This is a genomic window from Pseudomonas oryziphila (assembly GCF_003940825.1).
Classification (GTDB): Bacteria; Pseudomonadota; Gammaproteobacteria; order Pseudomonadales; family Pseudomonadaceae; genus Aquipseudomonas; species Aquipseudomonas sichuanensis.
On record NZ_CP034338.1, the window covers coordinates 449,696 to 505,000 of the forward strand.

50 protein-coding genes and 1 rRNA gene (2 of these 51 only partly in view) are annotated in these 55,305 nt (G+C 63.4%); 24 read left to right on the top strand and 27 right to left on the bottom strand.

All coding sequences use genetic code 11. The features are described 5' to 3' along the window. From EJA05_RS02155 to rpsU, 4 genes are all read right to left on the bottom strand, one after another. Positions 1–2,577: the 5' portion of a bifunctional diguanylate cyclase/phosphodiesterase gene (locus EJA05_RS02155; RefSeq protein WP_125857208.1), read on the bottom strand. 1,167 nt of this gene lie to the left of the window's left edge; 2,577 of the gene's 3,744 nt are visible here — the first part of the coding sequence; it begins with the start codon at positions 2,575–2,577; its stop codon lies off the left edge, out of view. A gap of 119 nt (positions 2,578–2,696) precedes the next feature. Next, positions 2,697–4,547 carry an RNA polymerase sigma factor RpoD gene (gene rpoD / locus EJA05_RS02160; protein ID WP_125462338.1) on the bottom strand — a complete coding sequence of 617 codons (1,851 nt, stop codon included), beginning with the start codon at positions 4,545–4,547 and terminating at the stop codon, positions 2,697–2,699. Positions 4,548–4,614: 67 nt separating this feature from the next. Beyond that, entirely contained in the window at positions 4,615–6,603 is a 1,989-nt protein-coding gene (gene dnaG, locus EJA05_RS02165; protein WP_125857209.1) for a DNA primase, read from the bottom strand. A 275-nt stretch (positions 6,604–6,878) separates the two neighbouring features. Then, positions 6,879–7,094: a 30S ribosomal protein S21 gene (rpsU, locus tag EJA05_RS02170; protein ID WP_003255575.1), complete on the bottom strand. Its 216-nt coding sequence runs from the start codon at positions 7,092–7,094 to the stop codon at positions 6,879–6,881. 205 nt (positions 7,095–7,299) lie between these two features. Here rpsU and tsaD point away from each other — a divergent pair, with 205 nt between their 5' ends. Then, positions 7,300–8,325 (top strand): tRNA (adenosine(37)-N6)-threonylcarbamoyltransferase complex transferase subunit TsaD, encoded by a 1,026-nt coding sequence (tsaD, locus tag EJA05_RS02175; protein ID WP_125462339.1) that lies wholly within the window; start codon positions 7,300–7,302, stop codon positions 8,323–8,325. A gap of 33 nt (positions 8,326–8,358) precedes the next feature. Here the strand turns inward: tsaD and plsY are convergent, their stop codons facing one another. Continuing rightward, positions 8,359–8,928 (bottom strand): glycerol-3-phosphate 1-O-acyltransferase PlsY, encoded by a 570-nt coding sequence (gene plsY, locus EJA05_RS02180; protein ID WP_125462340.1) that lies wholly within the window; start codon positions 8,926–8,928, stop codon positions 8,359–8,361. 74 nt (positions 8,929–9,002) lie between these two features. On the opposite strand from plsY, the gene folB reads away from it, so the two are divergent. After that, complete coding sequence (gene folB, locus EJA05_RS02185) at positions 9,003–9,359, top strand: dihydroneopterin aldolase (protein WP_110994292.1); 357 nt, start codon at positions 9,003–9,005, stop codon at positions 9,357–9,359. Next, positions 9,350–9,859, top strand: coding sequence for a 2-amino-4-hydroxy-6-hydroxymethyldihydropteridine diphosphokinase (folK, locus tag EJA05_RS02190; protein WP_125462341.1), 510 nt, complete (start codon positions 9,350–9,352; stop codon positions 9,857–9,859). The genes folB and folK overlap by 10 nt, the downstream gene beginning before the upstream one ends. A 295-nt stretch (positions 9,860–10,154) precedes the next feature. Here folK and EJA05_RS02195 read toward each other — a convergent pair whose 3' ends face one another. The 11 genes from EJA05_RS02195 to EJA05_RS02245 form a co-directional block, all read right to left on the bottom strand. Then, on the bottom strand, positions 10,155–11,252 hold the full coding sequence (locus EJA05_RS02195; RefSeq protein ID WP_125857210.1) for a multifunctional CCA addition/repair protein: 1,098 nt from the start codon (positions 11,250–11,252) through the stop codon (positions 10,155–10,157). 60 nt (positions 11,253–11,312) lie between these two features. After that, positions 11,313–12,881: a SpoVR family protein gene (locus EJA05_RS02200; protein ID WP_110994289.1), complete on the bottom strand. Its 1,569-nt coding sequence runs from the start codon at positions 12,879–12,881 to the stop codon at positions 11,313–11,315. Continuing rightward, positions 12,878–14,149: a YeaH/YhbH family protein gene (locus EJA05_RS02205; protein ID WP_125462344.1), complete on the bottom strand. Its 1,272-nt coding sequence runs from the start codon at positions 14,147–14,149 to the stop codon at positions 12,878–12,880. The genes EJA05_RS02200 and EJA05_RS02205 overlap by 4 nt, the downstream gene beginning before the upstream one ends. A 134-nt stretch (positions 14,150–14,283) precedes the next feature. Then, the gene (locus tag EJA05_RS02210; RefSeq protein WP_125462345.1) at positions 14,284–16,206 is read right to left on the bottom strand and encodes a PrkA family serine protein kinase; all 1,923 of its coding nucleotides are present in this window, start codon (positions 16,204–16,206) and stop codon (positions 14,284–14,286) included. 284 nt (positions 16,207–16,490) lie between these two features. Then, positions 16,491–16,820 carry a thiosulfate sulfurtransferase GlpE gene (gene glpE / locus EJA05_RS02215; protein WP_125857211.1) on the bottom strand — a complete coding sequence of 110 codons (330 nt, stop codon included), beginning with the start codon at positions 16,818–16,820 and terminating at the stop codon, positions 16,491–16,493. A gap of 13 nt (positions 16,821–16,833) precedes the next feature. Next, positions 16,834–17,700, bottom strand: a complete 867-nt coding sequence (locus EJA05_RS02220; protein ID WP_125857212.1) for a symmetrical bis(5'-nucleosyl)-tetraphosphatase — start codon at positions 17,698–17,700, stop codon at positions 16,834–16,836. After that, the gene (gene apaG / locus EJA05_RS02225; RefSeq protein WP_125462348.1) at positions 17,700–18,080 is read right to left on the bottom strand and encodes a Co2+/Mg2+ efflux protein ApaG; all 381 of its coding nucleotides are present in this window, start codon (positions 18,078–18,080) and stop codon (positions 17,700–17,702) included. The genes EJA05_RS02220 and apaG overlap by 1 nt, the downstream gene beginning before the upstream one ends. Positions 18,081–18,205: 125 nt before the next feature. Next, entirely contained in the window at positions 18,206–19,006 is an 801-nt protein-coding gene (gene rsmA, locus EJA05_RS02230; protein ID WP_125462349.1) for a 16S rRNA (adenine(1518)-N(6)/adenine(1519)-N(6))-dimethyltransferase RsmA, read from the bottom strand. Then, on the bottom strand, positions 19,003–19,992 hold the full coding sequence (pdxA, locus tag EJA05_RS02235) for a 4-hydroxythreonine-4-phosphate dehydrogenase PdxA (protein ID WP_125857213.1): 990 nt from the start codon (positions 19,990–19,992) through the stop codon (positions 19,003–19,005). Before pdxA ends, rsmA begins: the two co-directional genes overlap by 4 nt. Continuing rightward, entirely contained in the window at positions 19,989–21,308 is a 1,320-nt protein-coding gene (surA, locus tag EJA05_RS02240) for a peptidylprolyl isomerase SurA (protein WP_125462351.1), read from the bottom strand. The genes pdxA and surA overlap by 4 nt, the downstream gene beginning before the upstream one ends. After that, complete coding sequence (locus EJA05_RS02245; protein WP_125857214.1) at positions 21,289–24,123, bottom strand: LPS-assembly protein LptD; 2,835 nt, start codon at positions 24,121–24,123, stop codon at positions 21,289–21,291. Before EJA05_RS02245 ends, surA begins: the two co-directional genes overlap by 20 nt. Before the next feature lie 131 nt (positions 24,124–24,254). Here EJA05_RS02245 and EJA05_RS02250 point away from each other — a divergent pair, with 131 nt between their 5' ends. From EJA05_RS02250 to EJA05_RS02260, 3 genes are read left to right on the top strand one after another with little or no spacing between them, the layout of a single operon-like run. After that, positions 24,255–25,274, top strand: a complete 1,020-nt coding sequence (locus tag EJA05_RS02250; protein WP_125857215.1) for an aminoglycoside phosphotransferase family protein — start codon at positions 24,255–24,257, stop codon at positions 25,272–25,274. Further along, complete coding sequence (murU, locus tag EJA05_RS02255; protein WP_125857216.1) at positions 25,271–25,942, top strand: N-acetylmuramate alpha-1-phosphate uridylyltransferase MurU; 672 nt, start codon at positions 25,271–25,273, stop codon at positions 25,940–25,942. Before EJA05_RS02250 ends, murU begins: the two co-directional genes overlap by 4 nt. Before the next feature lies 1 nt (position 25,943). Next, positions 25,944–26,708, top strand: coding sequence for a TerB family tellurite resistance protein (locus EJA05_RS02260; RefSeq protein ID WP_125462355.1), 765 nt, complete (start codon positions 25,944–25,946; stop codon positions 26,706–26,708). A 46-nt stretch (positions 26,709–26,754) separates the two neighbouring features. Here EJA05_RS02260 and EJA05_RS02265 read toward each other — a convergent pair whose 3' ends face one another. Next, positions 26,755–27,756, bottom strand: a complete 1,002-nt coding sequence (locus EJA05_RS02265) for an alpha/beta hydrolase family protein (protein WP_125857217.1) — start codon at positions 27,754–27,756, stop codon at positions 26,755–26,757. A 95-nt stretch (positions 27,757–27,851) separates the two neighbouring features. Here EJA05_RS02265 and EJA05_RS02270 point away from each other — a divergent pair, with 95 nt between their 5' ends. From EJA05_RS02270 to EJA05_RS02330, 13 genes are all read left to right on the top strand, one after another. Beyond that, the gene (locus tag EJA05_RS02270; protein ID WP_125857218.1) at positions 27,852–30,251 is read left to right on the top strand and encodes a PAS domain-containing sensor histidine kinase; all 2,400 of its coding nucleotides are present in this window, start codon (positions 27,852–27,854) and stop codon (positions 30,249–30,251) included. Further along, positions 30,245–30,877, top strand: a complete 633-nt coding sequence (locus EJA05_RS02275; RefSeq protein WP_190306071.1) for a response regulator — start codon at positions 30,245–30,247, stop codon at positions 30,875–30,877. Before EJA05_RS02270 ends, EJA05_RS02275 begins: the two co-directional genes overlap by 7 nt. Positions 30,878–31,181: 304 nt before the next feature. Then, complete coding sequence (locus EJA05_RS02280; RefSeq protein WP_110994274.1) at positions 31,182–32,294, top strand: ABC transporter ATP-binding protein; 1,113 nt, start codon at positions 31,182–31,184, stop codon at positions 32,292–32,294. Positions 32,295–32,342: 48 nt separating this feature from the next. Further along, the gene (locus EJA05_RS02285; RefSeq protein ID WP_125462359.1) at positions 32,343–33,377 is read left to right on the top strand and encodes an ABC transporter substrate-binding protein; all 1,035 of its coding nucleotides are present in this window, start codon (positions 32,343–32,345) and stop codon (positions 33,375–33,377) included. A 180-nt stretch (positions 33,378–33,557) separates the two neighbouring features. Then, positions 33,558–34,805 (top strand): ABC transporter permease, encoded by a 1,248-nt coding sequence (locus EJA05_RS02290; protein ID WP_110994272.1) that lies wholly within the window; start codon positions 33,558–33,560, stop codon positions 34,803–34,805. A gap of 11 nt (positions 34,806–34,816) precedes the next feature. Then, on the top strand, positions 34,817–35,644 hold the full coding sequence (locus tag EJA05_RS02295; RefSeq protein WP_125462360.1) for an ABC transporter permease: 828 nt from the start codon (positions 34,817–34,819) through the stop codon (positions 35,642–35,644). A 290-nt stretch (positions 35,645–35,934) separates the two neighbouring features. Continuing rightward, entirely contained in the window at positions 35,935–36,609 is a 675-nt protein-coding gene (gene rpe / locus EJA05_RS02300; RefSeq protein WP_125462361.1) for a ribulose-phosphate 3-epimerase, read from the top strand. Further along, positions 36,606–37,424, top strand: a complete 819-nt coding sequence (locus EJA05_RS02305; protein ID WP_125857220.1) for a phosphoglycolate phosphatase — start codon at positions 36,606–36,608, stop codon at positions 37,422–37,424. Before rpe ends, EJA05_RS02305 begins: the two co-directional genes overlap by 4 nt. Before the next feature lie 70 nt (positions 37,425–37,494). After that, positions 37,495–38,976 (top strand): anthranilate synthase component I, encoded by a 1,482-nt coding sequence (gene trpE / locus EJA05_RS02310; RefSeq protein WP_125857221.1) that lies wholly within the window; start codon positions 37,495–37,497, stop codon positions 38,974–38,976. A 75-nt stretch (positions 38,977–39,051) separates the two neighbouring features. Beyond that, positions 39,052–39,645 carry an aminodeoxychorismate/anthranilate synthase component II gene (locus tag EJA05_RS02315; RefSeq protein ID WP_125857222.1) on the top strand — a complete coding sequence of 198 codons (594 nt, stop codon included), beginning with the start codon at positions 39,052–39,054 and terminating at the stop codon, positions 39,643–39,645. Between the two features lie 9 nt (positions 39,646–39,654). Then, a complete protein-coding gene (trpD, locus tag EJA05_RS02320; protein ID WP_125857223.1) occupies positions 39,655–40,704 on the top strand; it encodes an anthranilate phosphoribosyltransferase in 1,050 nt (349 codons plus the stop codon). Further along, positions 40,701–41,534 carry an indole-3-glycerol phosphate synthase TrpC gene (gene trpC / locus EJA05_RS02325; RefSeq protein ID WP_125857224.1) on the top strand — a complete coding sequence of 278 codons (834 nt, stop codon included), beginning with the start codon at positions 40,701–40,703 and terminating at the stop codon, positions 41,532–41,534. Before trpD ends, trpC begins: the two co-directional genes overlap by 4 nt. 153 nt (positions 41,535–41,687) lie before the next feature. Continuing rightward, positions 41,688–42,392, top strand: coding sequence for a lipoate--protein ligase family protein (locus tag EJA05_RS02330; protein ID WP_110994265.1), 705 nt, complete (start codon positions 41,688–41,690; stop codon positions 42,390–42,392). Here the strand turns inward: EJA05_RS02330 and crp are convergent. After that, a complete protein-coding gene (gene crp, locus EJA05_RS02335) occupies positions 42,389–43,033 on the bottom strand; it encodes a cAMP-activated global transcriptional regulator CRP (protein WP_110994327.1) in 645 nt (214 codons plus the stop codon). The two genes, EJA05_RS02330 and crp, sit on opposite strands and share 4 nt — an antisense overlap. A 191-nt stretch (positions 43,034–43,224) precedes the next feature. On the opposite strand from crp, the gene EJA05_RS02340 reads away from it, so the two are divergent. Beyond that, a complete protein-coding gene (locus EJA05_RS02340; protein WP_004376171.1) occupies positions 43,225–43,647 on the top strand; it encodes an OsmC family protein in 423 nt (140 codons plus the stop codon). 20 nt (positions 43,648–43,667) lie between these two features. On the opposite strand, the gene EJA05_RS02345 is transcribed toward EJA05_RS02340, so the two are convergent. The 7 genes from EJA05_RS02345 to hemJ form a co-directional block, all read right to left on the bottom strand. Continuing rightward, on the bottom strand, positions 43,668–44,099 hold the full coding sequence (locus EJA05_RS02345) for a hypothetical protein (protein WP_223811879.1): 432 nt from the start codon (positions 44,097–44,099) through the stop codon (positions 43,668–43,670). After that, positions 44,096–45,133 carry a DUF2157 domain-containing protein gene (locus EJA05_RS02350; protein WP_125857225.1) on the bottom strand — a complete coding sequence of 346 codons (1,038 nt, stop codon included), beginning with the start codon at positions 45,131–45,133 and terminating at the stop codon, positions 44,096–44,098. The genes EJA05_RS02345 and EJA05_RS02350 overlap by 4 nt, the downstream gene beginning before the upstream one ends. 10 nt (positions 45,134–45,143) lie before the next feature. Beyond that, entirely contained in the window at positions 45,144–45,791 is a 648-nt protein-coding gene (gene coq7, locus EJA05_RS02355; RefSeq protein WP_110994262.1) for a 2-polyprenyl-3-methyl-6-methoxy-1,4-benzoquinone monooxygenase, read from the bottom strand. 65 nt (positions 45,792–45,856) lie between these two features. After that, positions 45,857–46,195, bottom strand: a complete 339-nt coding sequence (locus tag EJA05_RS02360; protein ID WP_125857226.1) for a histidine triad nucleotide-binding protein — start codon at positions 46,193–46,195, stop codon at positions 45,857–45,859. Between the two features lie 64 nt (positions 46,196–46,259). Beyond that, complete coding sequence (locus EJA05_RS02365) at positions 46,260–47,036, bottom strand: SDR family NAD(P)-dependent oxidoreductase (protein WP_125857227.1); 777 nt, start codon at positions 47,034–47,036, stop codon at positions 46,260–46,262. A 51-nt stretch (positions 47,037–47,087) separates the two neighbouring features. Next, the gene (locus tag EJA05_RS02370; RefSeq protein ID WP_125857228.1) at positions 47,088–48,044 is read right to left on the bottom strand and encodes an NAD(P)H-dependent flavin oxidoreductase; all 957 of its coding nucleotides are present in this window, start codon (positions 48,042–48,044) and stop codon (positions 47,088–47,090) included. A gap of 30 nt (positions 48,045–48,074) precedes the next feature. Continuing rightward, positions 48,075–48,500, bottom strand: coding sequence for a protoporphyrinogen oxidase HemJ (gene hemJ / locus EJA05_RS02375; protein ID WP_125462371.1), 426 nt, complete (start codon positions 48,498–48,500; stop codon positions 48,075–48,077). A gap of 140 nt (positions 48,501–48,640) precedes the next feature. Here hemJ and argC point away from each other — a divergent pair, with 140 nt between their 5' ends. Together argC and erpA are read left to right on the top strand one after the other, a co-directional pair. Further along, complete coding sequence (gene argC / locus EJA05_RS02380) at positions 48,641–49,675, top strand: N-acetyl-gamma-glutamyl-phosphate reductase (protein WP_110994258.1); 1,035 nt, start codon at positions 48,641–48,643, stop codon at positions 49,673–49,675. Positions 49,676–49,840: 165 nt separating this feature from the next. Then, positions 49,841–50,191, top strand: a complete 351-nt coding sequence (gene erpA, locus EJA05_RS02385; protein WP_125462372.1) for an iron-sulfur cluster insertion protein ErpA — start codon at positions 49,841–49,843, stop codon at positions 50,189–50,191. Positions 50,192–50,251: 60 nt separating this feature from the next. Here the strand turns inward: erpA and EJA05_RS02390 are convergent, their stop codons facing one another. Continuing rightward, positions 50,252–51,343 carry an anhydro-N-acetylmuramic acid kinase gene (locus EJA05_RS02390; protein ID WP_125857229.1) on the bottom strand — a complete coding sequence of 364 codons (1,092 nt, stop codon included), beginning with the start codon at positions 51,341–51,343 and terminating at the stop codon, positions 50,252–50,254. 4 nt (positions 51,344–51,347) lie between these two features. Then, on the bottom strand, positions 51,348–52,775 hold the full coding sequence (locus EJA05_RS02395; RefSeq protein WP_125857230.1) for a peptidoglycan DD-metalloendopeptidase family protein: 1,428 nt from the start codon (positions 52,773–52,775) through the stop codon (positions 51,348–51,350). 212 nt (positions 52,776–52,987) lie between these two features. Here EJA05_RS02395 and tyrS point away from each other — a divergent pair, with 212 nt between their 5' ends. Both tyrS and EJA05_RS02415 read left to right on the top strand, forming a co-directional pair. Further along, positions 52,988–54,187, top strand: a complete 1,200-nt coding sequence (tyrS, locus tag EJA05_RS02405; protein WP_125861227.1) for a tyrosine--tRNA ligase — start codon at positions 52,988–52,990, stop codon at positions 54,185–54,187. A gap of 572 nt (positions 54,188–54,759) precedes the next feature. Beyond that, positions 54,760–55,305: ribosomal RNA gene (locus EJA05_RS02415) — 16S ribosomal RNA — on the top strand (it continues 991 nt past the right edge of the window).

The following is a 55,305-nucleotide window of genomic DNA, read 5'->3' on the forward strand; positions in this document are numbered from 1 at the left end:
CGGGTGGCCGAGGCTGTCGTTGATGTGCTTGAAGCGGTCGAGGTCGAGGAACAGCACCGCACCCTGGCGGTTGGAGAGCTGGGCGCAAGCCAGCACGGCCTGCAGGCGGCTCTCGAACAGCGTGCGGTTGGGCAGGCCGGTCAGTGGGTCGTGATGAGCCTGGTAGTCGAGCTTGGCCTGGGCGTGCTTGAGGCTGGAGATGTCGGCGAATACGGCGACGAAGTGGGTGATCTCACGCTCGCTGTTGCGCACGGCGCTGATGGTCAGCCAGCTGGGGTAGAGCTCGCCGTTCTTGCGTTTGTTGTGGATCTCGCCCTGCCAGTGGCCTTCGGCGGTCAACTGGTGCCACATGGCGAGGTAGAAGGCGCTGTCGTGCTGGCCGGAGGCAAGCAGGCGAGGGGTCTGGCCGAGGGCTTCGATCTCGCTGTAGCCGGTGATTTCACTGAAGGCGCGGTTGACCGCGCTGATGCGCTGGTCGATGTCGGTGATCAGCACGCCTTCGGCGGTGTTCTCGAACACCGTGGCCGCCAGCTGCAGTTTTTCCTGCATCAGGTGGCGTTCGGTGATGTCGCGGGCGATGGTCAGCATGCAGTCGACGCCGCCGATCGGCAGTGGCCGGGCGGCCAGCTCGCACAGGCGGATCTGCCCGTCGCTGCGGCGGATATGGCAGCTGAAGTCGCGCACAGCGCCCTCGCGCTGGAGCCGTTCTATCAGGCGCTGGCGTTCGTTGAGGTCGACCCAGATGCCGAGGTCCAGGGAGGTCTGGTCGACGTTCGGGCTTATGTCGTAACCGGTCAGGCGGCAGAAGCCTTCATTGACCTCCAGCAGCAGGCCATCACTCTGGCGCGACAGCAGCAGTCCGTCTGGCGAGGCATGGAAGGCCTTGGCGAACTTTTCTTCCGAGGTTTGCAGTTGCTGCTGGGTCTCTTTCAGCTGGCTGATGTCGCGTACCGCCACCACCAAGGCCCGGGTGCCATCGAGGTCGAAGGCCTCGGCGGAGGTGAGGCCGGTGAACAGCTGGCCGTTGCTGCGGCGGAAGGTCATCTCGAGGTTGCGCACACCGCTGCGCTGCAGGCGTTCGAGCATGATCGGGCCAGTGCCGGCGACGCCCCACAGGTCGAGTTCGGTGGCGGTGCGGCCGAGTACCTGGTTCGGGCTCAAGCCGATCTGTTCTTCGAACGCTTCGTTGACCTCCAGCAGGCAGCCGTCGCTTTGCCGGGCGATGAGCAGGATGTCCGGGCACTGCTGGAATACCGAGGCGAACTTCTGCTCCGACAGGCGCAGGGCGTCCTCGGTGTGTTTGGTTTCGCTGATGTCGATCATCAGGCCGCGCATCAGCGGCTTGTGGCCGTGCTCGATCATGCTGACGATGTTGCGCACCCACAGGGCGTGACCGTCGGCGCGGATCACCCGATAGTCGAGGCTGTGATCACGCCCGGCGGCAGTCTCGCTGTCGCAATAGGCCTGAGCCCAGAGCGCGTCTTCCGGGTGCAGGATGCTGCGCCAGAAGCCGGGCTTGAGCCATTCGCTCAGCGGGTAGCCGAGCAGGTCTTCGGCATGGGGCGAAACATAGCTGTAGGTGAAATCGTTGGCGTCGGCCTCCCAGGCGATCGCCGACAGGCTCTCGACCAGGCCGCGATAGTGGTACTCGCTGCTGCGCAGCTCCTGCTCCAGGGCAATACGCCGGGAAATTTCCGAACTCAGTCGGCGGTTGATGCGAATCACCGCAGCGAGGATGGCTACCAGCAGCAGGACCGCAGGCAGGCCGTACAGCAGCATGTCATGCCAGAAGGTGCGTTGGTCGACGACATTGCCCACCCAGCGTTGCTGGATATGGCTGATTTCGCTGTTGCTCATGTCGGCCATGACCTTGTCGAGGATGGCCACGAGAATCTTCTGCTGCTGTGGCACGGCCATGGCCAGTTGGTAGCGGTAGGGCGTTTCGCCGCTGACGTAGAGGCCATCGAGCTTGAGCTGGCGAAGGCTCCAGATACTCGAGGCAAGGTCGCCGACCACGGCGTCCACGGCGTCGGTGGCCAGTGCCTGCAGCGTCGAGCTGACGTTGGGCATGGCTACCAGGTTGAGGTCCGGGTGGTGCGTGCGCAGCAGCTCGTGGGGGGCGTAGTTCTCTACCACGGCGATCTTCAGGCCGTAGAGGTCCTTGAGGCTGCGTGGTTGCGGGCCACCGGAGTGGGCCAGTATGACAATCGGGAAGTCCAGGTACGGGCGGGTGAAGGCCAGGTAGCTTTGGCGTTCCGGGGTGGACATGATGCCGGGCAGCAGGTCGATGCGGTTGCTGCGTGCCTGCTCGAGTACCTCGGTCCAACTGCTGGGCTCGACCGGTTTGAGCGTGACGCCCAGGCGCTCCTGGATAAGGGCGATGTAATCGGCGGCCAGTCCCTGGTAACGGCCTTCCTGGTCGCGAAATTCGAAGGGCGGCCATGAAGCGTCTATGCCCAGGCGCAGCTGCGGATGCGCGCTGAGCCAGGCTTGTTCCTCGTCAGTCAGGGTCAGGGCGCCGGCCGTTGTGTTCCAGACCATCAGGAGCAGCAACAGGAGGGCCGGCATCAAGGGCATAGCGGCCTCTCGATCAGGGGGTCTGAGTCGAGTGTAGACGGGCATCCTGCCAGCAGGGTGACGCCGGTCATGACCTTTTGTCACATAAGAAAAACCCCGGCCTGGGCCGGGGTTCGTCATCACTCGTCGAGGAAGGAGCGCAGATGCTCGCTTCGCGTCGGGTGGCGCAGCTTGCGCAGCGCCTTGGCTTCGATCTGACGGATCCGTTCACGGGTCACGTCGAACTGCTTGCCGACTTCTTCGAGGGTGTGGTCAGTGTTCATGTCGATGCCGAAACGCATGCGCAGCACTTTGGCTTCACGTGCGGTCAGGCCCGAGAGCACGTCACGGGTCGCTTCCTTGAGGCTTTCGACCGTGGCCACGTCGATCGGGGACTGCATGGTGGAGTCCTCGATGAAATCGCCCAGGTGCGAGTCTTCGTCGTCACCGATCGGCGTTTCCATGGAGATCGGCTCCTTGGCGATCTTCAATACCTTGCGGATCTTGTCCTCTGGCATCTCCATGCGTTCACCGAGCTCTTCCGGGGTCGGTTCACGACCCATTTCCTGCAGCATCTGCCGGGAAATGCGGTTGAGCTTGTTGATCGTCTCGATCATGTGCACCGGAATGCGGATGGTGCGTGCCTGGTCGGCGATCGAACGGGTGATCGCCTGGCGGATCCACCAGGTGGCATAGGTCGAGAACTTGTAGCCGCGACGGTATTCGAACTTGTCCACCGCCTTCATCAGGCCGATGTTGCCTTCCTGGATCAGGTCGAGGAACTGCAGGCCACGGTTGGTGTACTTCTTGGCGATGGAGATCACCAGACGCAGGTTCGCCTCGACCATTTCCTTCTTGGCGCGGCGGGCCTTGGCCTCACCGATGGACATGCGACGGTTGATTTCCTTGATTTCGGCAACGGTCAGGCCGGTCTCGGTCTCAAGGTCGATCAGTTTCTGCTGGCAGGCGACGATCGCGGCGTTTTTCTCACCCAGGGCAGCGGCCCATTTGGTGCTGCGCTTGGCGAGGTCACCGCTCCAGGTCTGGTCGGTCTCGTTGCTCGGGAACAGGCGCAGGAAGTCGGCACGTGGCATGCGCGCGTCACGCACGCACAGTTGCATGATGGCGCGTTCTTGCTGGCGCAGACGGTCCAGGGCGCTGCGAACGCGCTCTACCAGTGCTTCGAACTGCTTGGGCACCAGCTTGATCGGCATGAACAGATCAGCCAGGGCCTGCATGGCGCCAATGCTTTCGGCGTGGGTGCGGCCATGCTTCTTCAGCACCTTGAGGGTGATGACGAGCTGCTCGGAGACTGCACCGAATCGCTGGGCTGCAACGATAGGGTCCGGACCGCTTTCGGTCTCTTCCTCGTCGTCACTGCTCTCGGCGTTTTCTTCGTCTTCGTCTTCGTCTTCCTTCGCGGCAGCAGCCTTGGCACCTGGGATCGGTACTTCTTCGGTCGGCGCGGCGATGTTGTCATCAGGGTCGATATAACCGCTGAGGACGTCGGACAGACGGCCACCTTCGGAGGTGACGCGGTCGTATTCGCTGAGGATGTGGTCGACAGTGCCGGGGAAGTGAGCGATGGCGCCCATGACTTCACGGATGCCTTCCTCGATGCGCTTGGCGATTTCGATTTCGCCTTCGCGAGTCAGCAGCTCGACGGTACCCATTTCACGCATGTACATGCGCACCGGGTCGGTCGTGCGGCCGATATCGGTCTCAACTGCCGCCAACGCTGCGGCGGCCTCTTCGGCTGCGGCTTCGTCAGTGTCGGCTTCCGCCAACAACAGGGCATCCGCATCCGGAGCACTCTCGAATACGTTGATCCCCATGTCGTTGATCATGCGGATGATGTCTTCCACCTGCTCCGGATCTGAAATATCCTCGGGCAGGTGGTCGTTGACCTCCGCGTAAGTCAGGTAGCCCTGCTCACGACCGCGGGTGATCAACTCTTTGATGCGAGATTGCTGTTGCGCTTTTCCGGACATAACACCCTATCCACTGAAGGTCTTGGCGGGCAAAAAACAAGCCGAGGATTATACCCGAGCATGGACCTCACGCGCCAGATGAGGTCGGGTTTTGTGCGGGAACATTGCGGCGGAGCAAGTCACGAAGCTTGGCAGTTTCGTCCTCGTCCAAGCCAGTTAGACGAGATTTGCTGATCAAATGTTCCAAGCTGCGCTCGCGTTGGCGGGCGGACAAGCTAGTTATAGTGTCGAAAAACTGTTGTTCAAGGTTGTCGGCATCGATCAACCATTCCTTTTCCGCCAGGGCACGCAGCAAGCGGCCTTGTTCGGTGCCATGCCAGCGTGCAATCAACTGCATAGAGCTTAGCTTAGGATTCTTCTGCGCAGCCTCGATCAGGGCCACCAGCAGTTGGCTGTAGAGTTGCTGCTCGTCGGCGAAATGACCGGCATCTTCGACCTTGCCGGCCAGCAACGGGTGGTGCAACAGTGTGCGCAGCGCCGATAGCGACGGTGGTTCCACCGGCGCCGGCACCCGCGGTGGTGCGTCGCCACGTTGGCCATCGCGCTGCCAGGGCTTGCCGCCTTTCTTGTCCCAGGGCTTACCTTCCCATTGTTTCTTGCCGCCCTTGTTCGGTGTCCAGGGGCGTTGCTCCTGTTGCGCCGGGGCGTAGTCGGGCTGGTGCTGCAGGTCGCCATAGTCCGGGGTGTAGCTGGCCATGGCGTCGTAATCGAAGCCCGGGTCGTAATCCGGCACGCTGCTGGCGGCCGGCGCACTCTGCGCCAGTTGCTCCAGCTGCTGCGGGTCGAGGCCGGTGATCTCTTTCAGGCGGTTGCGCATCAGTTGGCGCAGGTTTGCCCCTGGAACCTTTTCGATCAGCGGGGCGGCCAGCGTGACCATGTGCGCCTTGCCTTCCAGCGAGCGCGGATCAGCCTCGTTGCTCAACTGCTCGAAGAAATAGTCGGCCAGCGGCTGGGCGTGCTGGTTGATGCGGGCATGGAAGGCGTCGGTGCCTTCGGCGCGGACCAGGCTGTCCGGGTCCTCGCCCTCGGGTAGGAACAGGAAGCGTGCGCGGCGGCCATCCTGCAGGCTCGGCAGGGTCGACTCCAGTGCGCGCCAGGCAGCCTTGCGCCCCGCCTGGTCGCCGTCGAAGCAGAACAGGACGCTGGGCACCACGCGGAACAGGCGCTTGAGATGTTCTTCGCTGGTGGCCGTGCCCAGTGTCGCCACGGCGTTGCGCAGCCCCTGCTGGGCCAGGGCGATGACGTCCATGTAGCCTTCGACGACGATGATTTCGTCGAGGTTGCGGTTGTTCTTGCGTGCCTCGTACAGGCCGTACAGCTCCTGGCCTTTATGGAATACCGGAGTTTCCGGGGAGTTCAGGTACTTGGGCTTGTCGTCGCCCAGTACCCGGCCGCCGAAGGCAATGACCCGGCCACGGCTATCGCGGATCGGGAACATCACGCGGTCGCGAAAACGGTCGTAACGCTTGCCGCTCTCGGCATTCTCGATCAGCAGGCCGGCATCGATCATGACCTTCTGCTGCAGCGCGTCGGCGCCCAGGTGCTTGAGCAGGTTGTCCCAGCCTGGCGGAGCGAAGCCCAGGCTGAAATCGCGGGCGATCTCGCCGGACAGGCCGCGCCCCTTGAGGTAGTCCACGGCCGCCTTGCGGGTCGGGTGGCTGCGCAGGGCCTGGCGATAGAATTCGCTGGCAGCTTCGAGCAGCGGGTACAGGGGGGAGTCGGTTGGTTGGCGCGGCTTCTGCCCCCGACGGCCCTCTTCGCGTGGCACTTCCATGCCGGCTGCACGGGCCAGCTCCTCGACCGCCTGGGGGAAGTCCAGGTTGTCGTGGTCCATGATGAAGCCCAGCGCGTTGCCGCCGGCGCCGCAGCCAAAGCAGTAGTAGAACTGCTTGTCGGGGCTGACGGTGAAGGAGGGCGACTTCTCCTTGTGGAACGGGCAGCAGGCGGAAAGATTCTTGCCGGTCTTCTTCAGTTGGACACGCGAACTCACCACGTCGACGATGTCGGTGCGGTTCAGGAGGTCATCGATGAAACTCTGGGGAATCAGCCCGGCCATGGCAGCCTCGTCATCTGGCAACTGGCAAGTCTAAACGCTTGTGCTCGGGTTTGGCGTGGGGTGTCGCGAAGGGGTATGTGCTCGTCACCAGCCTGTGAGGGCTCGTCAGAAAGGACGTGCACGTCTGGCCAATGGCCAGGTCTGACGTGTTGCTACAGGTTGCCCATGGCTTTTGCCGGGGCACCCCAGGCGCATGGCCAAGGGTTTGAAGCGACCGCTGCCATCTGCCCGGCACGAGGCCGGGCGGGGCAGAAGCTTTGCGTAGAACGGCTGTATTAGTACAGACGAACTGCGCGGCGCTGTTCGCGCTGAACTTTCTTCGCGTGACGCTTTACAGCGGCAGCGGCTTTGCGCTTACGCTCTGCGGTCGGCTTCTCATAAAACTCGCGGCTACGAACTTCAGCCAGTACACCGGCTTTTTCGCAGGAGCGCTTGAAACGACGCAGAGCTACGTCGAAGGGTTCGTTCTCTTTAACTTTGACGGCTGGCATCCAGGGCTACCTTAATTCATTACCGGGGTAGACGTGCTCCTGGCAAAACATAAGGTGTGCTGGAGTACGTCGGTTTTCAAGGGTTGCGGATGTTAACCCTTAGCTGGCAGGAATGCAAAGCCTCTGATCGAAAACCGCTGGTCGGCACAGGGTGCGGGGACTATCATGCGCGCCTTCGAATTCAGCCTCGACAGGGCACGAACCCATGCTAGTACTGGGATTGGAAACATCCTGCGACGAAACTGGCGTCGCATTATACGACAGCGAACGCGGCTTGTTGGCCGACGCGCTGTTCAGCCAGATCGACCTGCATCGCGCCTATGGTGGCGTGGTACCCGAGCTTGCCTCGCGCGACCACGTCAAGCGCATGCTGCCGCTGATCCGGCAGGTGCTGGAGGAGGCCGGCTGCGTCGCCACCGAGATCGACGCCATCGCCTACACCGCGGGTCCTGGCCTGGTCGGCGCGTTGCTGGTGGGTGCCTCCTGCGCCCAGGCCCTGGCGTTTGCCTGGGATATCCCGGCGATTGGTGTGCACCATATGGAAGGGCACTTGCTGGCGCCGATGCTCGAAGAGCAGCCGCCGGAGTTTCCGTTCGTCGCTTTGTTGGTGTCGGGCGGCCATACCCAGCTGGTACGGGTCGATGGCATTGGCCAATACGAACTGCTCGGCGAGAGCCTGGACGATGCGGCCGGCGAGGCGTTCGACAAGACCGCCAAGCTGATCGGCCTCAATTATCCAGGTGGGCCTGAAATCGCTCGCCTGGCCGAGCAAGGCACCCCAGGGCGCTTCGTGTTCCCGCGGCCGATGTGCGACCGTCCAGGCCTGCAGTTCAGCTTCAGCGGCCTCAAGACGTTCGCCCTGAACACCTGGCAAAAATGCCGTGAGGCCGGGGACGACAACGAGCAAACCCGTTGCGACGTGTCGCTGGCGTTCCAGCAAGCGGTGGTGGAGACTCTGACTTTCAAGTGCAAGCGGGCGCTCAAGCAGACCGGCCTCAAGCGCCTGGTGATCGCCGGCGGCGTGAGTGCCAACACCGCCCTGCGCACGTCACTGGAGACCATGCTGGCCGGCCTCAAGGGCAATGTCTATTACGCACGCCCGCGCTTCTGCACCGATAATGGCGCGATGATCGCCTATGCTGGCTGCCAGCGCCTGATGGCCGGGCAGCAGCAGGACCTGGCGATCAGCGTGCAGCCGCGCTGGCCGATGGAGCAACTGCCGGCACTGTAAGAATGTAAGAAAGGGCTGGGCTCGGGGAGCGTTTCAGAAATGCCGTTCGCGCCCGGCAAACAAGTCACGCAGATTGTTGCGATGGCGCCAGACGATCATCACCGTGAGCACAGTCATAGGCAGCAGGGCTGCTGGCTCGCGCCAGGCCAGCAGTGGCAGGGTGAGGGGCGTGGCGATCAGCGCGGCCAACGAGCTGGTGCGGGTGAGGTAGAAGGTCAGCAGCCAGGCGCCGATGGCAAGCAGGGCGGCCGGCAAGTACAGGGCCATGAGCATGCCAGCGGCAGTGGCCACACCCTTGCCGCCCTTGAAGCGGAAGTAGATCGGGAACAGATGGCCGACTACCGCGCAGATACCGACCCAGGCCTGCTCTTGCAGGTCCAGCCCGGCCAGGCGTGCCAGCAGCACCGGCAGCATGCCCTTGCACAGGTCGCCCAGCAGCGTCAGGATCGCCAGCTTGCGCCCGGCCAGGCGCAGCATGTTGGTGGCGCCGGCATTGCCCGAGCCGCTGGAGCGCGGGTCGGGGCTGCCGCTGAGGCGGCTCAGGACGATGGCAAAGGACAGAGAGCCGAGCAGGTAGGCAAGCAGCGCCAGTGACCAAAACATGCTAACTATTCCGGGCGAGGACGCCCTGATTCTAACGGCGCCCGTCGCCCTTGTCGTGCTGTGGAGAGAAGTGCTTGGACAGAGTGTTCATCGAAGGCCTGGAAGTCGATACCGTGATCGGCGCCTACGACTGGGAGCGGGATATTCGCCAGTGCCTGCGCCTGGACCTGAGTTTCGCTTGGGACAACCGCCCGGCCGCCGCCGGTGATGACCTGTCGTTGGCACTGGACTATGCCAGCGTTTCGGCGCGGGTCCAGGCGTTTGCCGAGCAGGCTCGCTTCGAGTTGGTCGAGACGTTCGCCGAGCGCCTGGTGGCGGTGCTGATGGCTGAGTTCAACATCCCCTGGGTGCGCCTCAAGCTCACCAAGCCGGGCGCAGTGCCGGCGGCTCGCGGCGGCGTTGGCGTGGAGATCGAGCGCGGATGTCTCTGAACACGGTTTACCTCGGCCTGGGCAGCAACATCGACCGCGAGCGGCACTTGTGTGCGGGGCTCGATGCATTGGCTGGCATGCTCAGCGGCATGCAGTGTTCGGCAGTGTTCGAGAGCCAGGCGGTGGGCATCAAGAGCGGCCCGTTCTACAACCTGGTGGTGCGCGGGCAAACCGAGTTGCCGCTGCTGGAGTTCGACCGTCGGCTCAAGTTCATCGAGGCGGAAAATGGCCGATATGCGCCGGACCGCAAGGGTTTGCCGCTGGATATCGATGTGCTGATGTACGGTGATCTGCACGGCACCTTCGATGGGTTGGTGCTGCCGCGGGCGGAAATCCTGAAGAATGCTTTCGTGCTGTGGCCGCTATCGCTGCTGGCGCCGACGCTGATGCATCCAGGCGCCGGGAAAAGCATGGCACAGCTGTGGCATGAGGCGAGCATCGAACAGGTGCTGGCGCCGGTGCCGTTCGAGTGGCGTGGGTTGCAGTTGACCCCAGCGTGAGCCTGCGCCGCCCCTTCGCGGGCATAGAGCAGGTCTTGAGTTCGGCGCGGTCAGGTGGGAGCGGCTTTAGCCGCGAAGCAAGCGACGCGGTGGATGGCACCGGCTCTGCCGGTGTTCGCGGCTAAAGCCGCTCCCACATGGATCGCGCTCACCTCGAGGTAAGCATCGTACCTGTGGGAGCTGGCTTGTCAGCGATGAGGCCAGTACTGACGACATAAGACAGTTGCTCCCACCTGACCGCGCCGAACTCAAGTCCTGCACTCTGCCTGTGGGAGCGGCGAAGAGGCCGGGCAGATTAAGCCGACTTGTAGGCTTCGAGTGACTTCAGGCGCTCGGCCTTGAGCGCTTCGCCCAGGCCCTGGCCGGTAAGCCCGGTTTCCAGCAATGGCTTCACATCCACGGCACGCGCCGCCTCTGCGGCCCCGCGCAAGTACTCGCCTTGTGGATAACCTGAGCCCAGCGTCGCCATCTCGCACGCGGCGATGAAGTCCTCGAAGCGCTGCGGCCGCCGGTACACGTCGAACTTCTGCAGCATTTCCAGGAGCCTTGCAGGCTCCAGCGCCAGGGCATGGTCCGCTCGCTCGGCAAACTCCCCCACCAGCGCCGCCAACTCCTGGCATTCGCGCGGGGCTTTGAGGCGCTGGTTGAGGGCCTTGATCGCGGCAGGCTGCAGCCCCCGCAGCAGGCACGCCCAGCGCACCGGCAGCGGCTGCTGAAGCTTGGCCGCCTGGTGCAGCGCCGGTAATGTATCAGCGCCGTGTGCAAGCTCGGGCAGCAGTTCCATCAGCCCGCCACAGCTGCGCAGCACTTCAATGAACACCTGCGGCTCGGGTTCCATCAGCGCACGCTCGATCTCTTTCCAGCTGCGCTCGGCGGTCAGCGCCTGTAGTTCGCCCGACTCGGCAATCTGGCGCATCAGCCCCAAGGTTTCTTCGGCGACCTTGAAACCCAAGGGCGCGTAGCGGGCAGCAAAACGCGCAACACGTAGTACCCGCAGGGGATCTTCGGCGAACGCCGGGGAAACGTGGCGAAGGACGCGTTCATCCAGGTCGCGTTTGCCGTGGTAGGGATCGTACAGCGTGCCCTGTTCGTCCTCGGCCATGGCATTGATGGTCAGGTCGCGACGAATCAGGTCTTCTTCGAGGGTGACATCCGGGCTGGCGTGAAAGGTGAAGCCGCCATAGCCACGGCCGCTTTTGCGCTCGGTGCGGGCCAAGGCATATTCCTCACCCGTCTTCGGGTGCAGGAATACTGGGAAATCGGCACCGACGGGGCGAAAGCCCTGGGCCTGCATCTGTTCGACCGTGGCGCCGACCACCAACCAGTCGATGTCACTGACCGGGCGGCCGAGCAAGCGGTCGCGCACGGCACCGCCAACCTTGTAGATCTGCATGTGGAACCTCCATTACTGGCGACAGGATACCTTGTCGACAGCAATGGAGGGGGTGCTGCGCTAGAGGTGGTGCACCACGGCCAGGTCCATGCGCCCGTAGTCGCCGGCCTCGCCGTGTTCGCTGCGGGGCGGCATGTGGTGGGTTTTCATCACCTGGTCGCCCTGGACGGTCTCGAGGTGGATGTCGAAGCCCCACAGGCGGTGCAGGTGCTTGAGCACTTCGTCGGTGGAGTCGCCCAGTGGTTTACGGTTGTGCTGCTGATGGCGCAGGGTCAGGGAGCGGTCGCCGCGGCGGTCGATGCTCCAGATCTGCACGTTGGGTTCACGGTTGCCCAGGTTGTACTGGGCGGCCAACTGTTCACGGATGGTGCGATAGCCATCCTCGTCATGGATCGCCGGCACCAGCAGATCGTCGCGCTGGTCGTCGTCGAGAATGCTGAACAGCTTGAGGTCGCGCATCACTTTCGGTGACAGGTACTGCAGGATGAAACTCTCGTCCTTGAAGCTGCTCATGGCGAATTTGAGGGTGGAAAGCCAGTCACTGCCGGCGATGTCCGGGAACCAACGGCGATCCTCTTCCGTCGGGTTTTCGCAGATGCGGCGGATGTCGGTGTACATGGCAAACCCCAGGGCGTAGGGGTTGATGCCGCTGTAATAGGGGCTGTCGAAGCCCGGCTGGAACACCACGCTGGTGTGCGACTGAAGGAACTCCATCATGAAGCCTTCGGTGATCAGCCCTTCGTCGTACAGGTCGTTCATCAGGGTGTAGTGCCAGAAGGTCGCCCAGCCCTCGTTCATCACCTGGGTTTGGCGCTGCGGGTAGAAATACTGCGCAATCTTGCGCACGATGCGCACCACTTCACGCTGCCAGGGTTCGAGCAGCGGCGCGTGTTTCTCGATGAAATACAGGATGTTTTCCTGAGGTTCGGCAGGGAAGCGCGCATCGTCGCGCTCGCCGCCCTTTTCGGTGCCTTTGGGGATGGTGCGCCACAGGTCGTTGATCTGCCGCTGCAGGTGTTCTTCGCGCTCCTTCTGCCGGCGGCGCTCCTCTTCGGCCGAGATCGGGTAGGGGCGTTTGTAGCGGTCGACGCCATAGTTCATCAGGGCGTGGCAGGAGTCGATCAGGTCCTCGACAGCGTCGATGCCGTGGCGCTCCTCGCACTGGGCGATGTACTGCTTGGCGAATACCAGGTAGTCGATGATGGAACTTGCGTCTGTCCAGGTACGGAACAGGTAGTTGCCCTTGAAGAAACTGTTGTGACCATAGCAGGCATGGGCGATCACCAGCGCCTGCATGCACATGGTGTTCTCTTCCATCAGGTAGGCGATGCACGGGTCGGAATTGATCACGATCTCGTAGGCCAGGCCCATCTGCCCACGGCTGTAGGATTTCTCGGTACTGAGAAATTGCTTGCCATAGGACCAGTGGTGATAACCCAACGGCATGCCCACGGACGCATAGGCGTCCATCATTTGCTCGGCGGTGATCACTTCGATCTGGTTTGGGTAGGTATCCAGCGCGTAACGCGCGGCCAGGCGACTGATCTCACGGTCGTAGGTCTGGATCAGCTCGAATGTCCATTCGGAGCCGGTGGAAATGGGTTGGCGTCTCTGCTCTCTGGCGGTCATGTGGCTAACCTGCGCTGGAAGAGTTCACGGAAGACCGGGTAGATGTCGCCGGCCGATACCAACTGTTGCTGGGCAAAGGTGTCGGGGAAACCCTCGCCGATGCGCTCGTATTCGTACCACAGCGCCTGATGCTCGCGCGGGGTGATTTCGACATAAGTGTAGTACTGCACGTGCGGCATGATCTGCTTGGACAGGATGTCGCGGCAGATCGGCGAGTCGTCGTTCCAGTTGTCACCGTCGGACGCCTGGGCGGCGTAGATGTTCCAGTCGCTGGCCGGGTAGCGCTCAGCCATGATTTCCTGCATCAGCTTGAGCGCACTGGAAACGATGGTGCCGCCGGTTTCGCGGGAGTAGAAGAATTCTTCCTCGTCGACTTCGCGGGCACTGGTGTGGTGCCGGATGAACACTACCTCGATGCGGTCATAGTTCCGCTTGAGGAACAGGTACAAGAGGATGAAAAAGCGTTTGGCGATGTCCTTGGTGGCCTGGGTCATGGAGCCGGAAACGTCCATCAGGCAGAACATCACCGCCTTGGAGCTGGGGTTGGGCTGCTTGACCAGCAGGTTGTACTTGAGGTCGAAGGTATCGAGGAACGGCAGGCGGTTGATACGTGCCTTGAGCCGCTCGATCTCGGCCTCGGTTTCCTGGATGTCGGTGAAATTGTCGGGCTCCTCGACTTTCAGCCGATCCAGCTCCTTTTGTGCTTCGCGCAACAGTGCGCGGCTGCTGCCCGTCAGGGCGATGCGCCGGGCATGGGCCGAACGCAGGGTGCGCACGATGTTGATGCGCGAGGGGTTGCCTTCGTTGGCGATCCCGGCGCGCACGGTCTTGAAGGTGTCGGCACCGGTCAGGTGGCGTTTGACCAGGTTGGGCAGCTCAAGGTCCTCGAACATGAATTCGAGAAACTCTTCCTGGGTGATCTGGAAGACGAAATCGTCCATGCCCTCGCCGGAGTTGCCGGCCTTGCCGCGCCCGCCACCCCCACCGCCGCCTTGTGGTCGAGCGATATGCTCACCTGCAGTGAACTCTTTGTTGCCGGGGTGGACGATGGTCTGCTTGCCGCCGCGACCGTGGTGCAGCACCGGTTCGTCGATGTCACGGCCCGGGATGCTGATCTGCTCGCCATGCTCCATGTCCATGATGGAGCGGCGGCTAACGGCCTCTTCGACGGCTTTCTTGATGTGCTCACGGTAGCGCCGCAAAAAACGCTGGCGGTTGACCGTGCTCTTGTTCTTGCCGTTTAGGCGTCGGTCGATTACGTAGCTCATGATCCCTCCGGTGACTGGATGCAGCTACCACTCTCAAGCTGCAAGTTGGAGCAGCCACCGCTGCTGAAAGCCGTAGCGCCAGAGCTCGCCCTGGCGCTGCGCGGCTTGCAGCTTGCGGCTTGTCGCTTGCCGCTTTATTGCGATTTGCGGACCCGCAGGTACCATTCCGACAGCAGGCGCACCTGTTTGTCGGTGTAGCCACGCTCGACCATCCGGGTGACGAAGTCGTTGTGCTTCTGTTGATCCTCCTTGCTGGCCTTGGCATTGAAGCTGATGACCGGCAGCAGGTCCTCGGTGTTGGAGAACATTTTCTTCTCGATGACCACCCGCAGCTTCTCGTAGCTGAGCCAGCTGGGGTTCTTGCCATTGTTGTTGGCCCGGGCGCGCAGCACGAAGTTGACGATTTCGTTGCGGAAGTCCTTCGGATTGCTGATGCCGGCCGGTTTCTCGATCTTCTCCAGCTCTTCGTTGAGGGCGATGCGGTTGAGGATCTCGCCGGTTTCCGGGTCGCGGTACTCCTGGTCCTGAATCCAGAAATCGGCATACAGCACGTAGCGGTCGAAGATGTTCTGGCCGTACTCGCTGTAGGACTCGAGGTAGGCGGTCTGGATTTCCTTGCCGATGAACTCGATGTAGCGCGGCGCCAGGTATTCCTTGAGGTAGCGCAGGTAGCGTTCGCGCACTTCGGCCGGGAATTGCTCCTGCTCGATCTGCTGCTCCAGCACATACAGCAGGTGCACCGGGTTGGCCGCGATTTCGTGCGGGTCGAAGTTGAACACCTTGGACAGGATCTTGAAGGCGAAGCGGGTCGACAGGCCGTTCATGCCCTCGTCGACGCCTGCCGAGTCGCGGTACTCCTGGATCGATTTGGCCTTGGGGTCGGTGTCCTTGAGATTCTCACCGTCATAGACCCGCATCTTCGAATAGATGTTGGAGTTTTCCGGCTCCTTGAGCCGCGAAAGTACGGTGAACTGGGCCAGCATCTTGAGGGTGTCGGGCGCGCAGTGAGCCTTGGCCAGCGAGCTGTTGACCAACAGCTTGTCGTAGATCTTGATCTCGTCGCTGACCCGCAGGCAGTAGGGCACCTTGACGATGTAGATACGGTCGATGAAGGCTTCGTTGTTCTTGTTGTTGCGGAAGGTGTGCCACTCCGATTCGTTGGAGTGGGCCAGCAGGATACCGGTATAGGGGATGGCCCCGAGGCCTTCGGTGCTGTTGTAGTTGCCTTCCTGGGTGGCGGTGAGCAAGGGGTGCAGGACCTTGATCGGCGCCTTGAACATCTCGACGAATTCCATCAGGCCCTGGTTGGCCCGGCACAGCGCGCCCGAATAGCTGTAGGCGTCGGCGTCGTTCTGCGGGAATTCTTCGAGCTTGCGGATATCCACCTTGCCGACCAGAGCAGAGATGTCCTGGTTGTTCTCGTCACCGGGTTCGGTCTTGGCGATGGCGATCTGGTTGAGGATCGAAGGATAGAGCTTGACCACCTTGAACTTGCTGATATCACCGCCGAACTCCTGCAGGCGTTTGGTGGCCCAGGGCGACATGATGGTGTTCAGGTAGCGGCGGTTGATGCCGTACTCTTCTTCGAGAATCGCGCCATCTTCGGTGGCGTTGAACAACCCCAGCGGTGACTCGAATACCGGCGAGCCCTTGATGGCATAGAAAGGTACTTTTTCCATCAGCTGCTTGAGTTTCTCGGCCAGCGACGATTTACCGCCGCCCACCGGGCCCAGCAGGTAGAGGATCTGCTTCTTCTCTTCCAGGCCTTGGGCGGCATGGCGGAAGTAGGAGACGATCTGGTCGATGCATTCTTCCATCCCGTGGAAGTCGGCAAAGGCCGGATAGCGGCGGATCACCTTGTTGGAGAAGATCCGCGACAGCCTGGAGTTGCTTGAGGTGTCGATCAGCTCTGGGTCGCCGATGGCCAGCAACAGCCGCTCGGCCGCCGAGGCATAGGCGCTGCGATCCTCTTTGCACAGCTCGAGGTACTCCTGCAGCGTGAGTTCTTCCTGGCGGGTGGACTCGAAACGTTGTTGGAAGTGGCTAAAAATGCTCATGACGTCACCTCGCTCGATACGTGGAGACGACGCCGGATCAGTCAGCCGATGCTGGCATGCAACCGGTTTTTGCCGGTTGCTGTATACCCCCCAGAACACCCTGAAACGCTACCGATGACCCGCACGCCGGTGTACCGGCTCTCCCCTTTTTTGGATGGCCTGGGCTTAAGGATAGTTGGTTATACGAGAGGTCAAGGGCGGGGGGCGAAGAAGACATCTGCGACCGTTCGTCAGGTCGGTCGCGAGCCCGCACGGAACGCGGGCTGCAGGAAAAATGAAAAAAATTATTCAGCGCTGCCCTGGGCGGTTTCGCCCGGGTAGGTGCTGCGCCACAGCTCGAAGCCTCCGTCGATGCTGTAGACGTTGGAGAAGCCCTGGCCGACGAGATAGGCGGCGGCGCTCTGGCTGGAGTTGCCGTGGTAGCAGACTACCAGTGTAGGCGCGTCGAGGTCGGCGTTGCGGATGAAGTCGGCAACCGAGTGGTTATCCAGATGAGTGGCGCCGCGGATGTGGCCGGCGGCATAGGCTTGCGGGTCGCGAATGTCGACCACGACCGCGCCTTGTTTACGCAGGGCGTGGGCCTGCTCGGGGGGGATGCGCTTGAATTCGCTCATGGGGGCGGTTCCTTCAGGGCTGATCGGTAGGGGCGGCCGGTGCTGCCGGCAGGCGAGGGGTGCCCTCGCGGGTGCAGTCGCAGCGGTGGTACTCGCCGCTGTCGACGTTGTACAGGGTCATGGCGCCACCCCAGACGCAGCCGGTGTCCAGGGCGATGACACCCCGCGCATCGACGCGGCCTTCAAGGGCGGCCCAGTGGCCGAAGATGATCTTCACATGGCGCGCACGACGGTCGGGGTGGTCGAACCATGGCTTGTAGCCTTTTGGCGCGCTGTCTGCGCCTTCCTTGGTCTTGAGGTCGAGCTTGCCGGCGGCGGTGCAGAAGCGCATGCGGGTGAAGTAGTTGGTGATCACCCGCAGGCGCTCGACGCCGGTGAGATCCTTGCTCCACTTGTTCGGCTCGTTGCCGTACATGCCGTCCAGGTAGAGCTTCAGGCGATTGTCGTCGCGCAGCACTTCCTCGACTTCGGCAGCCAGCTCCAGCGCTCTGCCCAGGGTCCATTGCGGCGGGATCCCGGCATGAACCATGGCGATGCCACGGGGCTCGTCGTAGTGCAGCAGCTTCTGCTGGCGCAGCCAGTCGAACAGCTGGTCGGCGTCCGGCGCTTCGATGATTTCGCGCAGGGTGTCGCTCTTCTTCAGGCGCTCGACGTTATGCCAGGCGGCCAGCAGGTGCAGGTCGTGGTTACCCAGCACACACACCAGGACGTGGCGGATGGAGTACAGGTAGCGCAGCGTTTCGAGCGACTCGGGGCCGCGGTTGACCAGGTCACCCACCAGCCACAGGCGATCGACGGCAGGGTCGAAGCGTACACGTTCGAGAAGGCACTTGAGCGGCTGCAGGCAGCCTTGCAGGTCACCGACCGCGTAAGTGGCCATCAGTGCAGGGCCCCGGGAACGGCTAGGCGGAAGGGTGCGATCTCGGCATCGAAGCGTTTACCGTCTTCGGCGAACATCTGATAGCTGCCCTGCATGGTGCCAACGCGGGTGGTGATGACCGCCCCGCTGCTGTAGGTGTGGCTCTGGCCTGGGTCGATCAGCGGTTGTTGGCCGATCACGCCGGCGCCGCGCACTTCCTCGACTTCGCCATCGCCATTGGTGATCAGCCAGTGACGTGACATCAGCTTGGCCTTGACCGTGCCGTTGTTCTGCACGGTGATGGTGTAGGCGAAAGCGAAGCGACTGTTTTCGGGGTCGGATTGTTCTTTGAGGTAGCGGGTCACGACGCTGACGTCGATCTGGTAGCGGGGGTCGGACATGCAAGGGCCTTGGGCGAACTGACGCAATAATGCAGTCTAGGCCATTGGCGGGGGGGAGGGCCAGTCATGGCTGATCGCGGGGCAGGCCCGCTCCCACGGGAGCGAGCCTGTGTTGCGACGTGGGGTCAGCCTTGCTGCTCGGCCAGCTTGTCGGCCAGGCGCACGAACGCTGCCAGGTCCAGTTGCTCGGGGCGCAGGCTGCCATCGACGCCTGCAGCCTCGATGGCCTGGCTGTCGAGCAGGCCCTTGAGAGTGTTGCGCAGGGTCTTGCGGCGCTGGTTGAACGCTTCGCGCACGACACGCTCCAGCAGCAGAGGGTCCTTGGCCGGGTAAGGCAGCACTTCATGGGGCACCAGGCGCACGATGGCCGAATCGACCTTCGGTGGTGGGTTGAAGGCGCCGGGGCCTACGTTGAACAGGTGTTCCACGCGGCAGTGGTACTGCACCATGATCGACAACCGCCCCCAGTCACCACCGCCAGGCCCTGCGGCCATGCGCTCGACCACTTCCTTCTGCAGCATGAAATGCATGTCGCGGATCAGGTTGGCGTGTGCCAGCAGGTGGAAGATCAGCGGCGTGGAGATGTTGTAGGGCAGGTTGCCCACGACCTTCAGGCTGCGTTGCGGTACGCCCAACTGATTGAAGTCGAACTTCAGGGCGTCGCCCTGGTGCAGGCGGAAATTGTCACGCCCGGCGAACTTGTGTTGCAGGATCGGCACCAGGTCCTTGTCCAGCTCCACCACGTCCAGTTGTGCGCCGCTGTTCAGCAGGCCCTCGGTGAGGGCGCCCTGGCCAGGGCCGATTTCCAGCAGGTTTTCGCCGGCCTTGGCGTGGATCGCCCGCAGGATGCGGTCGATGATTCCGGCGTCATGCAGGAAGTTCTGGCCGAAGCGCTTGCGCGCCCGGTGTTGGTAATGCTCGGTCATGGTCGGTTCTCGGCCATCTGGTAGGCGGTTTCCAGGGCGACGCGCAGGCTGCCGGTGTCGATCTTGCCTGTGCCGGCCAGGTCCAGGGCGGTGCCGTGGTCGACCGAAGTACGGATGATCGGCAGGCCCAGCGTCACGTTGACCGCGGCGCCGAAGCCCTTGTACTTGAGTACGGGCAGGCCTTGGTCGTGGTACATCGCCAGCACTGCGTCGCAGTGCTCCAGATATTTGGGGGTAAACAGGGTATCGGCCGGTAATGGTCCGCGCAGGTCCATGCCTTCGGTACGCAGGCGCTCCAGTACGGGCTCGATGATGTCGATTTCTTCGCGGCCAAGGTGGCCGCCTTCGCCGGCATGCGGGTTGAGCCCGCAGACCAGGATGCGTGGTTTGCCGATGCCGAACTTGTCACGCATGTCCGCATGCAGGATGCGGGTCACGCGCTCCAGGCGCTCGGCGGTGATGGCGTCGGCAATGTCGCGCAGCGGCAGGTGCGTGGTCACCAGGGCCACGCGCAGGCCATGGGTGGCCAGCATCATGACCACCTGTGCGGTGTGGGTGAGCTCGGCAAGGAACTCGGTATGCCCGGAGAAGGCGATACCGCTCTCGTTGATCACGCCTTTGTGCACCGGGGCGGTGATCATCCCGGCAAAGTGCCCGTCAAGGCAGCCTTGCCCGGCGCGTGTCAGCGTTTCCAGCACGAATGCGGCGTTGGCCTGGTTCAGTTGCCCGGCGGCCACGGGTGCGGCCAAGGGCGTATCCCAGACGTACAAGCTGCCGGCAGGGGCAGGGTGTTCGGGCAGGTTGTCTGGAGTGACGGCCAGCAGGCTGACGGCCAGGCCCAGCTGCGTGGCCCGCTCGGCGAGCAGGTCACGGCTGGTGATGGCGATCAGGGGATGGGGCTGGGCCTCGGCGGCGAGCAGCAGGCACAGGTCGGGGCCTATGCCGGCTGGTTCGCCGGGTGTAACGGCAAAGCGCAGGGGCTTCACTGGGTGGCCTGGTCAGCGCCAGGCAGCTTGACTTCAACGTAGGCCTCGTCGCGGATCTGGCGCAGCCAGGTCTGCAGCTCTTCGTCGTACTTGCGGTTGCGCAGGACGCTCATGGCCTGCTGCTCACGGGCTTTTTCAGTGCTGTCGGTGGCGCGGCGGCCCAGCACTTCAAGCACGTGCCAGCCGTACTGGGTGCGGAACGGCTTGGTCACCACGCCTTGTTTGGCGTCGGCCATCTGCTCGCGGAATTCCGGGACCAGGCTGTCCGGGTCGACCCAGTTCAGGTCGCCACCGTGGAGTGCAGAGCCTGGGTCTTCCGAGAAGCTCTTGGCCAGGGTGGCAAAGTCTTCGCCGCTGTTGATCCGGTCGTACAGTTTTTCAGCGAGCTCCTTGGTGGCGGCTTCGCTGCGGATCTCGCTTGGCTTGATCAGGATGTGGCGTACATGCACTTCGTCACGCAGCACGCTCTCGCTGCCACCACGTTTCTCCTCGAGCTTGAGGATGATGAAGCCGTTGGGGATGCGAATAGGCTGGGTGACGTCGCCGGCGCTCATGCTGCTGAGCATCTTGGCGAAGTCCGGTGGCAGTTGGCCGGCTTTACGCCAGCCCATCTCGCCGCCTTCCAGGGCGTTCTCGCTGGCCGAGCGTGCGATGGCCAGTTGGCCGAAGTCAGCGCCTTGCTTGAGCTGCTGGTAGACGCCGCCCGCTTGGCGAGCTGCCGCCTGGATGGCTTCCGAGTTGGCGCCTTCCGGGGTCGGGATGAGGATGTTGGCCAGGCGGTATTCTTCCGACATCTGCATCTTGCCGAGGTCGGAATTGAGGAAGTTCTTCACTTCCTGCTCGGACACCTGGATGCGTTCGGCGACACGACGCTGACGCACGCGGCTGATGATCATCTCGCGCTTGATCTGTTCGCGGGCGTCGTCGAACGACAGGCCATCATGGGCCAGGGCAGCACGGAACTGCTCCAGCGACATGCCATTGCGCTGGGCAATCGTGCCGACGGCCTGGTTCAGCTCTTCATCGGTGATGCGGATGCCCGAGCGCTCGCCGATCTGCAGTTGCAGGTTCTCGACGATCAGGCGCTCCAGCACCTGCTGCTCCAGCGCGCCGGCCGGCGGCACGCCGCCACCGCGCTTGGCGATGGTCTGCTGGACTTCACGCACGCGCTGGTCCAGTTGGCTCTGCATGACCACGTCGTTGTCGACGATGGCCACCACGCGGTCCAGGGACTGCGGGGCGGCATGCGCCGCGCCACTGAGTAAAACGGCGCCCAGCATCAGCGGGCGCAGACGATCAATAAGCTTGGTCTTCACGTTCACGATAACCTTGAATGCCTTTGTCCAGGAACGACTCAACCTTGTTGCCCACTACACCGCCGAGGCCCTTGAGCACGACTTGCAGGAAGATACCGTGGTCGCCCTTCTCGTTGTCCGGGACCGCCTGGCTGAAGTCGTCGTAGTCCATCCAGTAGCGGTTGATCAGGCGCAGCTTCCAGCAGCAGTTGTCGTACTCGAAACCACCCATGGCTTCCAGGGTGCGGTTGCGGTTGTAGTCGTGCTGCCAGCGCGCGATCACGCTCCACTGCGGAACGATCGGCCAGATGACCGAGAAGTCGTGCTGCTGGATCTTGTAGTAATCCTTGATGTAGCCCGGTTCGCCTGGAGTGCCGTAGTCACCGCCGCCAACTTTCCACAAGCCGGTCAGCGAGTCATAGGTGATCAGGTCGTTGCGGTAGCGGTAGCCGAGGTTGACGATCTTGTTCGGATTGTCTTCAGGCTGGTAGTGGAACATCGCGCTACCCGAGCGGGTGCTGCGGCTGTCCGGGTCCCAGTTGAAGTCCGAGTTGAAGCGCCAGTCGCGATTGAAGGCGTACTCGTATTCCAGAGCGTACGGTGACACGTCCGACAGGCTGTCCTTGCGGGTGCTGTAGTCGATGCCTGGCAACTGGACCTTGCGGTCCTTGAAGTAGAACGCCTGGCCGATGCTGAAGCGCTGACGCTGGAAGCCGTTGTCCTCGATCCAGCGGTTGGTCACACCCAGCGACAGCTTGTTTTCGTCGCCGATGCGATCGGTGCCGCTGAAGCGGTTGTCGCGGAACAGCGAAGCGTAGTCGAAAAGGCGCTCGCTCGTATCGAAGATCGGAATGTCCTTCTGGTCCTTGTACGGGACGTAGAGGTAGAACAGTCGCGGCTCGAGGGTCTGGCGGTAATTGGTGCCGAACATCTGGGTGTTGCGGTCGAAGTACAGGCCGCTGTCGACGCTGAAGATCGGGATATCACGGTTCAGCGTGCTGTTGTAGCTGCCATAGCCCGGAAGGCCCGACTGCGTGATCGCCTGGGCCTGGCCCTGGCTGTCCAGGTCGAGGTCATAGCGGGTGACGGCGTACTTGAGTTTCGGCTTGATGTAGCCGTAGCTCGCTTCCATCGGCAGGCTGATGGCCGGTGCCGCGTGCAGGCGGGTACCGTTGGCACGGGCGATGCCGGTGACGCTCTCGTCAAGGCGGCGGCCGCCGAGGACATTGCCGTCAGCATCGGTCACGAGGCCGAGCGACTTGTCAGGCAGGCCATCCTTGTCGAACACCAGATCGTTCTTCAGGTCACGTTCGAAGCGAACGGCCTCGGCTTCGTAGCTGAGATCGAGCCCTTCAGGGTGATACGGCAGCAAGCCGGTGATCGAGAGCTGTGGAAGCTTGTCGTAAGGGGTGATCTGCGAAATGGTCGCCATTTCGTAGGCATGCACATTCAACCGGGCGGTGTAGTCGTCGCCACGGTAGTTGAGCGTGCCGCGCTGGTTGACGTAGTCCCGGCTCTCGACACCGATCTGGTCCGATTCCAGGTCCTGGAAGTAGAACGGGTCGCTGATGTCGGTGTAGTCCACCTCGCCCATCAGGCGATCATCCAGGCCGCCCTTGTGCTGCCAGTTGATCATCCAGCGTTCTTTCTTGTAGTCCGTCTGCAGCTTGCGGTCGTCGTCCTGATCGCTCAGGTAGGCGCCACCGAACTGACCTTCGCTGGATTTGGTCAGGTAGCGGAACTCGCCTTCCATGAGCATGCCGCGCTTGGCCATGTAGCGCGGGTACAACGTGGCGTCGTAGTTCGGCGCCAGGTTGAAGTAGTACGGGGTGACCAGCATGAAGCCGGTATCGCTGCTGCTGCTGAACGATGGCGGCAGGAAGCCGGACTGCCGACGATCATCGATCGGGAAGTAGATGTACGGCGTATAGAAGACCGGGAAATCCTTGACCCGCAGCGTGACGTTGGTGGCAGTACCAAAGCCGGTGGCCGGGTTGAGGGTGATGTTGTTGCCCTTGAGCTGCCATGCGTTGCTGCCCGGCTCACAGGTGGTATAGGTACCGTCCTTGAGGCGGATGATCGCGTTTTCCGCGCGCTTGGCGTACAGCGCATTACCGCGGATGTGCGATTTGTGCATCACGTATTCGGCGTTGTCGACCCGGGCTTCGCCGGTGTCGAGCTGAATCTGTGCCTCATCGCCGACTACCAGCGAGCCGTTGTCACGGATCTTGACGTTGCCCTTGAGCTCGCCACGGTTCTCGGCCTGGTACAGGTTGGCTTCGTCCGCTTCGGCCTGCATGCTGCCCTGGCGCATGACCACGTCACCGGCGAGGGTGGCGATCTGCTGCTCCTGCTGGTACTTGGAAACCTTGGCGTTGATGTAGGTCGGGGCTTCGTCCTTGGGCGTGGTGTCATCCATGCCCGGACGGATTGGCTCGATATAGGCGCCACCGCAGTACGGGCCGGTCTCGGCCAGTTGCGCGGCAGTTAGCTTCTCGCGGGGTACCCAGTCGAGGTGGCTGTAGTCTTCGCTGCGCGATTTCAGGGCGCGGCCTTTGCTCTCGGTAACCAGTACCGGCTTGTCGGCCTGTTCCTGGGCTACTTGCTCCGGTGTTTCATCACCGGAACTGGCGGCAGCGGCACCCGGATGAACCGGGCGAGGCGGCAGGTTACTGGCAGCCTTGGGCTTGCAGTCCCAGCCGCCGGAAGCGGACACTTGGCAGTCGAACTGCTCGGCTGCTAACGCATGCGGCATGGCCATAGGTTGCAGGGCCAGCAGACCGCCAGTGACCAGCAATGGAAACTTTCTACGAAACGCGGGGGATTTCAATGCCATCTTATTAGTCCGGGCTTCCTGCGTGCCATCTGCCCGCGTGTGGGGGCCGCACGCCTCTCGATGGTCTGAAAAAGATGCTGGATAATAAAGCATGACCCGCTTGACGGCTAGCGCCGTCGGAGACCCTTGTAATGCCCGACCAAGATGTACGTCTGCAACAACTGACTGCCTGGCTCGCCGAGCAGCTCGAGATTCTATTTCGCACCAACGGCTGGGGTGACGTGCCCGCCGGCAGCCTGACCGCCGCCAGCAGCGATGCGAGTTTCCGCCGCTACTTCCGCTGGGAGGGCGCCGGCCACAGCTTCGTGGTCATGGATGCGCCACCACCCCAGGAAAACTGCCGCCCGTTCGTTGCCATCGACCACCTGCTGGCCAGTGCGGGCGTGCATGTGCCGCAGATCCATGCCCAGGACCTTGAGCGCGGCTTCCTGCTTTTGGGCGATATGGGGCGCCAGACTTACCTGGACGTCATCGATGCCGACAACGCCGATGCCTTGTTCAAGGACGCCATCGAAGCCTTGCTGGCGTTCCAGCGCCTGCCGATGGACGCCCCGTTGCCTAGCTACGACGATGCGCTGCTGCGCCGCGAAGTCGAGCTGTTCCCGGAGTGGTACGTTGGCCGCGAGCTGGGCGCGAAGCTGACCGAGGCCCAGCAGGCCAGCTGGCAGCGGGTCAGCCAGCTGTTGATCGACAGCGCCCTGGCGCAACCTAAAGTACTGGTGCACCGCGACTACATGCCGCGCAACCTGATGCAAAGCACGCCGAACCCCGGCGTGCTGGATTTCCAGGACGCGGTCTACGGCCCGGTCACCTACGACATCACCTGCCTGTTCAAGGACGCTTTCCTCAGTTGGCCCCAGGGCCGCGTCGAGGGGTGGCTCAGCGATTACTGGCAAAAGGCCCAGGCTGCCGGTATTCCAGTACAGCCGGCATTCGAGGACTTCCACCGCGCCAGCGACCTGATGGGGGTGCAGCGCCACCTCAAGGTGATCGGTATTTTCGCCCGCATCTGCCACCGTGACGGCAAACCGCGCTACCTCACTGACGTACCGCGTTTCTTCGCCTATATAGATGAAGTGATTGGTCGTCGTCCGGAGTTGGCCGAGCTGGGCGCGCTGATCAGCGAACTCAAGGCCGGGGCCCATTCATGAAGGCAATGATCCTCGCGGCGGGCAAGGGCGAGCGCATGCGCCCACTGACCCTGCACACCCCCAAGCCGCTGGTGCCGGCCGCCGGCAAGCCATTGATCGAATACCACCTGGAAGCGCTGGCCCGAGCCGGCTTCACCGAAGTGGTCATCAACCATGCCTGGCTCGGCCAGCAGATCGAGGATCACCTGGGCGATGGCAGCCGCTTCGGCCTGCGCCTGCGCTACTCGCCGGAAGGCGAACCGCTGGAGACCGGCGGCGGCATCTTCAAGGCGCTGCCGCTGCTGGGTGACGCGCCGTTCGTGCTGGTCAACGGCGATATCTGGACCGACTACGACTTCAGCGCGTTGCAGGCGCCGTTGCAGGGGCTCGCGCACCTGGTGCTGGTAGACAACCCCGGGCACCACGGGCGAGGCGACTTCCGTCTGCTGGGCGAGCTGGTAACTGATGGCGATGACGCGCCCGGGACCCTGACTTTCAGCGGTATCTCGGTGCTCGACCCGGCGCTGTTCGACGCTTGCCAACCCGGCGCCTTCAAGCTCGCACCGCTGTTGCGCAAGGCCATGGCTGCGGGCCAGGTGAGTGGCGAGCACTACCGGGGGCACTGGGTTGATGTCGGCACTGTCGAACGCCTGGCCGATGTCGAACGCCTGATTGGCGAGCGCGCCTGACATGTGGTGGCCAAGCACAGTGATTGGTGCCGGGGCCGGTTTCGCCATGGCCAGTATCCCCGGGGCTTTGCTCGGGGCGCTGCTGGGCCAGGCCATGGATCGGCGCCTGCGTCTGCAGGGATGGGAGGACATGCGCGAGCGCCTGGGCGGGCGCCCGGCGCTGCGCGACGAAGAGTTGCTGTTCGTGCTGCTTGGGCGTCTGGCCAAGAGCGATGGCCGGGTTGCCGAGGGGCATATCCAGCAGGCGCGTCAGGAAATGACCCGGCTGGACCTGGCTGAACCCGCGCGGCTGCGGGCGATTGCCGCGTTCAATCGGGGCAAGTCGGGCAAGGGCCGGTTGGGTCATTACCTGCGCCGGATCAAGTTGCAGCCGCATGCTGCCGAGGGCACCCTGCGCGCCTGCTGGCGAATGGTCTGGGCGGATGGCAAGGCCGGCCGGCATGAGCACGACCTGCTGCTGCGATGGGGCGAGCAGCTAGGGCTCAGCCGTCAGCAGGTGCAGGCTCTGGCCAAGGAGTACGAGCCACGGCGGTCGTCGGTCGAAGGCGGTGTGATGACCTATGCCGCTGCCCTGCGTCTTCTTGGGGTGGAGCCGGACACCGAGGCCGACAAGGTCAAGCAGGCCTATCGGCGACTGCTCAGCCGGCACCATCCCGACAAGCTGGTGGGCAGTGGTGCCAGTGAGGCCAAGGTGCGCGAGGCGACCGAGCACACGCGCGAGCTGCACCAGGCCTATGCCCTGATCCGCAAGCGGCGGGGCCTCTAACTAAGTTATCGCGGGGCAAGCTCGCATCGGCGCCCCGCGATGATCGTCACTGTTCCTGCGGTGTCAGCCAGCCGCGAACCCGACGTAGCAACTGCTCTTGCTCCGCTGCCTTGTTACCCGGCATGGCCATCAGCGAAATCTGCCGGTACGCGCTGTCCTTCTGCCGCTTGCTGGCCTGCAGGCGCTGCTCGGCGGCCAGGCGGTCCTGGGGGCGCGAGGTGTAGTAGAGGTCGGCGGTCGGCACTTTCAGGGTCGGGGTGAGGCTCAGCAGGTCGTGCTCGACCCGTGCGGGCGTTTGCGCCGCGACCATCACCAGTTTCTGTACCTCTGGCGGCTGTTTTTCGCTGAGGTAGCGCGCCGCCCAGTAGGCGCCGCTGCCGTTGCCCAGCAGCACGATGCTGCGTGCCTGTTGCTGTTGCGCATAGGCCACGGCGGCATCCAGGCGGGCGAAGATGCGCTCGGCGTCGTCCTGGTCGGTGTGTTCGTCGGCCTTGGCGGCGTCGGTGCTTTCGGTGGTGTCCGCCTCGGCGGCCGTGGCCTGGGCAACGTTGGCGTTGGCGTCTGCGGGGGTATCCTTGGTCGGCGCTGTTTCACCTGCGTCCTTGGCCGGTTCTGCGGCGGGCTTGGCCTCGGCGCGCGCCTGCGGGCGTTCGGCCAGCAGGTCTGGAAGGCTCACGCTCAAGGTGTGCCAGCCGACATCGGGGAAGCCACGGCGCAACGGCCCGACCGTGGTCGGCCAGTCGGCGCTTTCGCCGGCACCGGGGACGATGATCACCGCACCTTTCGGGTCGCTGTCGTTGGCCGGCTTCCACAGCGCCAGGAAGTGTTCGCCGTTGGCCTGCAGGGTCTGCTGCTCGGCCTTGGGCACCTGGCGCTCGAGGGCCAGGGCATCGTCCTGGCTGCGTTCGGCCAGCGCCGGGCGCACTACGGGGGCAGGGGCAGCCTCGGCGGCGGCATCGGTTTTTTCGGCATCGGCCGCTTGCGCGCCGAGGGGCAGGAGCGCGGCCAGGCAGAACATGGCCAGCGTCGTGCGATAGAGTGTGAGCATGGATCGGTCCAAGGCCATAAAGTTATCGGCAGCCTAATAGTATTTGTCCGCGACGGCCACGTCAGGTGGCCGTCCTTGCCAAGACGAGCGTAGAGATGAAGCGAGTGCGTTGCCTGTGGGTTATCGGCTGGTTGTGTCTACCCTTGATCGCTTTGGCGCGCCCGGAGGCGCCGCCTTCGGTAGTGCTGGAGCCTGCCCAGCAACAGTGGCTGGAGGCGCATCGCAGCCTGCGGGTCGGCCTGGTGCTGCAAGCGCCCTATGCCCAGTTCGACAGGCGTTTGCAGCAGTTCTACGGGGCCAACGTCGAGCTGGTCAGTGCGCTGGCCCAGGCGCTCAGGCTCGACCTGACCTGGCGCGGTTTCACCGATGAAGCGGCCCTGGAGCACGCGTTGCAAGCTGGCGAGATCGATTTCGCCCCAGGCCTGACCCAGACCCCCGCCAGCCTGCGCAACTGGTTGTTCAGCGACCCGTACATGCGCGTGCCGCAACTGGTGGTGGGCCTGCGCAGTGGTGCGGTGGCGGTGGACCTGGAGAAGCTCGGCGCCAACGACCGAGTGGCGGTGCGCATGCCATCCAGGCTCGCCGACTACCTGCGCGGCAACTACGGCAACCTCAACCTGCAGGGCGTGCCCAACGAGCGTGAGGCCCTGCAACTGGTGCTGGGCGGGCAGGCCGGTTTTGCCGTGCTGGACGAGGCGCAGCTCAGTCGCCTGTCCCGCGAGAGTGAGTTTGGCGAGCTGGCCGTGGTCGGTGACATCGGCCTGCCGCAATTGCTACGGGTGGGTTCGCGGCGCGACTGGCCGCTGTTGGCCGACGTCCTTGAGCGCGGGCTGCAGGCCATGCCGGCCAAGGACCTCGAGCAGATCCACCAACGCTGGCTGCAACCGAAATACCCGCGCTTCTCCGAATCGCCCGGTTTCTGGCAGAACCTCGCCTTGCTGTTCGGCCTGTTGCTGTTGTGCGCCCTGGCCACGCTGGTGTGGCAGCGTCGCCAACAGCGAGGGCTGGAGCGCGGATTGCTGGCGGCACGCGAGAGCCTGGCCGAGCGCCAGACCCGCGAGCAGGCGCTGCGCCTGAGCCAGTTCTCCATCGACCAGAGCACTGTTGGGATTCTGTGGGTCAACTGGGACAGCCACGTGCGCTACGCCAACCACGCCGCCGAACGCATGCTCGGTTTTGCCGAGAATGCCTTGCTTGAGCGCCCGCTGATCGACATCGAGCCCACCCTGGCCATGGACCGCTGGCTGGCGCTGTGGAAGCGCGCCCGTGGCGGCGAAGGCGAGTTGCAGTTCGAGAGCCAGTGCCGCTGCGCCGATGGCAGCTTGCTGCCGGTCGACCTGTCGCTGTCGTTCCTGCGTTTTCGCGATGCCGAATACCTGGTGGTGTTCCTCACCGATGTCACCGAGCGCCGCCGGGCGCTGGCCGCCCTGCGCGAAAGCGAAGCTCGGCTCAAGGGGATCGCCGGCAACGTGCCGGGGCTGGTGTTCCGCCTGGAGCGCGACGCCGCCGAAGGCGAGTTGGAGTTCCCCTATATCAGTGAAGGCAGCGAAGCGCTGGTCGGTTACACCCCGGCGGCGATCCAGCACCCTGACATGGGCCTGCGCAACCTGGTGCATCCGCAGGACCGCGCCGATTATCACCGGGTTCAGGACATGGCCCTGGCCACTGACCAGGACTGGTCGTGGCAGGGCCGCATCCTCACCCGTCAGGGCGAGCAGCGCTGGGCCGACATCAAGGCCACCACCCGGCGCCTGGCCGATGGCCGAGTGGTGTGGGACGGGGTGGTCTGGGACATCACCCAGGGCAAGCAGGCCGAGTTGGCGCTGGCCGCGTCCCAGGAGCAACTGCGCGAGTTGTCGGCGCACCTGGAGAGCGTGCGCGAAGAGGAGAAGGCGCGGATTGCCCGCGAGGTGCACGACGAACTGGGGCAGATGCTGACGGTGCTCAAGCTTGAAGTGTCGATGTGCGAGCTGGCGTTCGCCGAGCTGGACCCCGCCCTCAATGAGCGCCTGGCCAGCATGAAGCGCCTGATCACCCAGTTGTTCCAGCTGGTACGCGACGTGGCCACGGCCCTGCGCCCGCCGATCCTCGACGCCGGTATCGCCTCGGCCATCGAGTGGCAGGCGCGGCGCTTTGAAGCGCGCACGCAGATACCCTGTCTGGTGCAGGTGCCGGACAATCTGCCACCCTTGAGTGATGCCAAGGCCATCGGCCTGTTCCGTATCCTGCAGGAGGCGCTGACCAACGTGATGCGCCATGCCCAGGCGCACACGGTGCAGATCGATCTGGTGCACGAGGCAGGGCAGTTGCGCATGACCGTGATCGACGACGGCGTGGGGTTTGCCATGGAGGCGGCCCGGCCGACGTCGTTCGGCCTGGTGGGTGTGCGTGAGCGGGTGTTGATGCTCGGTGGCAGCATGAGCCTGGACAGCGAGCCGGGCGAGGGCACCAGCCTGAGCGTGGCGATTCCTTTGAAGCAGGAGAAACAATCGTGATTCGAGTGCTGGTGGCCGAAGACCACACCATCGTCCGGGAAGGCATCAAGCAATTGATCGGCCTGGCCAAGGACATGCAGGTGGCGGGCGAGGCGGGCAATGGCGAGCAGTTGCTCGAGACCCTGCGCCACACGCCCTGCGAGGTGGTGCTGCTGGATATCTCCATGCCTGGGGTGAGCGGCCTGGAGGCGATCCCGCGGATCCGCGCGCTGAACAACCCGCCGGCGATCCTGATGTTGTCCATGCATGACGAAGCGCAGATGGCAGCGCGGGCGCTCAAGGCCGGTGCGGCGGGCTATGCCACCAAGGACAGCGACCCGGCGCTGCTGCTCACGGCCATCCGCCGGGTGGCCGGGGGCGGGCGTTACATCGACCCGGCCCTGGCCGACCGCATGGTGTTCGAGGTGGGCCTGACCGAAACCCGGCCGCTGCACACGCTGCTGTCGGAGCGCGAGTTCTCGGTGTTCGAGCGCCTGGCCCAGGGTGCCAACGTCAACGACATTGCCCTGCAGCTGGCGCTGTCGAGCAAGACCATCAGCACCCACAAGGCGCGGCTGATGCAGAAGCTCAAGGTCAACTCGCTGGCGGAGCTGGTGAAGTACGCCATGGAGCACAAGCTGGTGTGAGTGTTCTGGTTGCGACAGCCAGTGCAGCGGCCTTGCCCATATCCCTGTGGGAGCGGGTTTACCCGCGAATGGGCCAGACCTGCTGATCTCGGTGGCTGCACCGGCCTCTTCGCGGGTTAACCCGCTCCCACAGGCTCGGCGTGAACCCTGATTGGCATTCCAAACGCGCCATCCTTGTAGGGCGATCCCTACAGCAAGTCTTCCATCCGGATGATGGCATTCTCTCAGTGCCCCCGATTTTCGGGCGTTTGCGCCTCTTCTACTCTTTTGCCTACGCAGTCATTCCAACAAGAAGGTGCAGGGCATGAGCGAGGCGAATTCGAACGAGACGCTGGTCAGCTTCCGTGGTGTACAGAAGAGCTACGACGGCGAATCGCTGATCGTCAAAGACCTCAACCTGGACATTCGCAAGGGTGAGTTCCTGACCCTGCTCGGCCCCTCCGGCTCGGGCAAGACCACCAGCCTGATGATGCTGGCCGGCTTCGAAACCCCTACCGCCGGCGAGATCCAGCTCGCAGGGCGCTCGATCAACAACGTGCCGCCGCACAAGCGCGACATTGGCATGGTGTTCCAGAATTACGCGCTGTTCCCGCACATGACCGTGGCCGAGAACCTGGCCTTCCCGCTGACCGTGCGCAACCTGAGCAAGACCGACGTCAGCGAGCGAGTCAAGCGTGTGCTCAACATGGTCCAACTCGATGCCTTCGCCAAGCGCTACCCGGGGCAGCTGTCCGGCGGCCAGCAGCAGCGCGTGGCGTTGGCCCGGGCCTTGGTGTTCGAACCCCAGCTGGTGTTGATGGACGAACCGCTCGGCGCCCTCGACAAGCAACTGCGCGAACACATGCAGATGGAAATCAAGCATATCCACCAGCGTCTGGGCGTGACCGTGGTGTACGTGACCCATGACCAGGGCGAGGCGCTGACCATGTCCGACCGGGTGGCGGTGTTCCACCAGGGCGAGATCCAGCAGATCGCCGACCCGCGCACCCTCTACGAAGAACCCTGCAACACCTTCGTCGCCAACTTCATCGGTGAGAACAACCGTATCAACGGCACCCTGCTGGCCAGCGATGGCAAGCGTTGCCAGGTGCAGCTGGGCCGCGGCGAGCGGGTCGAGGCGCTGGCGGTCAACGTCGGCCAGGCCGGCGAGCCGGTCACCCTGTCGATTCGCCCCGAGCGCGTGCGCCTCAACGGCCACAGCGAAAGCTGCGTCAACCGCTTCTCCGGCCGGGTGGCCGAGTTCATCTACCTGGGCGATCACGTGCGGGTGCGCCTGGAAGTCTGCGGCAAGGCCGACTTCTTCGTGAAGCAGCCGATTGCCGAACTCGACCCGGCCCTGGCCGTGGGCGATGTGGTACCGCTGGGCTGGGAGGTGGAGCACGCCCGCGCGCTCGATCCGATTGCACAAGCCCACTGATGGACTGATGGATTGCTTCACCAACCCTGTACTGTGGAGAGAATAATAATGCGCAAGCAGTTGAAACTGACCGCCCTGGCCCTGGGGCTGTTCGCCGCCGGCCAGGCCATGGCCGCGGACCTGACGGTGGTGTCGTTCGGTGGCGCCAACAAGGCGGCCCAGGTCAAGGCGTTCTACGAGCCATGGGAGAAGGCCGGCAAGGGCAAGATCGTCGCCGGTGAGTACAACGGGGAAATGGCCAAGATCAAGGCCATGGTCGACACCAACAGCGTTTCGTGGAACCTGGTCGAGGTCGAGTCGCCGGAGCTGGCGCGCGGCTGTGACGAGGGCATGTTCGAGGAACTCGACCCGGCCCTGTTCGGCAACGAAAGCGATTACGTCAAGGGTGCCATCCAGCCGTGCGGCGTTGGCTTCTTCGTCTGGTCCACGGTCATGGCCTATAACGCTGACAAGCTCAAGACCGCGCCCACCAGCTGGGCCGATTTCTGGGACACGAAAAAATTCCCGGGCAAGCGCGGCCTGCGCAAGGGCGCCAAGTACACCCTGGAGTTCGCCTTGATGGCCGACGGCGTGGCGCCGAAGGATGTCTATCAGGTGCTGGGCACCAAGGAGGGTGTGGACCGCGCCTTCAAGAAACTCGACGAGCTCAAGCCGAGCATCCAGTGGTGGGAAGCCGGTGCTCAGCCGCCGCAGTACCTGGCCTCGGGTGACGTGGTCATGAGCTCGGCCTACAACGGCCGCATCGCCGCTGTGCAGAAAGAGAGCAACCTCAAGGTGGTATGGAACGGTGGCATCTACGACTTCGACGCCTGGGCCATCCCGAAAGGTGCCAAGGATGCCGAAGAGGCGAAGAAATTCATCGCCTACAGCGTCCAGCCCGAGCAGCAGAAGATCTACTCCGAGAACATCGCCTACGGTCCGGCCAACAGCAAAGCCGTGAGCCTGCTGTCGGACGAGGTGAAGAAAGACATGCCGACCACGCCTGAGAACATTGCCAACCAGGTGCAGATCGACGTGGCCTTCTGGGCCGACAACAGCGAGCAGTTGGAGCAACGCTTCAACGCCTGGGCGGCGAAGAAGTAACGCCCGGGACATTGGGCCGCCACGCGGCCCATCGCCGGCAAGCCGGCTCCCACAGGTAAAGCGTCAAGCCTGAGGGTGTCGCACTACTTGTGGGAGCCGGCTTGCCGGCGATGGGGCGCGCAGCGGCCCCAATTGCAGCTTTACCAGGCTCCCTGTTTCCCTGTTTTCCCGGAGTTCGCCATGGCCATTGCAGTGCCCCTCAACGAAGGCGCAGGTAAAAGCCTCAAACAGCGCCTCAAGCATGCCGAGCGGGTCAACCGCTGGAAGGCCCAGGCGTTGATCGCGCCGCTGGCGCTGTTCCTCCTGCTGGTGTTCCTGGTGCCGATTGCGGCGCTGCTGTACAAGAGCGTCGGAAACCCCGAAGTGGTCGCCGGCCTGCCGCGCACCGTCGAGGCCGTGGCGCAGTGGGACGGCAAGAGCCTGCCCGGCGAGGAGGCCTACAAGGCCCTGAGCCAGGACCTGGCCGAATCACGCAAGAACCAGACGCTGGGCGATCTGTCCAAACGCCTGAACATGGAACTGGCCGGCTACCGCAGCCTGCTGGCCAAGACTGCGCGGGCCCTGCCGTTCAAGGCGGAGCCCGCTTCTTATAAAGATGCCTTGCAGACGCTGGACGAGCGCTGGGGTGACCCGGCCTACTGGCAGGCAATCCGCCGCAACACCAGCAGCGTCACGCCGTTCTACCTGCTGGCGGCGCTCGATCACCGTATCGACGACCTCGGTGAGCTGGCCAAGGCCACGCCGGACCAGGCCATCTACCTCGACATCTTTGCCCGCACCCTGTGGATGGGCGTGGTGATCACCGCCATCTGCCTGGTGCTGGCCTATCCGCTGGCCTACCTGCTGGCCAACCTGCCCACCCGGCAGAGCAACCTGCTGATGATCCTGGTGCTGCTGCCGTTCTGGACCTCGATCCTGGTGCGGGTGGCGGCGTGGATCGTGCTGCTGCAGTCGGGCGGGCTGATCAACAGCGCGCTGATGGCCATGGGCATCATCGACCAGCCGCTGGAACTGGTGTTCAACCGCACTGGCGTGTACATCTCGATGGTGCACATCCTGCTGCCGTTCATGATCCTGCCGCTGTACAGCGTGATGAAGGGTATCTCGCCCAGCTACATGCGTGCGGCGATCTCGCTGGGCTGCCACCCGTTCGCCAGCTTCTGGCGGGTGTACTTCCCGCAGACCTACGCCGGCGTCGGTGCCGGTTGCCTGTTGGTGTTCATCATCTCGATCGGCTACTACATCACCCCGGCACTGCTGGGCAGCCCGAACGACCAGATGGTCAGCTACTTCGTCGCCTTCTACACCAACACCAGCATCAACTGGGGCATGGCCACCGCGCTGGGCGGGTTGCTGCTGCTGGCCACCGTGGTGCTGTACCTGATCTATAGCTGGCTGGTCGGCGCCAGCCGCCTGCGCCTGAGCTGAGGAGCCTTGTCATGCTGAGCCCCTACATGTCGCCCGTGGAGCGGGTGTGGTTCTACACCTTGCGCATTCTCTGCGGGCTGGTGCTGCTGTTCCTGGTGCTGCCGGTGCTGGTGATCGTGCCGCTGTCGTTCAACAGCGGGAGTTTCCTGGTGTACCCGCTGCAGGGCTTCTCGCTGCACTGGTACCAGGACTTCTTCGCCTCGGCCGAGTGGATGCGTTCGCTGAAGAACAGCATCATCGTCGCCCCGGCGGCGACGGTGCTGGCCATGGTGTTCGGCACCCTGGCCTCGATCGGCCTGACTCGCGGCGACTTCCCCGGCAAGTCGCTGGTGATGGCGCTGGTAATCTCGCCGATGGTGGTGCCGGTGGTGATCATCGGTGTGGCGAGTTATCTGTTCTTTGCCCCCCTGGGCATGGGCAACAGCTTCATCTCGCTGATTCTGGTGCACGCGGTGCTGGGTGTGCCGTTCGTGATCATCACCGTGTCGGCCACGTTGCAGGGCTTCAACTACAACCTGGTGCGTGCGGCAGCCAGCCTTGGCGCTTCGCCGTTGCTGACCTTCCGTCGGGTGACCTTGCCGTTGATTGCCCCTGGGGTGATCTCGGGTGCGCTGTTCGCCTTTGCCACGTCGTTCGATGAAGTGGTGGTCACGTTGTTCCTTGCCGGGCCGGAGCAGGCGACCCTGCCACGGCAGATGTTCAGCGGCATTCGTGAGAACCTCAGCCCGACCATCGCGGCGGCGGCGACCTTGCTGATCGCGTTTTCGGTGGTGCTGCTGCTGACCCTGGAGTGGTTGCGCGGGCGCAGCGAGAAGTTGAGGACCCAGCAGCCGGGCTGATTTTCGGATGCCTGTACCGGCCTCTTCGCGGGTAAACCCGCTCTCACATGGACCGCGCTAACCTCGAGGCAAGCATCGTACCTGTGGGAGCTGGCTTGCAAGCGATGAGGCCAGCACTGACAACATAAGACAGTTGCTCCACAGGTTATGTGCAGCTCTCGAGATCTGCGCGATCCCTGTGGGAGCGGGTTTACCCGCGAAGGGCCGGCACAGGATTGACACCAATCAGCCCCGATCCGCTTCCCTGGGTTACAATGCGCGCCACCGTGATTCTGCCCAACAGGTGCGCCATGCAGCCCTACGCTATTGCCCCCTCCATTCTTTCCGCCGATTTCGCCCGCCTGGGCGAGGACGTCGACAAGGTTCTGGCCGCCGGGGCCGACATCGTCCACTTCGATGTCATGGACAACCACTACGTACCCAACCTGACCATCGGCCCGATGGTCTGCACCGCGCTGCGCAAGTACGGCGTGACCGCGCCGATCGACGTGCACCTGATGGTGAGCCCGGTCGATCGCATCATCGGCGACTTCATCGAAGCCGGCGCCACCTACATCACCTTCCACCCGGAAGCCACCCAGCACATCGACCGCTCGCTGCAGCTGATCCGCGACGGCGGCTGCAAGGCCGGCCTGGTGTTCAACCCGGCCACCGGCCTGGATGCGCTGAAGTACGTGATGGACAAGATCGACATGGTCCTGCTGATGAGCGTCAACCCAGGCTTCGGCGGGCAGAAGTTCATCCCCGGTACCCTCGACAAGCTGCGTGAGGCCCGTGCACTGATCGACGCCAGCGGCCGTGATATCCGCCTGGAGATCGACGGCGGCGTCAACGTCAACAACATCCGCGAAATCGCCGCAGCTGGCGCCGACACCTTCGTTGCCGGTTCGGCGATCTTCAACGCCCCGGACTATCAGGAAGTGATCGCCAAGATGCGTGCCGAAATGGCGCTGGCACGCGCATGAGCGGCTTCGAGCAGCTGTTCCCGGGGACGCTGCCCAGGCTGGTGATGTTCGATCTGGATGGCACCCTGATCGATTCGGTCCCCGACCTGGCCGCAGCCGTCGACCGCATGCTGCTCGAACTCGGGCGCGAGCCCGCCGGGCTCGACGCCGTGCGTCACTGGGTGGGCAACGGCGCCCAGGTGCTGGTGCGCCGGGCGCTGGCCGGTGGCCTGGACCACGACAGCGTGGACGATGCCCTGGCCGAGCGCGCGCTGGCGCTGTTCATGGAGGCCTACGCCGACAGCCATGAGTTGACCGTCGTCTACCCCGGTGTACGCGACACCCTGCGCTGGCTGAGCAAGCAGGGCGTGGAGATGGCGCTGATCACCAACAAGCCCGAGCGCTTCGTTGCCCCCTTGCTCGACCAGATGAAGATCGGGCGCTACTTCCGCTGGATCATCGGCGGCGACACCCTGCCACAGAAAAAACCCGACCCGGCGGCGCTGCTGTTCGTGATGCAGATGGCCGGTGTGGCGCCTGCACAGTCGTTGTTCATCGGCGATTCGCGCAGCGACGTGCTGGCGGCGAAAGCGGCCGGGGTGCAGTGCGTCGGCCTGAGCTATGGCTACAACCATGGCCGCCCCATCGACGAGGAATCTCCCAGCCTGGTGATCAGCGACCTGCGCCTGCTGCTGCCTGGTTGCTTAGTCACCGACACTGGGATAACGTTGGCGGACCTTCAAGCCCCGCACAGCAGAGACAACGACGTGGTGGTTACTGGCAAATTCTGGATGAAAGTCATCAAGGCCCTGGCCCGCTGGCGCTGGCGCGCCTGACTTATGCCCGCCGGCGCCTGCCGGCCCGTCCGCTTGCCTGACCCCATTGCTGCTTGCCACGAGGCTACACATGACCCGCGAAGAATTCCTGCGCCTGGCCGCTGCCGGCTATAACCGCATCCCCCTGGCCCGCGAAACCCTGGCCGACTTCGATACGCCCCTGTCGATCTACCTCAAACTGGCCGACCAAGCCAACTCGTACCTGCTCGAATCCGTGCAGGGCGGCGAGAAGTGGGGCCGTTATTCGATGATCGGCCTGCCGTCGCGCACCGTCATGCGTGTGCATGGCTACCACGTGAGTATCCTGCAGGATGGCGTGGAAGTGGAAAGCCATGACGTCGAAGACCCGCTGGCCTTCGTCGAGGCCTTCAAGGATCGCTACAAGGTCGCCGACATTCCGGGCCTGCCGCGTTTCAACGGCGGCCTGGTCGGCTACTTCGGCTACGACTGCGTGCGCTATGTCGAAAAACGCCTGGGTGCCTGCCCGAACCCGGACCCGCTGGGGGTGCCGGACATCCTGCTGATGGTCTCCGACGCCGTGGTGGTGTTCGACAACCTGGCGGGCAAGATGCACGCCATCGTGCTGGTCGACCCCAGCGACGAGCAGGCCTTCGAGCAAGGCCAGGCCCGTCTTGAAGGCCTGCTGGAGAAACTTCGCCAGCCGATCACCCCGCGCCGCGGCCTCGACCTGGATGGCCCGATGGCGGCCGAGCCGGCGTTCCGCTCCAGCTTCACCCAGGGTGACTACGAACGCGCGGTTGACACCGTCAAGGAGTACATCCTCGCTGGTGACTGCATGCAGGTGGTGCCGTCGCAGCGCATGTCCATCGATTTTGCGGCCGCGCCGATCGACCTCTACCGTGCCCTGCGCTGCTTCAACCCGACGCCCTACATGTACTTCTTCAACTTCGGCGACTTCCATGTAGTGGGCAGTTCGCCGGAAGTGCTGGTGCGGGTCGAGGACAACCTGGTCACGGTACGCCCGATCGCCGGTACCCGCCCGCGCGGCGCCACCGAAGAGGCCGACCGCGCCCTGGAAGACGACCTGCTGTCGGATGACAAGGAAATCGCCGAGCACCTGATGCTGATCGACCTGGGCCGCAACGACGTGGGGCGTGTGTCGTCCACCGGCAGCGTGCGCCTGACCGAGAAGATGGTGATCGAGCGCTATTCGAACGTGATGCACATCGTCTCCAATGTCACCGGCCAACTGGCCGAGGGGCTGACGGCAATGGATGCGCTGCGGGCGATCCTGCCGGCGGGCACCTTGTCGGGGGCGCCGAAGATCCGCGCCATGGAAATCATCGATGAGCTGGAACCGGTCAAGCGCGGTGTCTACGGCGGTGCCGTGGGCTACTTCGCCTGGAACGGCAACATGGATACCGCCATCGCCATCCGCACTGCGGTGATCAAGGACGGCGAGCTGCATGTGCAGGCCGGCGGCGGCATCGTCGCCGACTCGGTGCCGGCACTGGAGTGGGAAGAAACCATCAACAAGCGTCGGGCGATGTTCCGCGCGGTGGCCCTCGCCGAGCAGACCAGCAAACGCTGAGCAGGCCGTGGTCCATGAACCCGGCGGGCCGCCACGCGCCCCCGGAGTCCCCCGTATTCAAGAGGTTCGTTCCAGATGCTACTGATGATCGACAACTACGACTCCTTCACCTACAACGTCGTGCAGTACCTCGGCGAGCTGGGTGCCGAGGTCAAGGTCATCCGCAATGACGAGATGACCATCGCCCAGATCGAAGCCCTCAACCCCGAGCGCATCGTGGTTTCCCCCGGCCCCTGCACCCCGAGCGAAGCCGGTGTGTCCATCGAGGCGATCCTGCACTTCGCCGGCAAGTTGCCGATTCTGGGCGTCTGCCTTGGCCATCAGTCGATCGGCCAGGCCTTCGGCGGTGACGTGGTGCGTGCCCGCCAAGTGATGCATGGCAAGACCAGCCCGGTGGTGCACCGTGACCTGGGCGTATTCGCCAGCCTCAACAACCCGCTGACCGTTACCCGTTACCACTCGCTGGTGGTCAAGCGCGAGACGCTGCCGGACTGCCTGGAAGTGACCGCCTGGACCGCCCACGCCGATGGCTCGGTCGACGAGATCATGGGCCTGCGCCACAAGACACTGAATATCGAAGGGGTGCAGTTCCACCCCGAGTCCATCCTGACCGAGCAGGGCCACGAGCTGTTCGCCAATTTCCTCAAGCAGACCGGCGGCCGCCGCTAAGGATCGATCATGGATATCAAGACTGCGTTGAGCCGTATCGTCGGCCACCTGGACCTGAGCACCGATGAAATGCGCGAGGTCATGCGCCAGATCATGACCGGCCAGTGCAGCGAGGCGCAGATCGGCGCCTTCCTGATGGGCATGCGCATGAAGAGCGAAAGCATCGACGAGATCGTCGGCGCGGTGTCGGTGATGCGCGAGCTGGCCGACAAGGTCGAACTCAAGAGCCTCGACGGCGTGGTCGACATCGTCGGCACCGGCGGCGATGGCGCCAACATCTTCAACGTCTCCACCGCGTCGTCGTTCGTCCTCGCGGCCGCCGGCTGCCCGGTGGCCAAGCACGGCAACCGCGCGGTGTCCGGCAAGAGCGGCAGCGCCGACCTGCTGGAAGCCGCCGGTATCTACCTGAACCTCACCCCGGTGCAGGTCGCCCGCTGCATTGACAGCCTGGGGATCGGTTTCATGTTCGCCCAGAGCCACCACAAGGCCATGAAGTATGCCGCCGGCCCGCGTCGCGAGCTGGGGCTGCGCACCCTGTTCAACATGCTCGGCCCGCTTACGAATCCGGCCGGGGTGAAGCATCAGGTGGTCGGGGTGTTCAACCAGGCGCTGTGCCGCCCGCTGGCCGAAGTGCTGCAGCGCCTTGGCAGCAAGCATGTGCTGGTGGTGCATTCCAAGGACGGTCTGGACGAGTTCAGCCTGGCCGCGCCCACCTTCGTTGCCGAACTGAAGAATGACCAGATCACCGAGTATTGGGTCGAGCCCGAAGACCTCGGCATGAAGAGCCAGAGCCTGCACGGCCTGGCGGTCGATGGCCCGCAGGCGTCGCTGGACTTGATCCGTGACGCATTGGGCCGGCGCAAGACCGAGAACGGCCAGAAGGCCGCCGAAATGATCGTGCTCAATGCCGGTGCGGCGCTGTACGCCGCCGATCACGCCATGACCCTGGCCCAGGGCGTGGAACTGGCCCACGACGTGCTGCACACCGGGCTGGCCTGGGAAAAGCTGCAGGAGCTGGGCGCCTTTACCGCGGTATTCAAAGTGGAGAACGAAGCATGAGCGTGCCGACGGTGCTGGAAAGGATCATCGCCCGCAAGTTCCAGGAAGTGGCCGAGCGCAGTGCGCGGGTCAGCCTCGCCGAACTGGAGCGCCTGGCCAAGGCGGCTGACGCCCCGCGCGGCTTCGCCAATGCCCTGATCGAGCAGGCCAAGCGCAAGCAGCCGGCGGTGATCGCCGAAATCAAGAAGGCTTCGCCAAGCAAGGGTGTGATTCGCGAGCACTTCGTGCCGGCCGAGATCGCGGTCAGCTATGAAAAAGGCGGGGCGACCTGCCTGTCGGTGCTGACCGACGTGGATTACTTCCAGGGTGCCGACGCGTACCTGCAGCAGGCCCGCGCCGCGGTGTCGCTGCCGGTGATCCGCAAGGACTTCATGGTTGACCCGTACCAGATCGTCGAAGCTCGCGCCTTGGGGGCCGATTGCGTGCTGCTTATCGTCTCGGCGCTGGATGACGTGAAGATGGCCGAGCTGGCCGCCACGGCCAAGGACGTCGGCCTCGACGTGCTGGTCGAAGTGCACGACGGCGATGAGCTGGAGCGCGCGCTGAAGACCCTCGATACCCCGCTGGTCGGCGTCAACAACCGTAACCTGCACACCTTCGAGGTCAGCCTGGAGACCACGCTCGACCTGCTGCCGCGCATCCCCCGCGATCGCCTGGCCATCACCGAGAGTGGCATCCTCAATCGGGCCGATGTCGAGTTGATGGCAATCAACGAGGTGTATTCGTTCCTGGTTGGCGAGGCGTTCATGCGCGCCGAACAGCCGGGGCTGGAACTGCAGCGGCTGTTCTTCCCTGATCAGGTGAAGAAGACCGTTCAGGCCCTGGACTGATCGAACCGAAGCCGGCGCTTGTTGCCGGCTTTTTTGTGTCTGTATTCGAGGGCCTCATCGCGGGGCAAGCCCGCTCCACGTTGTCACAGCATTTGCGTGGGAGCGGGCTTGCCCCGCGATGAGGCCGGTAGAGCTTTCAACATAGGTGGATCAATGACCGATCAACCCCTGGCCCTGACTGTCGAACAGGGCCTGCACGCTGAGCAGGAATTGCTGGCCGCCGTGTGCCGTGGCGAGCGTGACGCTGGCGTGCTGTTCTGGCGCCCCACCGATCATGCGCTGGTGATGCCACGCCGGATGAGTCGTCTGGATAACTTCGAAGCCGCCTGCGCCGAGTTGGCGATCGCCGGCTGGCCGGTACTGCTGCGCGAAACCGGTGGTGAGCCTGTGCCGCAGTCGCACTCAACCGTGAACGTGGCGCTGGTCTACGTCGCACCGCGCAGCGAAGGCGATCACGGGCGCATCGAGAATGCCTACGAGCGACTGTGCCTGCCACTGTGCGATGTACTGCGCGAGTGGGGTGGGGTGGCGTCGGTGGGGGAAATCGATGGCGCCTTCTGCGATGGCCGTTACAACGTCAACCTGAACGGCCGCAAACTGGTCGGCACTGCCCAGCGCTGGCGCCAGGGCCTGGGTGGCAAGCGCCCGGTGGTGTTGGTGCATGGTGCACTGCTGCTGGACAACGAGCGCGAATCGATGGTGGCGGCGGTCAATCGTTTCAATGAATGTTGCGAGCTTGAACAGCGTTGCCGGGCCGACAGCCATATCGCCTTGCATGAAGTGGCGCCACAGGCGCCCTGGTTCGAGCGCCTTTCCTTGGCCTATGCCGAAGTCATTGCCGGGTTGCCCAAGGACTAACGGGTGCCGTAGACCACCATGGTCTTGCCCTTCACCTGCACCAGGCTGCGCTCCTCGAGATCCTTGAGGACGCGGCCGACCATTTCCCGCGAACAGCCGACGATGCGTCCGATCTCCTGGCGGGTGATCTTGATCTGCATGCCGTCGGGGTGGGTCATGGCGTCTGGCTGCCTGCACAGTTCGAGCAGGCAACGGGCAACCCGGCCGGTCACGTCGAAGAAGGCCAGGTCGCCGACCTTGCGCGTGGTGTTGCGCAGCCGCTGGGCCATTTGCGCGCCGAGGGCGTAGAGAATCTCCGGGTCCTGGCGGCCCAGCTCGCGGAATTTGTCGTAGCTGATCTCGGCCACTTCGCATTCGGTCTTGGCCCGCACCCAGGCGCTGCGCTGATGCTCCTGGCCGGCGGGCTCGAACAGGCCCAGCTCACCAAAGAAGTCGCCGTTGTTGAGGTAGGCGATGATCATCTCGTGGCCGTCGTCGTCCTCGATCAGGATGGTCACCGAGCCTTTGATGATGAACGAGAGGGTCTCGGCCCGGTCGCCCGCGCAGATGATGTTGCTTTTGGCGGCGTAGCGACGGCGCTGGCAGTGCACCAGCAGCTTTTCGATGTTCTTGATCTTGGGCGCAAGGGCTGAGGAGACCATCACGAAATCCTGTTCGATGTGAGGCATTGGTTTTTTATTGAGGCTGCCTGGCGTGATGCGCCAGTCATTTGGCGCCAGCTTATCAGACACGTGTCCATGTATCGGCATTAAAGCGCTGCGCCTTGAGCTTTTCCGACAGCGTCACAAGGTCTAAGCTGGCACCCTTTTTACGAGATCGGGAGTCCGGATAGATGAAGGCACGCATCCAGTGGGCGGGTGAAGCAATGTTCCTCGGCGAGTCGGGGAGTGGCCATGTGGTGGTCATGGACGGCCCGCCCGAAGCCGGCGGCCGCAACCTTGGCGTGCGCCCGATGGAAATGCTGCTGTTGGGGCTGGGCGGTTGCAGCAGCTTCGACGTGGTCAGCATCCTCAAGAAGTCGCGTCAGGCGGTGGAGAGCTGCGAAGCTTTCCTGGAAGCCGAGCGCGCCAGTGAGGACCCCAAGGTGTTCACCAAGATCCATATGAACTTCGTGGTCAAAGGGCGTGGGCTGAAAGAAGCACAGGTCAAGCGCGCGGTGGAGCTGTCGGCCGAAAAATATTGCTCGGCATCGATCATGCTCGAGCGAGCCGGGGTGGAAATCACCCACGGTTACGAGATTGTCGAACTCGGGTGACCGGCAATGGCGCCTGGTTGTCAGGCGCTTTGCAGGTTCAGCCGCTCAGCGGCCAGTAGCCAGGCGACGCCCGGGGCGAACGCGAGCAGCAGCAACGGGATGTTGAACAGCAGTAGCCCGAGTATTTCGCTGGTGCTCCAGGTGTTGCCGAAACTTTGGGCAAACAGCATGCACTGCAGCAGTGCCGTGACCAAGGCGGCCAAGCTGAACAGGGCGATGAGCGTACGACGCTTGCGGCAGTTGTAAGCCGGCAGAAGGAACAGCAGCAGCCCAGGCACTGTGAACAGCAGCAGCTCGACCACACTGTTGCTGTCGGGCTCGCCGAGGTCTGGCAGTTGCAGGCTGAATGCGGTTTGCCTGATGGCCGCCGTCATCAGGCAGACAAACGCATAGGCAACCGGTATCAGCCCGAGGCTTTGCAGCAACCGAGCCGTGGTCAGTCGGAACTTCAACGGCGCAACGCCGGCAGCAACTGCAACAGGCGCTCGGGTAGCTTGGCCCGCAGCTGTGCACTCAAGGCTTCCCGTCGTTTCTGGTACAGCAGGCCCAGGCCGATAACGCCAAGGCCGATCAGGGTGAGCACCAGCGGGAACAGCAGCGAGTCGGCAAATACCTCGTAGGACAGATAGCCGAGATAGGCCGCCACGCCCATCGCCCCGAATACCATAAACACCGGCCGGCGCAACAACACGGCCAGCCCCATCAGCCCCAGGTTGATCAGGCAATACAATGCCTTGCCCAGTTCGCTGGCGCTGTCCATCGACGTCAGCCCGCCCCAGAACGCCAACAGGCCTGCCAGATAGCCCCAGCCAGCGTAGTCCTGGCGGGTGCGGCCATCGACACCGACGAACACCACCAGGACGACCAGGCCGAACCACACCGAGACCGTTCGTCGCTGCTCCCAGCTGAACACATCGCCATACACCCACTCGGTCAGGTCCATGGACATGAACCACAGTGCGAGTGCGATCGGCATGACGATGAACGGGAAGGGCACCAGGCGCAGCATCAGCAGGCCAGCCACCACGGTTGCGGCCTCCATGGCCAGCCAGCCGCCCTGCACATAGGTGTAGTACTGGTGATAGTCACCCTGGGCATCGTCCAGCGGCCACCAGCCCACCAGCCGTTCCACGGCGAAAACCGCCAGCGGCACGATACTCACCGCGACGGCCGCCAGCACGCCGGCGGCGATGGGCTGCACGCGGCGTTGCAGGGACAGGGCGAACAGGGTGAGGGTGGCGATGTAGAGCAGGGCGATGGCCAGCAGTGCACTGTCGCCGATCCGCATCCAGGCTTCGGTGAGCAACCAGCCCATCGCCCCCATGATCAGCAGGGCGCCGAAGTAGAAGGCGACGTGGGCCAGCTGGAAGCTGCCGCGGCTTTGTGGCTGCTGGCGCAGGAAGTCCAGCAGCGCATGGTCCTGGCCCGGTTGCAGTACACCGGCGTCTACCGCGCGTGCCAGGTCCTTGGCGTCGAAGCGTTCCATGCGCTGTGCCTCAGATGCGGTAGGTGCTCTTGGTCATGACCTTGGCCATCAGGCTCATGCCGAAACGGATGGGTGCCGGGAAGCGATAGCCACCAGCTTCCAGCGCGGACTCGGCGTGGTGCTCTTCGTCGACGCGCATCTGTTCGAGGATGGCGCGGGATTTGCCATCGCTCTCGGGGATCTGCTCAAGGTGCTCGTCCAGGTGTTTGCACACCTGATGCTCGGTGGCGGCGACGAAACCCAGGCTGACCTTGTCGCTGACCAGGCCGGCGAGTGCGCCGATGCCGAAGGACATGCCGTAGAACAACGGGTTGAGCACACTGGGGTGGCTGTTGAGCTGGCGAATACGCTGCTCGCACCAGGCCAGGTGGTCGATTTCTTCTTCTGCCGCATGCTCCATGGCCTTGCGCACCTGGGGCAGCTTGGCGGTCAGGGCCTGGCCCTGGTAGAGCGCCTGGGCGCAGACTTCACCGGTGTGGTTGATGCGCATCAGGCCGGCGACATGGCGGCTCTGCTGCTCGTCGAGTTCGGCGTCGGGCTGGATGATCGCCGGTGACGGGCGCGAAGGTTGGCCGCTGAAGGGGAGCAGGGTGCGCATGGCGGTATCGGCCTGCAGCAACAAGCGGTCGAGCGGCGAGTAGTGACGTTCGGTAGCCATCGGGCACCTCCACTAGAGTGTGCCCGACAGTTTACCGCAATCGGCTGGAGGGGGCTTGCCCTGGATCAGCCCGGTGGCCAGTGCATCTGGCGCTGGCCAAGCACGTGCATATGGATGTGGTAGACGGTCTGGCCACCTTGGGGGTTGCAGTTCATGACGACGCGGAAGCCTTCCTCGCAGCCTTGCTCGATGGCCAGGCGCTGGGCGGTGAAGAGGATGTGCCCGGCCAGGGCTTTGTCTTCTTCGGTCAGGTCGTTGAGGGTGCGGATGTGTTTCTTCGGGATGACCAGGAAATGGACCGGCGCCGCGGGGGCGATATCCTTGAAGGCGAGGATCTGGTCATCTTCGTAGATGATATCCGCCGGGATTTCCCGGTTGATGATTTTGAGGAATAGATCGTCCACAGCACATGCTCCATGGTGAGTGTCCGGGCCGAGTGTACTGAGCCCGCTGCCACTCGCCCAGTGCTTATTCCATGCCGACCGGGCAGTAGCGGCGGTGGATCACGCCGGCCAGCTTGCGCGCCAACCAGCGCGGCAACAGGCGCGGGGCAAAGGCCAGCCAGCGGTTGCGCCGGCCTGGGATGATCCGCGCGCGGTTCTTGTCCAGGGCGCGTACTGTGTACAGCGCGATCTCCTCGGGGCTCGGGCTGTTGTCGTCGAGGCGGGGAATACGCCGGCGCGATGAACGAACCGGCCCTGGGCACAGCACCGAGACTTTGATCCCGGCGCGCCCGAGCTCTTCGCGCAAGGCTTCGCTGAAGCTGAGCACATAGGCCTTGCTGGCGGCGTAGGCGGCCATCCAGGGGCCGGGCGCGACCCCGGCCAGGCCTGCGACATTGAGGATCTGTCCGCCACCCTGCACGGCCATCAGGTTGCCGATGGCATGGCACAGGCGGCTCAGGGCCAGGATATTGACCTCCAGCAGGTCCTGCTCGTCGGCCCATTCATGGGCAAGGAAGGGCCCGTAGGTGCGTTGGCCTGCGCAATTGACCAGCAGGTCGATGCGCCGCTCGCCTTCCTCCAGTTCAAGCACGAACCCTGACAGGCGCAGGGGCTGGCTGAGGTCGCAGGCGCGGAACAGCACCTCCACGCCAAAACGTTGGGTCAGTTCGATGGCCACCGGCTCCAGCGTCTCGCGCTGGCGTGCCACCAGGATCAGATTGCGCCCGCGCCGCGCCAGGGCCTCCGCCAGGGCCAGGCCCAGGCCGCTGGAAGCGCCGGTAATCATGGCGTAACGGGTCATGCAAGGCTCCTGGGGCGTAAGGGGCGCCTAGTTTACAGCCTGGTTGGTTTGCTACAAGGCGTTGCTGCGTAGCTGTTGGGCGCGATTCAGGGCGCCTCGGTATTCGCTGTGCAGGCGTTCGATCAGGGCTGCGGCGCTGGGCAGGTCGTTGATCTCGCCGACGCCTTGGCCTGCGGACCAGACGGTCTTCCAGGCCTTGGCTTCCTCGTCCAGCGGCTTGAGCTTGCCGGCCTCATGGCTGCTGGTGAGCGCCGCGAGGTCGTAACCGGCCTGGTCCAGGCTTTGTCGCAGAAAACTGGCCGGGATGCCGGATACTGCTGGCGTGTGGATGATATCGGCGGCGGTTGCGCCGAGGATCATCTGTTTATAGGCGTCCTGTGCCTGGCTCTCACGGGTGGCGATGAAGCGCGTGCCCATGTAGCCCAGGTCTGCCCCCAGCAATTGCGCCGCGAGCAGTTCGTGGCCGTGGTTGAGGCAGCCCGCCAGCAGCAGGGTCTTGTCGAAGAACTGGCGGATCTCGGCGACCAGGGCGAACGGGCTCCAGGTGCCGGCATGGCCACCAGCGCCGGCGGCCACGGCGATCAGCCCATCGACACCGGCCTCTGCCGCCTTCTGCGCATGGCGCCGGGTGGTCACGTCATGGAACACCAGGCCGCCGTAGCCGTGCACTGCATCCACCACCTCCTTCACTGCACCGAGGCTGGTGATGACGATGGGCACGCGATGCTCGACGCACAGGGCGAGGTCGGCCTGCAGACGCGGATTGCTCGGATGGACGATCAGGTTGACTGCATAGGGTGCTGGCGCCTGCAACTGAGCCAGGCCTGCTTCGATCTCCTCCAGCCAGGCCTTGAAGCCTGCGCTGTCGCGCTGGTTGAGCGCAGGGAAGCTGCCCACCACACCGCTGGCGCAACAGGCCAGCACCAGTTGCGGGTTGGAAATCAGGAACATCGGCGCGGCCACCAGTGGCAGGCGCAGCCGCTGTTGCAGCGAGGCGGGCAGGGACATGGCGAAACTCCTGTGCGGGGCGGGTTATCGTCAGAACGGTTTGACCACCACCAGAATTACGATCCCCAGCAGGATCAGTACCGGCGCCTCGTTGAACCAGCGGTAGTACACGTGGCTGCGGGTATTGGTGCCGGCGGCGAAGCGCTTGCGCTGGGCGCCGCAGATATGATGGTAGGCGGTCAGCAGCACCACCAGGGTCAACTTGGCGTGCAGCCAGCCCTGGCTCAGCCAGCCGGGGTTGAGGTAGAGCATCCAGCCGCCGAACACATAGGTGGCGATCATCGCCGGGTTCATGATGCCCCGGTACAGCTTGCGCTCCATGGTGATGAAGCGCTCGAGGCTGATGCTGTCCTGGCTCTGGGCGTGGTAGACGAACAGGCGTGGCAGGTAGAACAGGCCGGCGAACCAGCAAACCACGCTGACGATGTGCAGCGCCTTGATCCATAGATAGAGCATGTGCGGTTCCTTCAGGTTTTCACGGTCGTGCGAATAGTAGTGGGCAAGCGCCGAAGGGTCATGGGAATAGTTGTTACAGGCCTGCCGGGCCCCTATTATCGTGCGCTTTCCAGTGGGCTCGTTGATAAGGGGCAAGCGTTATGATCAAGGTCGGTATCGTCGGCGGCACGGGTTACACCGGTGTCGAACTGCTGCGTCTGCTGGCGCAGCATCCACAGGCCGAAGTGGCGGTCATCACTTCGCGCTCCGAAGCGGGCGTGGCGGTTGCCGACATGTACCCCAACCTGCGCGGCCACTACGACGGGCTGTGTTTCAGCGTGCCGGACAGCAAGGCGCTGGGCGCCTGTGATGTGGTGTTCTTCGCTACCCCGCACGGCGTGGCCCACGCCCTGGCCGGCGAGCTGCTGGCGGCGGGCACCAAGGTCATCGACCTGTCCGCCGACTTCCGCCTGCAGGACGCTGTGGAGTGGGGCAAGTGGTACGGGCAGCCGCACGGCGCGCCTGAACTGCTCAAGGACGCGGTCTACGGCCTGCCTGAAGTGAACCGCGAGAAGATCCGCCAGGCGCGCCTGATCGCCGTGCCCGGTTGCTACCCGACCGCTACCCAACTGGGCTTCCTGCCGTTGCTGGAAGCTGGCCTGGCCGACCCTTCGCGGCTGATCGCCGACTGCAAGTCTGGCGTCAGTGGTGCAGGCCGTGGTGCCGCCGTAGGTTCGCTGTTCTGCGAGGCCGGCGAAAGCATGAAGGCCTATGCAGTCAAAGGGCATCGCCATCTGCCGGAAATCAGCCAAGGCCTGCGTCTGGCCGCAGGCAAGGACATCGGCCTGACCTTCGTGCCCCACCTGACCCCAATGATCCGCGGCATTCACGCCACCCTTTATGCCAACGTCGTTGATACGTCGGTCGATTTGCAGGCGCTGTTCGAAAAGCGCTATGCCAACGAACCGTTCGTCGACGTGATGCCGGCCGGCAGCCACCCGGAGACCCGCAGCGTGCGCGGCGCCAACGTCTGCCGTATCGCTGTGCACCGGCCACAGGGTGGCGACCTGGTGGTGGTACTGTCGGTGATCGACAACCTGGTCAAGGGCGCGTCCGGCCAGGCGGTGCAGAACCTGAACATCCTGTTCGGCCTGGACGAGCGCATGGGCCTGTCCCACGCCGGCCTGCTGCCTTAAAGCAGTGGCAAGTTGCAAGCTTCAAGCTGCAAGCGGGGCTGTCGTATTCGGCTTGCAGCTTGCGGCTAGTCGCTTGCAGCTTTCGTATTGTTGACCAATTTTCTCGGACAAGCGGATAATACGCGCCATCGAGTTTTATGGCGGCACTGCGCCGGGAGAATCAGCATGAGCGTCGAAACCTTCACCCCCACGGCTTTGGAATTCACCCCAGGGGCTGCACACAAGGTGAAGACCCTGGTCAGCGAAGAGGGCAACGAGCGTCTGAAGCTGCGCGTTTTCGTGACGGGCGGTGGTTGCTCGGGCTTCCAGTACGGCTTCACCTTCGATGAAGACGTGGCCGAGGATGACACCATCGTCGAGCGTGAAGGCGTCGCGCTGGTGGTCGACCCGATGAGCTTCCAGTACCTGGCGGGCGCCGAAGTGGACTACCAGGAAGGCCTGGAAGGTTCGCGCTTCGTGATCAAGAACCCGAATGCCAGCACCACCTGTGGCTGTGGTTCGTCGTTCTCGATCTGATCCATGAGCTGACATGAAAACGCCGCGCAATTGCGCGGCGTTTTGCATTGTGCGGGCTGGTTAAGCGGAATAGATGGCGCCGAGGACGCGCAGGCCCCTGGCGGCAGTGACGCTGGGCCGGTTGGCGGGGATGCGTGCCAGGCAGCAATGGGCCAGCCAGGCAAAGGCCATGGCCTCGACCCAGTCCGGATCGACGCCGTGGGCCGCGGTGCTGGACACCTGGGCACCCGGCAGCAGTTGCGCCAAGCGTGCCATCAGCGCGCCGTTGCGGGCGCCTCCGCCGCACACCAGCAAGGCTTCGGTGCCTTGTTGAGCCTGGCCTAGCGAGTCGATGATGCTGCGTGCGGTCAGCTCCAGCAGGGTGGCCTGTACATCTTCGTCGCGGTAGCTGGGCAGTTGGGCGAGATGGCCGTCGAGCCAAGGCAGGTTGAAGACCTCGCGGCCGGTGCTTTTCGGGCCGCTGCCAGCGAAGAACGGGTCGCTCAGCAGTGCATGGAGCAAGTCCGGCTGCACCGCCCCGCTCGCCGCCCAGGCGCCATCGGCATCAAATACCTGGCCGCGCTTGCGCTCGATCCAGGCATCCAGCAGCACATTGCCCGGCCCGCAGTCGAAGCCATGCACTGGCTTGCCGGTCTCGATCAGGCTGAGGTTGCTGAAGCCGCCCACATTGAGAATCGCCAGGCGCTGGCCAAGGTGGCCGAACAGCGCTTCGTGGAAGGCCGGCACCAGTGGCGCGCCCTGGCCGCCCGCCGCGACGTCGCGGCGCCTGAAGTCACCGACCACGCAGATGCCGGTCAGCTCGGCCAGCAGCGCCGGGTTGCCGATCTGTACCGTAAAGCCGCGGGCAGGTTCGTGGCGAATGGTCTGCCCATGGCTGCCGATGGCGTCGATCGCATCGGGCTGCAGGCCTTGCTCGCGCAGCAGGTAGTTGATCCCTTCGGCGGCGAGGGTTGCCCAGTGGTTCTCCGCCAGTGCCGCGCGGGCGATCTCGTCGGGGCCGCTGGCGCAGAGGCCAAGCAGCTGTTGGCGCAGGTCGGTGGGCATGGGGATGTAGTGGGTGGCGAGCAGCCGAAGCTGCTCGCGTTGTTCGATCAGGGCGATGTCCAGGCCATCAAGGCTGGTCCCGGACATCACGCCAAGATAGAGCGCCATGTGGTCAGCGCTTGTTGGCGGCGAGCAGGGTGGCCTTTTCCTGATCCATACGGGCGATCAAGGGTTGGCTCTGCTGGTTGAAGCGCGCGCGCTCAGCCTTGGCGATCGGGTCGGCCATCGGCACCTTCTGGCTCAGTGGGTCGACGTGCACGCCGTTGACCTGGAACTCGTAGTGCAGGTGTGGACCGGTCGACAGGCCGGTAGTGCCGATGTAGCCGATGACCTGGCCTTGTTTGACGCTGCTGCCGGTCTTGATGCCCTTGGCGAAGCCCTGCATGTGGCCGTACAGAGTCTTGTACGCGTTGCCGTGGGCAATGATCACGGTGTTGCCATAGCCACCACGGCGCCCGGCCAGCTCGATGCGCCCATCGCCGGCGGCCTTGATTGGTGTGCCGCGCGGGGCGGCGTAATCGACACCCTTGTGGGCGCGGATCTTGTTCAGAATCGGGTGTTTGCGGCCGGCGGAAAAGCGCGAACTGATGCGGGCGAAGTCCACCGGCGTACGGATGAACGCCTTGCGCAGGCTGTTGCCGTCGGCTGTGTAGTAGTTGGTGTTGCCTTGCTTGTTGGTGTAGCGCACGGCGGTGTAGGTCTTGCCGCGGTTGGTGAAGCGGGCCGACAGGATGTTGCCGGTACCGACCACCTTGCCGTCCATCATCTTCTGCTCGTAGACCACGTCGAATTCGTCGCCCGGGCGGATGTCCTGGGCGAAGTCGATGTCGTAACCGAGGATGCGTGCCATGTCCATGGTCATGCTGTGGGACAGGCCCGCGCGCTGGGCCGAGGCCGAAAGCGAACTCTTGATAACACCGTGGGCGTAGGCGGTTCGCATGACCGGCTTGCTGACTTCGCGATCGAAGCTGAAGCCCTTGTCGGTGCGGGTCAGGCGGATGGTTTCGAGGTTGCTGACCTTGCTGTGCAGGCTGGTCAGTTGGCCGTTCTTGTCCAGTTCGAACTGCAGCACCTGGCCATGCTTGAGCTGGCTGAACTGCTTGGCTTGCTTGTTGCTCGCCAGCAGGTCGTGGACGGCGTTGGCCGGCAGGCCGACCTTGTTGAACAGTGTGGAGAGCGTATCGCCGCGGGCCACGACTACCTCGCGGTGGCCGGGGGCCTTGTCTTCCTGTTTGGCGACTGGGGCGGGCTCTGGCTTGCTCTCGGGCTTGGCCTGGGCGGTGTCCGCTTCATCGCCTTCGATCTGGGCGAAGGGCGAGTCGGTGCGTTGTTCGGATTGCACCAGTGGCGCGACGCGGGACTCTTCCTTCAGCTGCTCTGCCGGGCTCTCCAGCTCCAGGCTTAGCGTGGTTTTCTTGGCTTCTACTTCGCTGGAAGGGAATACCAGCAAGGCCAGGCTGAGGAGAGCAGCGATGCCGCTGGCGGCCAACAGATGGCTTTTCGGATAAAGCGGGGGCGCTTTAGGCGTTTCGTTGGTCATAAGTGAGGTGACTTTGAAAAGGATAAAGTGGAAAAGATGAATGACATGATGAAGATGAAATAACTGTATAAAATATAACCAAAACCCTTCTCGCGCAAGGCGCGTAGACGTTGCGTTGCGCCGTTCGGGTCACATTCCGTTGCGAAACTTGTATTTGATGGCCGATCTTGTATGGTTGGCTCCCCTTGAATCTGAGCCTTGCGGGTCTGTCTATGAAGTCTGTTGAAGAGCAGCTGGCGCTAATCAAGCGCGGTGCGGAAGAGGTATTGGTCGAGTCGGAACTGGTGGAGAAGCTCAAGCGCGGCCAACCGCTGCGTATCAAAGCGGGCTTCGACCCTACCGCGCCGGACCTGCACCTGGGCCACACGGTGCTGATCAACAAGCTGCGCCAATTCCAGGATCTGGGCCACCAGGTGATCTTCCTGATTGGTGACTTCACCGGCATGATCGGTGACCCGAGCGGCAAGAGTGCCACTCGCCCGCCGCTGACGCGCGAACAGGTGCTGGATAACGCCGAGACCTATAAGCAGCAGGTGTTCAAGATTCTTGATCCGGCCAAGACCGAGGTCGCGTTCAACTCCACCTGGATGGATAAGCTCACGCCGGCTGATTTCATCCGCCTGGCCTCGCAGTACACGGTCGCGCGCATGCTCGAGCGTGACGACTTCGACAAGCGCTACAGCAGCAATCAGCCGATCGCGATCCATGAGTTCCTCTATCCGCTGGTACAGGGCTATGACTCGGTGGCGCTGAAGGCGGACGTCGAGCTGGGTGGTACGGACCAGAAGTTCAACCTGTTGATGGGGCGTGAGCTGCAGCGCTCTTATGGTCAGGAGGCTCAGAACATCGTCACCATGCCGCTGCTCGAAGGGCTTGATGGCGTGAAGAAGATGTCCAAGTCGTTGGGTAACTACGTCGGTATCCAGGAAGCGCCGGGTGTGATGTTCAGCAAGCTCGTGTCGATTCCGGACACTTTGATGTGGCGTTACTTCGAGCTGCTCAGCTTCCGTTCCATGGAAGAGATCGACCAGTTCCGTGCAGATGTGGCGCAGGGCGCGAATCCGCGTGACATCAAGATCAAGCTGGCGGAAGAAATCGTTGCGCGCTTCCATGGTGAAGAGGCTGCTGCCAGCGCTCACCGTGCGGCGGGTAATCGGATGAAGGAAGGCGAGCTGCCTGAGGATCTGCCCGAGATCGAAGTCGCTGCGGCTGAAAGCTTGCCGATTGCTGCTGTGTTGAACCGGGCTGGGCTTGTGAAAAACTCGGCTCAGGCACGGGATCTGCTCAGTGCTGGCGCCGTGAAGGTTGATGGTGCGGTGGTTGAGCGTGATTTCATGTTTGCCCTGGGCGCTACCCATGTGTGCCAGGCGGGTAAGAAAGCCTTTGGGCGGGTTACTCTCAAGGCTGAGTGATCTCCTGGTGGCGTAGCTATATAGAAGCGGGGAGGCCGACAGGCCTCCCCGCTTTGTTTTCAGGCAAATGAAGCTTTCTTGAAATTAAAGGTTGACGGGGTTTCAGATCCCCTTATAATGCGCCCCACTTCCAGCGACAACGGAACGCAAAACTCCTTGAAATTCAATGAGTTAAGCGAATCGAAAGCTTCGGAAGCGTTTCGGTCTCACGATCGGCAGCAGTGAAAAAAAGGTGGTTGACAGCAGGTTGTAACGCTGTATGATTCGCCTCCCGCTACGAGAGATCGCGGCGAGTTAAGCGGTTGAAGCTAAACGAGTTTCTCGGAAAGAACTTCAAAATAAACGCTTGACAGCAAATGAGGAAAGCGTAGAATGCGCGCCTCGGTTGAGACGAAAAGCTCTTAACCAAACGCTCTTTAACAAATTGAATCAAGCAATTCGTGTGGGTGCTTGTGAGTACGGACTGATAGTCAAAAAGATTATCAGCATCACAAGTGGCCATGCGAGAAATCACATAGTCATTTGAGATTGCTGAGCCAAGTTTAGGGTTTCTTAAAAACCCAAGCAGTATTGAACTGAAGAGTTTGATCATGGCTCAGATTGAACGCTGGCGGCAGGCCTAACACATGCAAGTCGAGCGGATGAGAAGAGCTTGCTCTTCGATTCAGCGGCGGACGGGTGAGTAATGCCTAGGAATCTGCCTGGTAGTGGGGGACAACGTTTCGAAAGGAACGCTAATACCGCATACGTCCTACGGGAGAAAGCAGGGGACCTTCGGGCCTTGCGCTATCAGATGAGCCTAGGTCGGATTAGCTAGTTGGTGAGGTAATGGCTCACCAAGGCGACGATCCGTAACTGGTCTGAGAGGATGATCAGTCACACTGGAACTGAGACACGGTCCAGACTCCTACGGGAGGCAGCAGTGGGGAATATTGGACAATGGGCGAAAGCCTGATCCAGCCATGCCGCGTGTGTGAAGAAGGTCTTCGGATTGTAAAGCACTTTAAGTTGGGAGGAAGGGCAGTAAGTTAATACCTTGCTGTTTTGACGTTACCGACAGAATAAGCACCGGCTAACTCTGTGCCAGCAGCCGCGGTAATACAGAGGGTGCAAGCGTT

Excerpts from the sequence above, each read along its gene's own strand:
- rpoD (WP_125462338.1), bottom strand. The coding sequence starts at position 4,547 with ATGTCCGGAAAAGCGCAACAGCAATCTCGCATCAAAGAGTTGATCACC.
- dnaG (WP_125857209.1), bottom strand. The coding sequence starts at position 6,603 with ATGGCCGGGCTGATTCCCCAGAGTTTCATCGATGACCTCCTGAACCGC.
- rpsU (WP_003255575.1), bottom strand. The coding sequence starts at position 7,094 with ATGCCAGCCGTCAAAGTTAAAGAGAACGAACCCTTCGACGTAGCTCTG.
- tsaD (WP_125462339.1), top strand. The coding sequence starts at position 7,300 with ATGCTAGTACTGGGATTGGAAACATCCTGCGACGAAACTGGCGTCGCA.
- plsY (WP_125462340.1), bottom strand. The coding sequence starts at position 8,928 with ATGTTTTGGTCACTGGCGCTGCTTGCCTACCTGCTCGGCTCTCTGTCC.
- folK (WP_125462341.1), top strand. The coding sequence starts at position 9,350 with ATGTCTCTGAACACGGTTTACCTCGGCCTGGGCAGCAACATCGACCGC.
- EJA05_RS02195 (WP_125857210.1), bottom strand. The coding sequence starts at position 11,252 with ATGCAGATCTACAAGGTTGGCGGTGCCGTGCGCGACCGCTTGCTCGGC.
- EJA05_RS02200 (WP_110994289.1), bottom strand. The coding sequence starts at position 12,881 with ATGACCGCCAGAGAGCAGAGACGCCAACCCATTTCCACCGGCTCCGAA.
- EJA05_RS02205 (WP_125462344.1), bottom strand. The coding sequence starts at position 14,149 with ATGAGCTACGTAATCGACCGACGCCTAAACGGCAAGAACAAGAGCACG.
- EJA05_RS02210 (WP_125462345.1), bottom strand. The coding sequence starts at position 16,206 with ATGAGCATTTTTAGCCACTTCCAACAACGTTTCGAGTCCACCCGCCAG.
- glpE (WP_125857211.1), bottom strand. The coding sequence starts at position 16,820 with ATGAGCGAATTCAAGCGCATCCCCCCCGAGCAGGCCCACGCCCTGCGT.
- EJA05_RS02220 (WP_125857212.1), bottom strand. The coding sequence starts at position 17,700 with ATGGCCACTTACGCGGTCGGTGACCTGCAAGGCTGCCTGCAGCCGCTC.
- apaG (WP_125462348.1), bottom strand. The coding sequence starts at position 18,080 with ATGTCCGACCCCCGCTACCAGATCGACGTCAGCGTCGTGACCCGCTAC.
- rsmA (WP_125462349.1), bottom strand. The coding sequence starts at position 19,006 with ATGACCGAGCATTACCAACACCGGGCGCGCAAGCGCTTCGGCCAGAAC.
- EJA05_RS02245 (WP_125857214.1), bottom strand. The coding sequence starts at position 24,123 with ATGGCATTGAAATCCCCCGCGTTTCGTAGAAAGTTTCCATTGCTGGTC.
- EJA05_RS02250 (WP_125857215.1), top strand. The coding sequence starts at position 24,255 with ATGCCCGACCAAGATGTACGTCTGCAACAACTGACTGCCTGGCTCGCC.
- murU (WP_125857216.1), top strand. The coding sequence starts at position 25,271 with ATGAAGGCAATGATCCTCGCGGCGGGCAAGGGCGAGCGCATGCGCCCA.
- EJA05_RS02260 (WP_125462355.1), top strand. The coding sequence starts at position 25,944 with ATGTGGTGGCCAAGCACAGTGATTGGTGCCGGGGCCGGTTTCGCCATG.
- EJA05_RS02265 (WP_125857217.1), bottom strand. The coding sequence starts at position 27,756 with ATGCTCACACTCTATCGCACGACGCTGGCCATGTTCTGCCTGGCCGCG.
- EJA05_RS02270 (WP_125857218.1), top strand. The coding sequence starts at position 27,852 with ATGAAGCGAGTGCGTTGCCTGTGGGTTATCGGCTGGTTGTGTCTACCC.
- EJA05_RS02280 (WP_110994274.1), top strand. The coding sequence starts at position 31,182 with ATGAGCGAGGCGAATTCGAACGAGACGCTGGTCAGCTTCCGTGGTGTA.
- EJA05_RS02285 (WP_125462359.1), top strand. The coding sequence starts at position 32,343 with ATGCGCAAGCAGTTGAAACTGACCGCCCTGGCCCTGGGGCTGTTCGCC.
- EJA05_RS02290 (WP_110994272.1), top strand. The coding sequence starts at position 33,558 with ATGGCCATTGCAGTGCCCCTCAACGAAGGCGCAGGTAAAAGCCTCAAA.
- EJA05_RS02295 (WP_125462360.1), top strand. The coding sequence starts at position 34,817 with ATGCTGAGCCCCTACATGTCGCCCGTGGAGCGGGTGTGGTTCTACACC.
- rpe (WP_125462361.1), top strand. The coding sequence starts at position 35,935 with ATGCAGCCCTACGCTATTGCCCCCTCCATTCTTTCCGCCGATTTCGCC.
- EJA05_RS02305 (WP_125857220.1), top strand. The coding sequence starts at position 36,606 with ATGAGCGGCTTCGAGCAGCTGTTCCCGGGGACGCTGCCCAGGCTGGTG.
- trpE (WP_125857221.1), top strand. The coding sequence starts at position 37,495 with ATGACCCGCGAAGAATTCCTGCGCCTGGCCGCTGCCGGCTATAACCGC.
- EJA05_RS02315 (WP_125857222.1), top strand. The coding sequence starts at position 39,052 with ATGCTACTGATGATCGACAACTACGACTCCTTCACCTACAACGTCGTG.
- trpD (WP_125857223.1), top strand. The coding sequence starts at position 39,655 with ATGGATATCAAGACTGCGTTGAGCCGTATCGTCGGCCACCTGGACCTG.
- trpC (WP_125857224.1), top strand. The coding sequence starts at position 40,701 with ATGAGCGTGCCGACGGTGCTGGAAAGGATCATCGCCCGCAAGTTCCAG.
- EJA05_RS02330 (WP_110994265.1), top strand. The coding sequence starts at position 41,688 with ATGACCGATCAACCCCTGGCCCTGACTGTCGAACAGGGCCTGCACGCT.
- crp (WP_110994327.1), bottom strand. The coding sequence starts at position 43,033 with ATGGTCTCCTCAGCCCTTGCGCCCAAGATCAAGAACATCGAAAAGCTG.
- EJA05_RS02340 (WP_004376171.1), top strand. The coding sequence starts at position 43,225 with ATGAAGGCACGCATCCAGTGGGCGGGTGAAGCAATGTTCCTCGGCGAG.
- EJA05_RS02350 (WP_125857225.1), bottom strand. The coding sequence starts at position 45,133 with ATGGAACGCTTCGACGCCAAGGACCTGGCACGCGCGGTAGACGCCGGT.
- coq7 (WP_110994262.1), bottom strand. The coding sequence starts at position 45,791 with ATGGCTACCGAACGTCACTACTCGCCGCTCGACCGCTTGTTGCTGCAG.
- EJA05_RS02365 (WP_125857227.1), bottom strand. The coding sequence starts at position 47,036 with ATGACCCGTTACGCCATGATTACCGGCGCTTCCAGCGGCCTGGGCCTG.
- EJA05_RS02370 (WP_125857228.1), bottom strand. The coding sequence starts at position 48,044 with ATGTCCCTGCCCGCCTCGCTGCAACAGCGGCTGCGCCTGCCACTGGTG.
- hemJ (WP_125462371.1), bottom strand. The coding sequence starts at position 48,500 with ATGCTCTATCTATGGATCAAGGCGCTGCACATCGTCAGCGTGGTTTGC.
- argC (WP_110994258.1), top strand. The coding sequence starts at position 48,641 with ATGATCAAGGTCGGTATCGTCGGCGGCACGGGTTACACCGGTGTCGAA.
- erpA (WP_125462372.1), top strand. The coding sequence starts at position 49,841 with ATGAGCGTCGAAACCTTCACCCCCACGGCTTTGGAATTCACCCCAGGG.
- EJA05_RS02390 (WP_125857229.1), bottom strand. The coding sequence starts at position 51,343 with ATGGCGCTCTATCTTGGCGTGATGTCCGGGACCAGCCTTGATGGCCTG.
- EJA05_RS02395 (WP_125857230.1), bottom strand. The coding sequence starts at position 52,775 with ATGACCAACGAAACGCCTAAAGCGCCCCCGCTTTATCCGAAAAGCCAT.
- tyrS (WP_125861227.1), top strand. The coding sequence starts at position 52,988 with ATGAAGTCTGTTGAAGAGCAGCTGGCGCTAATCAAGCGCGGTGCGGAA.